General features: G+C 46.1%; 43 protein-coding genes (1 of these 43 running past the window's edge). 21 read left to right on the top strand and 22 right to left on the bottom strand.

Annotation, left to right across the window (positions count from 1 at the left end; translation table 11 throughout):
- Window positions 1–286 carry the 5' portion of a Coenzyme F420 hydrogenase/dehydrogenase, beta subunit C-terminal domain gene (locus tag QUA62_RS20730; protein ID WP_333406337.1) on the bottom strand. 917 nt of this gene lie to the left of the window's left edge, so 286 of the gene's 1,203 nt are visible here — the first part of the coding sequence; it begins with the start codon at window positions 284–286; its stop codon lies off the left edge, out of view.
- A gap of 407 nt (window positions 287–693) precedes the next feature.
- Between QUA62_RS20730 and QUA62_RS20725 the strand changes: the two genes are divergently transcribed.
- Window positions 694–1,245 carry a hypothetical protein gene (locus tag QUA62_RS20725; protein WP_333406335.1) on the top strand — a complete coding sequence of 184 codons (552 nt, stop codon included), beginning with the start codon at window positions 694–696 and terminating at the stop codon, window positions 1,243–1,245.
- Between the two features lie 567 nt (window positions 1,246–1,812).
- On the opposite strand, the gene QUA62_RS20720 is transcribed toward QUA62_RS20725, so the two are convergent.
- The 4 genes from QUA62_RS20720 to psbZ form a co-directional block, all read right to left on the bottom strand.
- Window positions 1,813–3,300 (bottom strand): DEAD/DEAH box helicase, encoded by a 1,488-nt coding sequence (locus QUA62_RS20720; RefSeq protein WP_333220459.1) that lies wholly within the window; start codon window positions 3,298–3,300, stop codon window positions 1,813–1,815.
- A 774-nt stretch (window positions 3,301–4,074) separates the two neighbouring features.
- The gene (gene rimO, locus QUA62_RS20715) at window positions 4,075–5,385 is read right to left on the bottom strand and encodes a 30S ribosomal protein S12 methylthiotransferase RimO (RefSeq protein ID WP_006633596.1); all 1,311 of its coding nucleotides are present in this window, start codon (window positions 5,383–5,385) and stop codon (window positions 4,075–4,077) included.
- 213 nt (window positions 5,386–5,598) lie between these two features.
- Window positions 5,599–6,189 carry a 6,7-dimethyl-8-ribityllumazine synthase gene (ribH, locus tag QUA62_RS20710; RefSeq protein WP_333406333.1) on the bottom strand — a complete coding sequence of 197 codons (591 nt, stop codon included), beginning with the start codon at window positions 6,187–6,189 and terminating at the stop codon, window positions 5,599–5,601.
- 220 nt (window positions 6,190–6,409) lie between these two features.
- Entirely contained in the window at window positions 6,410–6,601 is a 192-nt protein-coding gene (psbZ, locus tag QUA62_RS20705; RefSeq protein WP_006633598.1) for a photosystem II reaction center protein PsbZ, read from the bottom strand.
- A gap of 316 nt (window positions 6,602–6,917) precedes the next feature.
- Here psbZ and QUA62_RS20700 point away from each other — a divergent pair, with 316 nt between their 5' ends.
- Complete coding sequence (locus QUA62_RS20700) at window positions 6,918–9,887, top strand: CBS domain-containing protein (protein WP_333406331.1); 2,970 nt, start codon at window positions 6,918–6,920, stop codon at window positions 9,885–9,887.
- 135 nt (window positions 9,888–10,022) lie between these two features.
- The gene (locus tag QUA62_RS20695) at window positions 10,023–10,478 is read left to right on the top strand and encodes a DUF2127 domain-containing protein (protein ID WP_333406329.1); all 456 of its coding nucleotides are present in this window, start codon (window positions 10,023–10,025) and stop codon (window positions 10,476–10,478) included.
- Between the two features lie 1,174 nt (window positions 10,479–11,652).
- Here QUA62_RS20695 and QUA62_RS20690 read toward each other — a convergent pair.
- Window positions 11,653–11,997, bottom strand: a complete 345-nt coding sequence (locus tag QUA62_RS20690) for a DUF4870 domain-containing protein (protein ID WP_333406327.1) — start codon at window positions 11,995–11,997, stop codon at window positions 11,653–11,655.
- A 101-nt stretch (window positions 11,998–12,098) separates the two neighbouring features.
- Here QUA62_RS20690 and prfC point away from each other — a divergent pair, with 101 nt between their 5' ends.
- On the top strand, window positions 12,099–13,727 hold the full coding sequence (prfC, locus tag QUA62_RS20685) for a peptide chain release factor 3 (RefSeq protein ID WP_333059619.1): 1,629 nt from the start codon (window positions 12,099–12,101) through the stop codon (window positions 13,725–13,727).
- An 88-nt stretch (window positions 13,728–13,815) separates the two neighbouring features.
- Here prfC and QUA62_RS20680 read toward each other — a convergent pair whose 3' ends face one another.
- On the bottom strand, window positions 13,816–14,094 hold the full coding sequence (locus tag QUA62_RS20680) for a type II toxin-antitoxin system RelE/ParE family toxin (protein ID WP_333406361.1): 279 nt from the start codon (window positions 14,092–14,094) through the stop codon (window positions 13,816–13,818).
- A gap of 44 nt (window positions 14,095–14,138) precedes the next feature.
- Window positions 14,139–14,402 carry a prevent-host-death protein gene (locus QUA62_RS20675; RefSeq protein ID WP_333079408.1) on the bottom strand — a complete coding sequence of 88 codons (264 nt, stop codon included), beginning with the start codon at window positions 14,400–14,402 and terminating at the stop codon, window positions 14,139–14,141.
- 392 nt (window positions 14,403–14,794) lie between these two features.
- Here QUA62_RS20675 and QUA62_RS20670 point away from each other — a divergent pair, with 392 nt between their 5' ends.
- Window positions 14,795–15,064, top strand: a complete 270-nt coding sequence (locus tag QUA62_RS20670; protein ID WP_333406325.1) for a hypothetical protein — start codon at window positions 14,795–14,797, stop codon at window positions 15,062–15,064.
- 235 nt (window positions 15,065–15,299) lie between these two features.
- Here the strand turns inward: QUA62_RS20670 and QUA62_RS20665 are convergent, their stop codons facing one another.
- A complete protein-coding gene (locus QUA62_RS20665) occupies window positions 15,300–18,236 on the bottom strand; it encodes a hypothetical protein (RefSeq protein ID WP_333406323.1) in 2,937 nt (978 codons plus the stop codon).
- 301 nt (window positions 18,237–18,537) lie between these two features.
- Between QUA62_RS20665 and QUA62_RS20660 the strand changes: the two genes are divergently transcribed.
- Both QUA62_RS20660 and QUA62_RS20655 read left to right on the top strand, forming a co-directional pair.
- Entirely contained in the window at window positions 18,538–21,087 is a 2,550-nt protein-coding gene (locus QUA62_RS20660; protein ID WP_333406321.1) for a zinc metalloprotease HtpX, read from the top strand.
- A 1,175-nt stretch (window positions 21,088–22,262) separates the two neighbouring features.
- On the top strand, window positions 22,263–22,832 hold the full coding sequence (locus tag QUA62_RS20655) for an RNA recognition motif domain-containing protein (RefSeq protein ID WP_006633606.1): 570 nt from the start codon (window positions 22,263–22,265) through the stop codon (window positions 22,830–22,832).
- Between the two features lie 340 nt (window positions 22,833–23,172).
- On the opposite strand, the gene QUA62_RS20650 is transcribed toward QUA62_RS20655, so the two are convergent.
- Window positions 23,173–24,180 carry a tellurite resistance TerB family protein gene (locus QUA62_RS20650; protein WP_333290014.1) on the bottom strand — a complete coding sequence of 336 codons (1,008 nt, stop codon included), beginning with the start codon at window positions 24,178–24,180 and terminating at the stop codon, window positions 23,173–23,175.
- 164 nt (window positions 24,181–24,344) lie between these two features.
- Complete coding sequence (locus QUA62_RS20645; protein ID WP_333406319.1) at window positions 24,345–24,641, bottom strand: CHAT domain-containing protein; 297 nt, start codon at window positions 24,639–24,641, stop codon at window positions 24,345–24,347.
- A gap of 114 nt (window positions 24,642–24,755) precedes the next feature.
- Here QUA62_RS20645 and QUA62_RS20640 point away from each other — a divergent pair, with 114 nt between their 5' ends.
- Together QUA62_RS20640 and QUA62_RS20635 are read left to right on the top strand one after the other, a co-directional pair.
- Complete coding sequence (locus QUA62_RS20640; RefSeq protein WP_333406318.1) at window positions 24,756–25,064, top strand: hypothetical protein; 309 nt, start codon at window positions 24,756–24,758, stop codon at window positions 25,062–25,064.
- Between the two features lie 376 nt (window positions 25,065–25,440).
- Complete coding sequence (locus QUA62_RS20635; RefSeq protein ID WP_333406316.1) at window positions 25,441–26,550, top strand: hypothetical protein; 1,110 nt, start codon at window positions 25,441–25,443, stop codon at window positions 26,548–26,550.
- Between the two features lie 89 nt (window positions 26,551–26,639).
- Here the strand turns inward: QUA62_RS20635 and QUA62_RS20630 are convergent, their stop codons facing one another.
- From QUA62_RS20630 to cobU, 3 genes are all read right to left on the bottom strand, one after another.
- On the bottom strand, window positions 26,640–28,709 hold the full coding sequence (locus QUA62_RS20630) for an AarF/ABC1/UbiB kinase family protein (protein WP_333406314.1): 2,070 nt from the start codon (window positions 28,707–28,709) through the stop codon (window positions 26,640–26,642).
- A gap of 77 nt (window positions 28,710–28,786) precedes the next feature.
- Window positions 28,787–29,209, bottom strand: a complete 423-nt coding sequence (locus QUA62_RS20625) for a hypothetical protein (protein ID WP_333284154.1) — start codon at window positions 29,207–29,209, stop codon at window positions 28,787–28,789.
- Between the two features lie 277 nt (window positions 29,210–29,486).
- Window positions 29,487–30,062 carry a bifunctional adenosylcobinamide kinase/adenosylcobinamide-phosphate guanylyltransferase gene (gene cobU / locus QUA62_RS20620; protein WP_333406312.1) on the bottom strand — a complete coding sequence of 192 codons (576 nt, stop codon included), beginning with the start codon at window positions 30,060–30,062 and terminating at the stop codon, window positions 29,487–29,489.
- 214 nt (window positions 30,063–30,276) lie between these two features.
- On the opposite strand from cobU, the gene QUA62_RS20615 reads away from it, so the two are divergent.
- Window positions 30,277–31,248, top strand: coding sequence for a glycosyltransferase (locus QUA62_RS20615; RefSeq protein WP_333406310.1), 972 nt, complete (start codon window positions 30,277–30,279; stop codon window positions 31,246–31,248).
- A gap of 101 nt (window positions 31,249–31,349) precedes the next feature.
- On the top strand, window positions 31,350–32,306 hold the full coding sequence (locus QUA62_RS20610) for a glycosyltransferase family 2 protein (protein WP_333284160.1): 957 nt from the start codon (window positions 31,350–31,352) through the stop codon (window positions 32,304–32,306).
- 33 nt (window positions 32,307–32,339) lie between these two features.
- Here the strand turns inward: QUA62_RS20610 and QUA62_RS20605 are convergent, their stop codons facing one another.
- Complete coding sequence (locus tag QUA62_RS20605) at window positions 32,340–33,137, bottom strand: cation diffusion facilitator family transporter (RefSeq protein ID WP_333406308.1); 798 nt, start codon at window positions 33,135–33,137, stop codon at window positions 32,340–32,342.
- Between the two features lie 55 nt (window positions 33,138–33,192).
- Between QUA62_RS20605 and hpsU the strand changes: the two genes are divergently transcribed.
- A complete protein-coding gene (hpsU, locus tag QUA62_RS20600) occupies window positions 33,193–33,870 on the top strand; it encodes a hormogonium polysaccharide biosynthesis acetyltransferase HpsU (RefSeq protein WP_333406306.1) in 678 nt (225 codons plus the stop codon).
- Between the two features lie 19 nt (window positions 33,871–33,889).
- On the opposite strand, the gene QUA62_RS20595 is transcribed toward hpsU, so the two are convergent.
- Entirely contained in the window at window positions 33,890–35,218 is a 1,329-nt protein-coding gene (locus QUA62_RS20595) for a response regulator (RefSeq protein ID WP_333284166.1), read from the bottom strand.
- Window positions 35,219–35,223: 5 nt separating this feature from the next.
- The gene (locus QUA62_RS20590) at window positions 35,224–41,574 is read right to left on the bottom strand and encodes a PAS domain S-box protein (RefSeq protein ID WP_333406304.1); all 6,351 of its coding nucleotides are present in this window, start codon (window positions 41,572–41,574) and stop codon (window positions 35,224–35,226) included.
- Window positions 41,575–42,727: 1,153 nt separating this feature from the next.
- Between QUA62_RS20590 and QUA62_RS20585 the strand changes: the two genes are divergently transcribed.
- Together QUA62_RS20585 and QUA62_RS20580 are read left to right on the top strand one after the other, a co-directional pair.
- On the top strand, window positions 42,728–44,083 hold the full coding sequence (locus QUA62_RS20585) for a mechanosensitive ion channel domain-containing protein (RefSeq protein WP_333406302.1): 1,356 nt from the start codon (window positions 42,728–42,730) through the stop codon (window positions 44,081–44,083).
- Between the two features lie 10 nt (window positions 44,084–44,093).
- Window positions 44,094–45,242 carry a flagellar assembly protein H gene (locus QUA62_RS20580; protein ID WP_333406300.1) on the top strand — a complete coding sequence of 383 codons (1,149 nt, stop codon included), beginning with the start codon at window positions 44,094–44,096 and terminating at the stop codon, window positions 45,240–45,242.
- 86 nt (window positions 45,243–45,328) lie between these two features.
- Here QUA62_RS20580 and QUA62_RS20575 read toward each other — a convergent pair whose 3' ends face one another.
- A complete protein-coding gene (locus QUA62_RS20575) occupies window positions 45,329–45,940 on the bottom strand; it encodes a TetR/AcrR family transcriptional regulator (RefSeq protein ID WP_333406298.1) in 612 nt (203 codons plus the stop codon).
- A 113-nt stretch (window positions 45,941–46,053) separates the two neighbouring features.
- Between QUA62_RS20575 and QUA62_RS20570 the strand changes: the two genes are divergently transcribed.
- The 3 genes from QUA62_RS20570 to QUA62_RS20560 all read left to right on the top strand — a co-directional run bounded on the left by QUA62_RS20570 (window position 46,054) and on the right by QUA62_RS20560 (window position 49,871).
- A complete protein-coding gene (locus tag QUA62_RS20570; RefSeq protein ID WP_333406296.1) occupies window positions 46,054–47,478 on the top strand; it encodes an HlyD family efflux transporter periplasmic adaptor subunit in 1,425 nt (474 codons plus the stop codon).
- Window positions 47,479–47,651: 173 nt separating this feature from the next.
- Window positions 47,652–48,836: an ABC transporter permease DevC gene (gene devC, locus QUA62_RS20565; RefSeq protein ID WP_333406295.1), complete on the top strand. Its 1,185-nt coding sequence runs from the start codon at window positions 47,652–47,654 to the stop codon at window positions 48,834–48,836.
- 318 nt (window positions 48,837–49,154) lie between these two features.
- Window positions 49,155–49,871, top strand: coding sequence for a DevA family ABC transporter ATP-binding protein (locus QUA62_RS20560; protein WP_333406294.1), 717 nt, complete (start codon window positions 49,155–49,157; stop codon window positions 49,869–49,871).
- Between the two features lie 116 nt (window positions 49,872–49,987).
- Here the strand turns inward: QUA62_RS20560 and QUA62_RS20555 are convergent, their stop codons facing one another.
- The 3 genes from QUA62_RS20555 to QUA62_RS20545 form a co-directional block, all read right to left on the bottom strand.
- On the bottom strand, window positions 49,988–51,046 hold the full coding sequence (locus QUA62_RS20555) for a glycoside hydrolase family 104 protein (protein WP_333406293.1): 1,059 nt from the start codon (window positions 51,044–51,046) through the stop codon (window positions 49,988–49,990).
- A 102-nt stretch (window positions 51,047–51,148) separates the two neighbouring features.
- Complete coding sequence (locus QUA62_RS20550; protein ID WP_333406292.1) at window positions 51,149–52,414, bottom strand: glycosyltransferase family 1 protein; 1,266 nt, start codon at window positions 52,412–52,414, stop codon at window positions 51,149–51,151.
- Window positions 52,415–52,969: 555 nt separating this feature from the next.
- The gene (locus QUA62_RS20545; RefSeq protein WP_333406291.1) at window positions 52,970–53,887 is read right to left on the bottom strand and encodes a YihY/virulence factor BrkB family protein; all 918 of its coding nucleotides are present in this window, start codon (window positions 53,885–53,887) and stop codon (window positions 52,970–52,972) included.
- A 111-nt stretch (window positions 53,888–53,998) separates the two neighbouring features.
- On the opposite strand from QUA62_RS20545, the gene QUA62_RS20540 reads away from it, so the two are divergent.
- Entirely contained in the window at window positions 53,999–55,084 is a 1,086-nt protein-coding gene (locus QUA62_RS20540; protein WP_333284187.1) for a hypothetical protein, read from the top strand.
- Between the two features lie 356 nt (window positions 55,085–55,440).
- Window positions 55,441–56,334: a CNNM domain-containing protein gene (locus QUA62_RS20535; protein ID WP_333406290.1), complete on the top strand. Its 894-nt coding sequence runs from the start codon at window positions 55,441–55,443 to the stop codon at window positions 56,332–56,334.
- 17 nt (window positions 56,335–56,351) lie between these two features.
- On the opposite strand, the gene QUA62_RS29465 is transcribed toward QUA62_RS20535, so the two are convergent.
- Window positions 56,352–56,489, bottom strand: coding sequence for a Rieske 2Fe-2S domain-containing protein (locus tag QUA62_RS29465; protein WP_445301694.1), 138 nt, complete (start codon window positions 56,487–56,489; stop codon window positions 56,352–56,354).
- Here QUA62_RS29465 and QUA62_RS20530 point away from each other — a divergent pair.
- Window positions 56,456–56,587 (top strand): hypothetical protein, encoded by a 132-nt coding sequence (locus QUA62_RS20530; RefSeq protein WP_333406289.1) that lies wholly within the window; start codon window positions 56,456–56,458, stop codon window positions 56,585–56,587. The two genes, QUA62_RS29465 and QUA62_RS20530, sit on opposite strands and share 34 nt — an antisense overlap.
- A 273-nt stretch (window positions 56,588–56,860) precedes the next feature.
- A complete protein-coding gene (locus QUA62_RS20525) occupies window positions 56,861–57,538 on the top strand; it encodes an HNH endonuclease (protein ID WP_333406288.1) in 678 nt (225 codons plus the stop codon).
- Window positions 57,539–57,671: the final 133 nt, after the last annotated feature.

The raw sequence follows: 57,671 nt of genomic DNA, 5'->3' as shown, positions 1-57,671 counted from the left end.
CCGTCCACTGAGCGCCCTCGATCGGCTCTTTTTTCCGAGCAGCCATCATATTTTGACTGACTCCGAAATACCAATCGTCGGGATTGTCGAGATTGCGCGATCGCCCGTGAATCTCTTCTTCTAATTCCGCGATGTGCTGTGTTAAGAAAGCACAAGATTCCTTGACATAATGGATGTAATATGTATCGCACAAACCGCACTCGCTGCAAAGTTCTTTAGCGGGGCGGCGGCTACCCGGTTTGAGGGCTTTGGATTTTTGGTGTTTAGTAGAATCTGTTGCGGTCATCTAAATTGCTAATTTTATCGAGATATGGCTTTTGTTAGGATATCACAGCAATTTCCGTTGATTTACCTCCTTTATTCTTTCTTTTAGTCCCAGTAGGCGGACGCAAGCTTGGGCGGGAGCAAATTCGGTTCGCCCGAAATTGGCGGTTTTCAAAGCTTAAAAAATATTAGTCAGGACTTACCTAGGTTGCGCTAGAAACCCGGTTTCTTGCTGAATACCTCACTGTTAAACCTAAGATTTAGGATAAAAACCGAGTTTCTTTGTGTAGTTTTGGTAAAAAAAATCCGGTTTCAGAGCAGCGCAGTGCGTCCAGGAGTGTTTGTGTAAGTCCTATTAGTATCAATCCGGATATAGCGGGCGATCGCGCGAATAAATTGCCAAATAAAGCTATAAAAAAAATGGTAAAAATGTTTGTGACCACAGCCGTCGCTGGCATCATGATGAATCTCGCCATTTCGAGCTTAGGATTTGCTGCTTTAGTTCGTCCTGTTCCTGCTATGAATCAAACTGTTGCGACTCTAGAAAGAATGCTCAGCGCAACACAAAAGCCGGCGGCGCTGAACTATTCGCGCCTGGGGGTTGGCGGCGTTCGGTTGGGGATGCCTGTAGAAGAGGCAAAACGTAAGTTGGGAAAACCGCAGCGCGACGAAACTAAACCTGCTGGGCATGGCACCGGTGGCAAGATTCGCACGCTAACCTACTCAGGATTGACGGTAGCAGCATGGGATGGCAAAGTTTATTTAGTTTCTACTACCAATCCCAAGTTTCTGACAATTGATGGTGTGAAGCTAGGAGATAACATCCAAAAAGTCGTTAAAACTTACGGTTACGGGTCGCAATCAGTGCAGGGTGGAGTGACTCGCTTGACTTACAGCAATGACCAAAAGGCTTCTAATTTGATTTTGGAAACTAAGGGCGATCGCGTGCAAAAAATTATTGTGAGCACGCAGATCAACTGAAATATTAAACCACAGTGCAAAAGTCCGGGTTCACAAGTTTGTAGTAAGGACTTTATTTCTTATTTATGAGGTTTTTTAGCCTTTCTGTGAGTTGACTGGAGGTCTTTTTCCTCATGTGCGATCGCCCGCGTCTCCTTAATCCTCTTCATCCTCATCCGACAATTTTGTCATTTCCTCAGCAACTAGCGTCTGAAAGTCCTCTCCGCAGTGAACGTTGAGATGGATTGCAGAGAGGAAGGAACTCTGCTAGAATTTCAGCTTTTTGTCGATCGCTCAAATCAGGTAACTGAAGCTGAGCGATTAAAGTAATCACATTTTGACACTCAGTACCCAATTCTTCAATTAACGTACTCAGCGTAGAATTAGTTACAGCAATTGTCCGATCGCTTTCCTTGCATCTTTACTTCTCCAATTCTCAGTCCGCTAGGAGTGGACGAAAGTTTGTTCGCGGTTTCAAGCGCCGAGCGATCTCGGATTTGGGCTCACACCCATAAAAAAAAGTAGAGGTGCGATTGATCGCATCTCTACAAAAGTTCTAAATCAGGTGCACATTGTGCACTTTACCAATTAGCTGTTCTGGGGAACAGGAGCACTCGGTGCTCCAGAAAAAGTCGGCGCTGGTACAGAATTACTCGGTGCACCAGTCTTAGCCCGCTTCTTGATCAAGATTGGCTTGACGCTGTTTTCTCCACCAATCGGGGGATCTTCTTGTTGAGCGTAATCCGCGCCCATCCAAGCAGGACGGCTTTGATCGAAAGCCATTTGCAAAGCAGCAGCGGCGATCGCGTGGGAGTCGTACTCCTCGGATAACTGAGACACCAGAGGCAAGAAAGATGCCATCCGTTCGCCAGCCAAAGCTTCGCGAACTTTACCCTGCATCTTTTCCAACTGACGAGCTTCAATTTGCGCCCGTGTCGGAATGTTTCGCACCGTCAAGCTCGATCGAACGTGGCGTTCAATCAAGCGCAGTTTGCGGCGATCGACCGGTTGAATCAGCGTAATTGCCGTTCCTTCGCGACCCGCCCGGCCCGTGCGTCCGATCCGGTGAACGTAGCTTTCCACACTGTCGGGCAAATCGTAGTTAATCACGTGAGTCAAGTGATCCACGTCCAAACCCCGCGCCGCAATATCAGTCGCCACTACCCAGCGCACCTGACATTGGCGGAACCGATGCAGCAAGCGTTCCCGCTGTGCCTGATTCAAATTACCGTGATACTCATCAACGCTGTGACCGGCTGCTTGCAGTTGGCTGGTGAGTTCTGCCGCCGACTGCCGAGTCCGCACAAAAATCAGTGCAGATTCCGGGTCTTCCATTTCTAAAATTGGCTGTAGGGCTCTTGCCTTCGACCAGCCACGGGGAATCATGTACACGCCTTGGCTGATGCGCTTTGGCGTTGCTTTTGGCTGTTCTACGGTGACGTTGACTGGGTTACGCAAATGCCGCGCCACCAGTTTCCGAATGGAAGCTTCCATCGTCGCCGAGAAAAATGCCGTTTGACGTTCTTTTGGTGCAGCATCCAAGATTTTTTCCACATCTTGGATAAAGCCCATGCTCAGCATTTCGTCAGCTTCATCCAAAACCAGCCACTTTACCTTGTCTAGTTTCAGGCTGCCACGGCTGAGCATATCCAATATGCGTCCGGGTGTACCGACGACGACGTGCACGCCGCGCTTCAAACGCTGCATTTGACGATCGATCGATTGACCGCCGTACACTGTCAGAACTTGCAGAGAGCGACCCACTTTTACCGGGCCGTCGCTGCTGATGCCGCTCAAATCACGGATGGCTTCAGTTACTTGCATCGCCAATTCGCGAGTCGGCGTCAGCACCAGTGCTTGCACCGCAGTTACATCTAAATCAATCCGCTCCAAGATGGGCAACGAGAATGCTGCCGTTTTGCCTGTCCCTGTTTGGGCTTGACCTACAACGTCGCGACCTGCTAGCAAGTGCGGAATTGCTTGTACTTGGATGGGAGTAGGTTCTGTAAAGCCTAGTGTTTCCAGATGGAGAACGAGTTCTTCCGAAAGACCTAAGCCTTCAAACAATAAATTCATTAATGCTCCTAATAACGAGTCTTAGCCTTCTAAGTTGCCCAACTCGGATGCGGATTTCTGCTCTAGGGCAGGAACTCATAAGAGTTCTTTATGGTGCTGCGCCTGCGCGCACCTTCTTAAATAGCAATCGAGTATAGGGCAGCTCCGTCGATGGTGACTAAATTTACCAATTCGACAGCCGTCTTTGATTTTGTGACATCGCCGATACCAACCGCCAGGGGTCGGGTTATAGGCTTCCAACATTCTTAAAACAGGACATTGGACTTCCTTTGAGGTACTTGCAAGCTTTCCCTCTCAGGCATTTTATAGTGAGGATCATGACCAGCCCCACTTCACTACATAGTAGTAACAGGTTGTTTGGTTCAGGCGCTATCCCGCAATCCGTCGCCTGCGGGATTGAGCGGGGGATGGGGCGACCGTTACCGCCTATCCATCTCAACACTCTTTCGGGATACCGTTGTGGTGTAGGGCGGACGGCGAAGCAATCTCAAATTATCCCCGCTTATTTCTGGCTTGTTATCATCATAACTCTTTACATTCAGAAACAAAACATTAAATTCGTTAAAATTTTCCGATGTTCTGTAGAGATTACCGCACCCCGACGGGGAGGGTCGATTGCCAGATAGGGGCTAAAAAAGTTTAGAACCCCTTTGCTACATATCTTTGCACAATTGTGTACTAACCGTTACTTTTGTTGCACAATCCGCTAATCATTTTTGGCTCGTGTCCGGTTTTTGTTCGCCGCACCGCCGATCGCGACAGTTCCAGCAATACTTACACTTGACCGTAGAGGTCGTAGACATCTGCACCAGTAATTTTCACAGATACGATTGAACCCAGCCGCGCTTCTCCTGTGACATAGACGAGTCCATCTACTTCTGGGGAAAACCGAGCGGATCTACCAATCAACTCGCCTGTCTCTGGTTGTTCTTGTTCTATCAGGACATCAACTACCTGACCGACAGACTCTTGATTCTTCTTCAATGATATAGGTTGTTGTGCCGCCATTACCGAATTTCGCCGCATTTCCATTATTTCTGCAGGTATTTGCTGGGGCAAGCTGAAGGCTGGGGTTCCTTCTTCTGGCGAAAATACAAAAACTCCTACGTGATCGAATTCATGGCGCTTGACAAATTCCAGCAAGTGTGCTGCGTGTTCGTCGGTTTCGCCGGGGAAGCCGACAATAAAAGTTGTCCGCATCACAGCGCCGGGAAGTGCTGCTTTGAGCCGATCGACTATAGCATCATTGATCCCGGCTTGAAAAGGTCGATTCATCGCCCGCAGAATTTCCGGGTGCGAGTGTTGCAGGGGTAAATCCAAATACGGCAAAACGTTGGGCGTTTCGCGGATTGCCTCGACAACTTGGGGAGTCAAACCTGTAGGATAGGCGTAGTGCATCCGAATCCAAGGTACATCTACTTCACCCAAAGCCCGAAGCAGTTCGGCTAGTTTCGGTTCGCCATAAATATCTTTGCCGTAGTTGGTGGTAATTTGAGAAATTAAGATAATTTCCTTTACCCCTTCGGAGGCTAATTGCTTAGCTTCGGCGACGATAGATTCGATCGTCCGCGATCGTTGATTTCCGCGCAAGTGCGGGATAATGCAAAATGCACAGCGGTAGTCGCAGCCTTCTGCTATTCGCAGATAAGCGACACCTTCCGATGTCGTGCGGTAGCGGGGAGTAGTTTCGTCAGCGATGTAAGTAGGTTCTGAGGAGACGAGGGAAACTCGATCGCCCTTTTCCACCTGCTGCATAACATTGACTATTTTGTGATAGTCCCCAGTGCCGACAATTGCGACTGCTTCGGGCAATTCGTCCAGCAATTCCTGCTGAAAATGCTGTGCCATGCAGCCGGTGATGACTACTTTTTTATTAGCTTCTGCCAATTCTACCAAGGTGCGGACTGACTCTTCTCGCGCAGCTTGGATAAAACTACAAGTATTGACTACAACATAATCAGCTAATTCTTCATTAGAATCCACTTGATAGCCCGCTTGAGCCAGCAAGCCAATCATGTGTTCGGTATCGATGCGATTTTTTTCGCAGCCGAGGTGAGTAAATGCGATCGTTGGCTTCGTTGCCATGCAGTAATAGTTAGTGTTGCGCTATTTCTAAGAACATTTTATGATATCACACTCCTTGCCAATTGGCAAGATATTGGTCTAATTTGTCTATCGGCTGCGACCAGTGGGACTTTTACCTTGGGGGCGGGCATAATCACCACCCCACAAGAGTCTTAAGATTTTTCCTGATGCAAATCTTGATGCTTTTTAGCTAAAAAATACTGCTAGCCAAACTTACGAGGGGATTTGATCCGACGATACATCCGGGGCGATCGCCAGATTGGCTTCGCCCGAAAGCACTTGAGCAGCAGATCCGCTAGCTAATTTACCGTAAGAGTGTGTTCCCAAACCCTTAACTTGGCGCATCAAAGTGCCCATTTCCAAAGCACTCATCGCATAATTCCAGCCCAAATTGCTTTTAATTCCAGCCCTTTCCAAAGCTTGCTGCATCGTGTCAGTCGTCACCACCCCAAAAATCACCGGCACCCCTGTCTGAAAAGCAGCAGCAGCAATTCCCTTAGCAACCTCACCAGCCACAAAATCGAAATGAGGAGTTTGGCCCCGAATTACCGCACCCAGACAAATTACCGCATCGTAGCGGTGAGAAAGAGCAGCTTGGCGCGCCACCAAAGGAATCTCAAAACTTCCCGGAACCCAAAAAAAGTCCACCTGAGAGCCATGAGGATTAACATCAACCCCGTGGCGTTTCAAACAATCTTGACATCCCTCTAAAAGTTTGTTAACCACCAAATCGTTAAAACGACCGATGACAATAGCAAATCGCAAAGATTCGGTGTGAGTAAAAGTTCCCTCGAAAACAGTCATAGTGCTCTACTTTAGATTTTAGGTTTTAGATTTTAGATTTTTGTTTGTGAGAAGGCAAAAGTCAGAAAGCAGCAGCATCTCATCTGAATCTCAAGTGCAAAAACATACAGGATCGCGCGGTCTGGAAAATTCCTAGCTTCTGCCGAATGCCTTTCAATCGCTGGTGAATGCCTTCATCCTTCTATCTTTTACCTTCTTTATTCGATAGACTTGGGTGAAATTAAACGACTAAAAAGTTCAATACACCCACTGCAATAACCAGCAAAAACCAGAGAGCCGATCCGACATAAATCAGGGATTTAGACTGATTCCAGTTTTGGGGAGAGGCATAAGCAACTGGCACGCCAACGACCATCACAAAAGACAGCAGTACCAGACCCAGTAAAACCACTTGAAACAGAATTGATAACATCTTTTCTCCTTTCGATATAACCGTGCGTTGATCCGAAATAGTTTCCCAGAACCGAAAAAAATCTTCCAAATTCTAGTTTTTGACAGTTTCCCGATTGTCGATCGAGAGATTGTCGGTTGATTGATACGAAAGAACCCGTGCAAATTCGGGCGTTGCGCGAACAGGCGTCAGCGGCTCTTGAGATTTCGATCAATTTTATCATTGTTCGCTACACGACAGAAAACTGGAAAGGTTAAGTTAAAGCCCGATCAACACATCCGGTTTCCGAGGGCGAGAAATTGCTACTGTTTGAGTTAGAGATGCGGGATTTTCGGCTATGGACTTAGTTTTGTGCCACACAACAGCAGATTTTGACGCCTTGGGGGCGGCGGTGGGACTTTGCGTGCTGCGCCCCGGTAGCAGGATCGTATTGACGGGCGGGTGTCATCCGACAGTGCGGGATTTTTTGGCGCTACACCGCGACGAGTACCCACTGATTGAACGCCGATCGGTCAATCCGCAACAAATTCGATCGATTAGTATAGTTGATGCCTCAGGGCGCGATCGTTTGGGAAAAGCCGCCGAGTGGCTGGATTTGCCACACCTGAGCGAAATTGCTGTTTTCGACCATCACCTACAGGCCGATTTAGACATTCCCGCTACTGTTACGCAGATCGAAGCAGTCGGAGCCAGCACGACATTAATTGTCGAAAAGCTCAAAAATCAAGCAGAAAACAGCGACACACCATTCCGCCTTCTGCCTTCGGAAGCAACAGTAATGGCCCTCGGCATCCACGTCGATACAGGTTCCCTCACCTTTGAGGGCGCAACTGCGCGAGATGCAATAGCTTTGGCCTGGTTGATGGAACAGGGAGCGAGTTTGGGGGTAATCGCTGAATATGTAGAACCCGGTTTGTCTCCTCAATTGCAAGATTTGCTGAGAGAAGCGCTGAATAATTTGCGATCGGAAACTTTGCACGGTTACAGCATAGCCTGGGTGCTGCTATCTACTGAAGCTTACGTTCCGGGGCTTTCTTCCCTGGCTTCTCGCTTGCTCGATTTAACTGAAACTGATGCTCTGCTGTTAGGCAATGTTTATAAATTTGGCGAAAACGAAAACAACCGCAACATCGCTCCCGAATCGCCAGTTTCCAATCGATTAACTATTATCGGTCGATCGCGCATCGAAGGAACAAACCTTAGCGAATTGTTCAAACCCCTCGGCGGCGGAGGCCACGCCCGCGCCGCTTCCCTCGCCACCCGCGATGTTGACCCCCTGCTGACTTTAAATCAGTTAGCTGACGAACTCAAAACTCAAATTCCCCACCCTCCCACAGCCCGCGAATTAATGTCGTCTCCAGTGCGGAGTATTCGCCCGGAAACATCGGTAGGGGAAGCTCACCGTATCCTCCTACGTTACGGACATTCCGGGCTTTCTGTGGTCGATGCGGGCGATCGACTCGCCGGCATTATCTCGCGCCGCGACATTGACATTGCCCTGCACCACGGTTTCAGTCACGCCCCCGTCAAGGGTTACATGACTCCGCAGCTAAAAACGATCGCCCCAGATACCTTGCTGCCGGAAATTGAATCTTTAATGGTGACATACGATATCGGCCGCTTGCCAGTATTGGAAAACGGTCAACTGGTAGGAATTGTTACCCGGACTGACGTGTTGCGGGAATTGCACCAGCAAAAAGCGCGAGACAGGGGAAGTAATGCAGAATTCTCTTATTGTGCCGTGCCCGAATCGGTTGAGCAGTTGTTGCGATCGCGCATCAGTCCCGAATTATGGCAATTATTGTCGATCGCCGCCAATATTGGCCAAAATCGCGGCTGGCAACTTTATATTGTGGGTGGAGCAGTCCGGGATTTACTCTTAGCCACGGATGATACACTGGCGCTAACAGATATCGATTTGGTTGTGGATGGAAAGTGCGGTTCCGACGATTCCGGTGCTGGTGTCGAGTTAGCTTCCTCGCTGCAAAAACTTTACCCCGAATCGCGTTTGGACGTTCACGGTCAATTTCAAACCGCCGCGCTTTTGTGGCCCAAAGACTCTGCTTTCGGCTCGCTGTGGGTGGATATCGCGACTGCTCGTACTGAATTTTATCCTTATCCGGCTGCAAATCCTGAAGTTGAAGCGAGTTCGATTCGCCAAGATTTGTACCGCAGGGATTTTACAATTAATGCGCTGGCTGTGCGGTTGGGTGTTCCTCGCAGTGGCGAATTGTTAGATTTTTTTTGCGGTTTGCTGGACTTGGAATCGAAGCAAATTCGAGTTTTGCACGCCAATAGTTTTATCGAAGATCCGACGCGAATTTATCGCGCTGTGCGGTTTGCGGTGCGGTTGGGGTTTGAAATTGAGCCGCAGACGGAAGGATACATCCGCAACGCTTTGGCCAGCGGGATTTATTACCGAATTCAGGGGGAAAACGGCCGAGCTCCGGCTTTGGAAACTCGGCTCAAAAGCGAATTGAAATACATTTTGCAAGCCCCCTACTGGAAAGTTGCTTTGCAAATGCTGGGAGATTTGCAGGCTTTGCGCTGCATTCATCCTAGTTTGGAGTTGGATCGGCAGTTGTGGCGGCAACTGCGTTTGCTCGATCGGTGTTTGAATGGAAGAAGGAAGGAAGGTTCGGCAACGGATTATGTAACGGATGTAACGGATGTAAAGGATGTAAAGGATGTAAAGGATAGAAGGAAGAAGGAGAAGGGAAGAGGGGAAAAGGAAGAAGGAAGAGGGAAGAAGGAACAAACTATCCCCAATTCCCAATTCCCAATTCCCAATTCCCAATTCCCAATTCCCGATGCCCAATTCCCGACGCCCAATTCCCCATTCCCTATTATCAATATTCCCGATTGGCAGATGCGGCTGGAAGTTTTGATAGCTTATTTAGCGCCGGAATATCGCGGCAAGGTGGCTGCAAATCTTCAGTTACCTGCTGACAGCATTAAGCGGTTGGAAGTGTTGGAAGCCGGAAAGAACGAGTTAGCAGAGAATTTGCCTAAGTGCGAGTTGCCCAGTCAATTGGTGCTGCTGTTGAGGAATTATGAGTTGCCGGTGTTAATTGCTATCTCCCTACAAAGTCCGCGAAGTGCACGCCGCCAAATCTGGGAATATCTCACCAAATGGGCGAATGTTGAGCCGCCTTTGAATGGCAACGATTTGAAGGCTTTGGGTTATAAGCCGGGGCCTGGGTTTAAACGAATGTTGGATGATTTGTTGGCGGCGAGGTTGGATGGCGATTTGGGCGATCGGGCTGCTGCTATCTCTTTCTTAGCAGAACGTTATCCTCAAACTTAGTAAGGTGCGTCAGCAGCGCGTTATTTTGTCTCTACTTGATTAGCTAACTGCTGACGCACTCTACTGAATTTTTAGTTTTCAATCCCAAACAGGTTAACCAGGCGATCGCACATTATTGATATTTCGAGAATTAAGGTGAAGAAACATCACGCTCCTGCTTTAATCGCAATTGTCCTTTACAAAACATTTGTGGCTTCCCTCTTGGCAGTAACTTCGATTGCTTTGCTTTTTGCATTAAAAAATCATCAAGTCTTAGAAAAAATTTCGCAATCTTATTTGTTAGAAACTAAACTAAAAATTATTGAATTTATCTTAGAAAAACTTCTAATTCTCAACCCTCACAAATTATTTTTTGGCGGACTTGCCGCAGCACTTTATGCAACTTTAACGGCTGTTGAAGCCGTTGGTTTGTGGTACGAAAAAGACTGGGCAACAATCTTAGTTTTAGTGCTGGTAAGCATCAGTATACCCCCTGAAATATATGAATTAGTTCAGGGGGTCACGGTACTTAAGGTAGCGGTATTTATCACAAATGTAGCCATCTTATGGTATTTGCTCCACCATTGGCCGAAGCATGGTAAAGGAGCTTAAAGTTTTGATTATTCAGAGGAAACTGACTTGATTTTATAAATGTCAGCATTTTCCATTTTAACTTCATAAAACGGCTGCTCAGTCAAATAAAAACCTCAATCTTTACAAAAATTTTGTGATTGTAAAGATTCGATAAAGCTACGAGGGGTTATACCCCCTATGAGTTATACTGACATATATATAGATGCACCCTGATGGCTTTCCCGTTCCACAAGAGCGGGATTTTTATTGGAAAAATATTGTATTAAGTTTTAAGACTCCTGGTGGAGATAGAATTGGTGGACAATTTCAATAAAACGATCGCCCGATGCAAAAATAGCACAGCTAAAGCAAAAACGATGGTTCGGAGCGATCGAGCCTCACCCCTAACTCTGCGAAATAACCCAAAGGCGGTAGCATAGTTGGGGAAACGGCATCAACTGAAGATCAACTTAGCCTCAGCAACAGCCCTGCAATAGGGCGAAGACAGCATTGCGACTTTAGGCAGATGAGGGTTCGGCATCACTTACCGAGCTACCCACATTCATTTAAACTGAGATGTTGCACCATTTTCAATTACTTGTTTAGGAACAGGCATCTTGCCTGTTCCACAAGAGATGAATTTTATTGTGGAACAGGCAAGATGCCTGTTCTTGACAATGGTGCAAGATGTAAGTTTAAACAGAGATGTTGCACCATTTTTAATGCCGAAGATAAGCTGTTGTGCATTTAAATTGTGTGTTGAAGGCGGGCTTTCCTGGCAACCACACAATAGTAAAAGTTTATTTGACCCTACAATTTAAAGGCGGATTAGCTTAACAGCTAGAATTAATAGTTTATTTTGCTCGAATTTTTGAAGCTTTATGGATTAAGAAGATTGATCTCATGATGTTAGTTCAATTTTCATGAATCCCCAACTGAATGATGCTTAGTTAGACAAAATTTTAATTTTTGTTACTAAATCTTGTCTCCGATACAGCGGTTCTCAAAAAAGTGCCCTATGCCCTATGCCCTATGCCCTATGCCCTATCGTACCTCATCTTTCTGATAAAGGGTATAATCAACCCTCTTTGTCACTTAAGCAGTGTATTTGCCAGTTGGGGGTAACGAATGTGGGTTAGAAAACAATTAAAAACCCGCTTTCTTCTTAAAGAAATCGGGTTGTTGAAATCGATGGTGAAGCGCGATTTGCTGTCTAAACTATGCGGAAAATAAAAGGGTAGCGGTAAGGTTGGTTAGGATCTTGCAAAACGTGGAGGATAGCCATTATTGTCAGTCCCCAGTGCAGCAGATAACCTAGGGGCACTAGGATAATGCCAGCAAGACCGAAAGTGAGGACAGTTAACACCACAATCACGGTGCTGTACAGCCATACATTAAGGTGAAAATTGATGGCTTCTGTGGCATTTTCTTTGACAACGGGGTCATCTGATACTAACAATACAGCGATCGGAGCTCCGATCGAGAACAGTAACGTACTGAAAAAAATCGCCCCGTGGCACACCAGTGATAGCAGCTTCCGCTTGTCGGAGTCGTACATATTACTTTTCTTCCTTGACTTTACTGATAATTTTACCTTTAATAGCAACTGTAGCACAGGCTATAATGGCGATCGGGTGATGATTCCCCTACCTAATTGTAATGACCACTGAACTCGAAACTGAACTGCTAACTGCTGTTGAGCGCCGGCGCAACTTTGCTATTATCTCGCACCCCGACGCGGGTAAAACTACTTTGACAGAAAAGCTGCTGCTGTACGGAGGTGCAATTCACGAAGCAGGTTCTGTGAAAGCGCGGCGGGCTCAGCGACACGCTACATCTGACTGGATGGCGATGGAACAGCAGCGGGGAATTTCTATTACTTCTACTGTTTTGCAGTTTGAGTATAAAAAATATCACATTAATCTGCTCGATACTCCGGGACACCAAGATTTTAGCGAAGATACTTATCGAACTCTGGCGGCCGCTGACAATGCGGTGATGCTTGAGGATGCTGCTAAGGGTTTGGAACCGCAAACTCGGAAGTTATTTGAAGTTTGTAAGCTGCGAAGTTTGCCTATTTTTACTTTCTTTAATAAGCTCGATCGCCCTAGCAGAGAACCTTTGGATTTGTTGGACGAAATTGAGAAGGAATTGGGGTTGCAGACTTATCCGGTAAATTGGCCGATAGGTACGGGCGATCGCTTTAAAGGTGTTTTCGATCGCAGAGGGCGCAAAATTCACTTATTCGAGCGGACTCAACACGGTTCTCGCGCTGCTGTTGATACCGTCATCGAATTGGGCGATCCGCGCATTGAAGATTTGTTGGAACAAGACCTTTACTATCAGCTCAAAGAAGAGTTAGAACTGCTGGATGAGTTAGGAACTGAACTCGATTTAGACTCCGTTCGGGCTGGAAAAATGACGCCTGTTTTCTTTGGCAGCGCTATGAGCAATTTTGGGGTCGAACTGTTTTTAGATGCGTTTTTAGATTACGCTATGAAGCCGATCGCCCGCAAGAGCACCGCCGGAGATTTGCCGCCAACTTATGAAGATTTTACCGGGTTTGTGTTCAAATTGCAAGCGAATATGGACCCGAGACACCGCGATCGGGTGGCGTTTATTCGGGTTTGTACGGGCAAATTTGAAAAGGACATGAACGTGACTCACGCTCGCAGCGGTAAAACGGTGCGTTTGTCAAGGCCTCAAAAGTTATTTGCTCAGGATCGGGAGTCGATCGAGGTTGCGTATCCGGGCGACGTGATCGGTTTGAACAATCCGGGAGTATTTGCGATCGGCGATACTATTTACACCGGTCAAAAACTGGAATATGAAGGGATTCCCTGTTTTTCTCCCGAACTTTTTGCTTTTTTGAGAAATCCCAATCCTTCTAAGTTTAAGCAGTTCCGCAAAGGCGTTTCTGAGTTGCAGGAAGAAGGCGCAGTGCAAATTATGTACTCGGTTGATGAGGCGAAACGCGAGCCAATTTTGGCGGCTGTCGGACAGTTGCAATTTGAAGTTGTGCAGTTCAGAATGCAGTCGGAATATAATGTGGAAACGACGATCGATATGTTGCCTTACAGTGTAGCTCGCTGGGTTGACGGCGGTTGGGAGGCGCTGGAAAAAGTTGGGCGGCTGTTTAATACGGTGACGGTGAAAGATACTTGGGGAAGGCCGGTTTTGCTGTTTAGAAATGAGTGGAATTGCCGACAGGTGGAAGGGGAACACCCTGTTTTGAAGTTAAATGCGATCGCCCCTGTGGTTTCTGGTTTGGCTGTTAGCGAGGAGTGAGATTACCGCAGGCAAAGGACACAACACTGTTGTGTCCCTACAAATGATATTTATTCGGCTTAAATACGCCGGATATAAGAAGTTCCAATCACGGCTCTAACAGTTTTTCTAAGATGGTGTAAATGTCTTTTTTGTCACCATCTTTACGTCTCCCTAGTCCCACGACAACAACTAGAACTCGATCTTGTTCGACTTGATAAACTATACGATAGCGCTGTCCAACAGCTCGGATGCTGCGAAATCCTGATAGGTTATCTACAAGGGCTTTGCCTTGCTTTTGTGGTTCAACTTTTAGTTGATCGATGCGATCGCGCAATTTTTCCTGTTCTCGTCGATCTTTGACTGCCTCCAACATTTCCAGTGCCAGTGACGTAAGCTGGATCTCATATTCGATCGCATTTTATTCGTGATTCATAGTCCCAATTTTGCTTTGGCATTTTCCCAGGAAATAGTTTCGCCTTGGCTGGCTTGGGTGATGCTTTGGCGCAATTTGGTAACGAATTCTGTATCGGTGAGAATATCTAAGGTTTCTAACAGTTCAGTCAAATGCGTGTAGCTTATTGCAGCCATAACGGGAACGCCATCTTGAGTGATGATGATAGGCTCATTGATAAGTTCTTGGGGTAGGTTTGGAAGCTGCTGCTGTGCTTGGGCAATGGTGAGTCGTTTGGACATGGTTGTACTAAAGCAACATTACTTTTAATTTAGCATTTCGGCCCAACTAACTGGTTTCCAGCCGCTGAGGCTGGTAACGAGTAAATCCAAAATCTAAGATCCAAAATCTAAAATCTAAAATCGGTTGACGGCTGGCCCCCTCTGCGGCTACGCTTTGAAGTGAGAGGTTGCTTGCTTGTAGAGGAGGCAGCCCGCGTCGCCCAAAAATCTAGTTGCACTGCCCAAAGCTGTTGGTAGCAGCAATGGACAGCATAACCGCCAAACTGGGACTAGCAGTCTGGAGGCTAACGGAGTATCTTAACATTCTCTGTAGCCGCCCTGCTATGTGTTGAAATGCGGGGCGGCTGGGTTTTTGGGTTTTTCTAGAAAACCCAAAACCAGGAGAACATATTATGTCACAGGAATTCGTGCCTGACGACAACAAATCTGAGCGCCCAAATGACGACTCAGCAGCAGTATGCGAACAGGAAGTGGTGCTGTTAACGGTTGTCGGTTCGCCCAAAGGTGTCCGGGAAACCATACTCACTTTGTACCGGCTGGGATTTGCAGAAGTGGGCGATTGGAGTCCCGTACAGCGTGCGGCTAATCCGAAGCAGGTGATGAGCGTGCTGATCCGTCGGAAGCGGTCTGATGGTACATCGCCGAGAAAATCTGGGCGGTAAGCTGCAAGGTTAAATAGCTAAATTCGAGGGCGGGCTTTTAACGCTCTGTCCCTGAGTCCGGCAGTCCGGCAGGGGTTGAAACCCCTGCCTCAAAGCTAAAGTCCTCTGAAGAGGACTGAAGAATTCATTAGTCCTCTTTAGAGGACTTTTGCTATTAGCCAGGGAATTCATACCCTGGCGGGCTTTCGGTTTAAGGCAGGGAATGAATGCCGCGTCTTTACTCATTTCGATCGAGCTAACTGCTGACGGTATGCTCACCCAAATTATCGAGAAATTGTTGCAGCGAATCGCGCCTATTGCGAATCCGATCGCGATTAGGAGCAATGGCTAAAGAGCGATCGAACATTTCCAGCGCCTTTTGCCAATTCTTGAGAGCTTCCTGTCTCTCAGATAATTTTTCTTGCAAATCACCCAGAGATCGCAGCGCAATCCCTTTATTTTTGAGAGCCGAAATATAATCCGGTGCAATAAGTAAAGCAGAATTATAGGCGGCGATCGCCTCAAAGTAAGACTGTTTTGCCGCCTCAAATTCACTTAGCTTTGCTTGCAAATCACCCAGAGATCGCAGCGCAATTCCTTTATTCTTGAGAGGAAAAACATAATCCGGTGCGATATGTAAAGCAGAATTATAGGCTGCGATCGCCTCAAAGTAAGACTGTTTTGCCGCCTCAAATTCACTTAGCTTTGCTTGCAAATAACCCAGACTTCGCAGCGCATTCCCTTTGTTGTTAAGAGCATTGATATAATCCGGTGCAATCAGTAAAGCAGAATTACAGGCGGCGATCGCCTCAAAGTAAGACTGTTTTGCCGCCTCAAATTCACTTAGCTTTGCTTGCAAATAACCCAGATTTGTTAGCACAATCCCTTTATTTTTTAGAGCATTGATATAATCCGGTGCAATCAGTAAAGCAGAATTACAGGCTGCGATCGCCTCAAAGTAAGACTGTTTTGCCACCTCAAATTCACTTAGCTTTGCTTGCAAATAACCCAGACTTGTTAGCGCATTCCCTTTGTTGTTGAGAGCACAAATATCATCCGGTGCAATAAGTAAAGCAGAATTACAGGCTGCAATCGCCATAAAGTAAGAATGTTTTGCTGCCTCAAATTCACCTACCTTTGCTTGCAAATAACCCAGACTTTGCAGCGCAATCCCTTTGTTTTTGAGAGCCATGATAAAATCCGGTGCAATAAGTAAAGCAGAATTCAAGGCTGCGATCGCCTCAAAGTAATACTGTTTTGCCACCTCAAATTCACTTAGCTTTGCTTGTAATTCACCCAGACTTGTTAGCGCATTCCCTTTGTTGTTGAGAGCATTGATATCATCCGGTGCAATAAGTAAAGCAGAATTACAGGCTGCAACTGCCTCTAAATATTCTTGTTTGGCCTCTACATATCGAGCAAACTGAGCATAGTAATCTCCCTCCGAACGCGAAACTCTACCAAGCCAATAATCACTTTTAATCCCCAACTCATCTCTAACTTCCAGCAGCGCCTCGCATTCTTTATAGCGACTCTTTCTCAAAGCTTCATCAAACACCTCTTTCCATTCTTCCACACCCCGCTGCCAATCCAAGCGATTAGCATGAAAAATTGCCTCCGCCACATTCCCCACTTCTCGGTAATGCCGCTCTAAAATTTCATGAGCTTTGCGAGTTTTCGGATCGTCCCGATCGGCATCCAAACGCCGCAATAAATCGTGAATCCGATACCAGTTATCCCCCTGCTTCTGCGATTTCCACACAAAGGAAAAACCCGTCAAAATCTCAAAATTTGCACTGCTTGCTTGGAAGTGACAACCCACTCCCAATTTCACGTACAAATCTTCATCAAAAGCGCGGCAAGCACTCAGCGAATGCACGGCCGATCGCACTTCTCGATCGACATAACTCAGCAACCGATCTGTTAATTCCGCAGTCTTGTTTTCCAACTTCGGAATCCGCGCAAAATCCGACGACAGCAACTCCATTCCCCGCTTTCTTTCCGCCAGCACCGCATCCGCGCACAAACCCAAATAAAACGGATGTACCTGCAAATTTTCCCAAGGATCGTCGGGATTGACGCTGGCATATTTGATTGCAGCATCTGCCAAATCTGTCTTGTCAATCTTCACTTTGTGCAAGTAATCCCTCGCATCATCCGGCGACAAATGCCACACCAATTGTGCATCTATATAATCTGCGGGAATCGGAAACTTCGACGCATTCGGCCACCGCAATTGCGTCACCGGACACTCTCGCCCCGCCACAGCAACCACAATCCCCAATTTGTAATCTAATGCCCTCAACAACCGCCGAAACCACTCATCTTGATACCAAAAAGTGGCGCCTTGAGAATTGCGTTTTTCATCCCACATTTTCTCGTGAGTATCGAACAGCATCACGAGGCGATCGGGTTTATTTTTGCCAGCCATTGCCGCATTCAAATCCCCAGCAAACAATTTCGCCAAACAGTCGGTTAACTCAGTATCAATATCTAGACGACGAATTTCCTCCGCCTTTTCATCGCTGACGCCCAAGCGATTTTGAATTAATTTCATCGCCCGCTTAATCCCGCCGAATTTATCTATCCCTTTGAGTACCGCCACCGCTTGCGCCACCACCGGAAAATCTGCAAAAGTTTCAACTATAGGTACCACCACTTCCGCCACATCATCGGGGAAAAGTTGGTTGAGAGTTGCCTGTGATTCGCCTTTGTTCAGCAAATACCAAAAGCAAGCAAAGTCATAATTTGGAAATTTAAATTTATATTTCTTAGTTTCTGCTGCCAGATTTCGGCGCAGCATCAGCAATCCGTAAAATCTATCTTGCGGTTTATCTTCTTTAAGCGGTATCAATCCGAAATCGTGTCTGACTGCGGGGATAGGTTTGTAGGTTTTAGCTGCTGCATAGCGGACGAAATTAGCAACTTCGGCGGCTTGCGATTCAGGGAGTGCGCGCCATTGTTGCCACACATCCGGTGCAAATCTTTTGCTGCAGTGAAACTCCAAGTGTTTTAGCAGCAATGACTTGCCGTTACCTCCATCCCCGAAAAAATACAAAATTTGTTCCGGAGGCGGGTCTTCGTTTAAATAAAATGCAAATCGGCGGGTAAATTCGTGTCTGTCGGTGAAGAGTTGGAGTTTGCGATCGTCCCCGATTGATTCGCTTTCAAAATCTTCGTCGTCAATTGGCATAAGTGTGCGGGTGAGGTGTAATTTAATTATAAGCAAAAATTAGATTGAATCGGCGATTGAAATCTCGTCTCCACAAACTTTAGTTTCTCTTGCTTGAGACTAAGAGATCGAGGTAGTATTTAACCCGGATTTAGCATAATTCTTCCGTCTTCATAGCCAGGACTTTAGCTTTGAAGCAGGGGTTTAAACCCCTGCCGGATCGTGGCGATCGTGCAATATCTGAGAAACAAATAATTTTAGTGAAATTATTTAAGTACCTTGCGCCAAAGGTTGCAACAATTGGTGACAGAGAAATAGAGCTGTGTTAGAACAGCTATCGATCGACCAGCCAAGCTATCTTAGAAAGGACGCTAGCGAAAGCACAGTCATGGCACCTTCCACTAATCCAAATCCGGCGGATTCATCTGCAAAACAGTCTCTAGAGGCTGGGCTAGCAGCTTTGAAACAGCAGGATTACCCCACCGCGATCGCCCTTTTAGAATCCGTTACCCAAACCGCAGCTAATCAACCGTCGGGAATCCGCGCGCAGATGGGTTTGGTGGCTGCATACAAAGCAACCGGTAACGTGAAAGAGGCGATCGCCCTGTGCTCTTCCCTCGCCAAAAGTCCCAACTCTCAAGTCAAAACTTGGGCCGATCGCGCTTTAAAAGAATTAACCCCCCCTCGCCCCCCAAAACCACCGGAAAATAAACCAAAATCCGCAGAAACTCCCCCCGAAACAGGCTTTGTCGCCTTTGATGCCGGAACTAAAGCGGCGAAAAAATCGATTGGGGGCGATCGACCTACCGTAGAGAAAAAAACAGGATTTTTACCTTTAGAGCCGACTGCCGCGCCTGCAAACGCCAAATCGCAACCGATTTCCCCGCCACCTCCACCCCCCACACGCCCGACTTCTGAACCGGAAAACTCGACCGAAACCGCACCCGATACAGAAATTAACGGCGAAAATAGTTCGGGTTCCCCAACAGATATCCCCGGAGTCGCGAGCCCAGATACTTACCAACTCACTTGGCGCGAAGCAGGCCGCGCGAAAAGCCCGCGCCCCCTCAAACCGCTGAAGTTGCTGGAGTTTCGGGTGCAAGCCGTTGCAAGTGCGATCGCCCTATTTTTCCTAGCCCGGTTTGTCCTGCAATTCCTGCTGACAAACACTAATTCTCTGTTGGTTCAGCTTTACATATTCACTAAGCTGCCTATTTTCGCGCCGATTCAGCTTTTTTACCGCGATCCAACTCCGTTTGTTCAGATGGTTTTTGGATTGCTTTTGGCCTCGTCTCCCTGGCTGATAGACGCGCTGCTGAAACTGTTTTGCGGCGTCGAAACCCTGCGCGGGTCAGTTTTATCGAAGCACAGCAAGGAAGCTAGTCGGGTATTGCGAAGTTATTGTACCAAGCAAAATATGCCGGTGCCGGTGCTGAAACTCTTGCCGCTGAATGTTCCTGTAGCTTTCAGTTACGGCGGTTTGCCCCGTTTTGCTCGGATTGCTGTGAGTCGCGGGCTGTTGGAACAGTTGACGGATGATGAAATTGCTACTATTTTCGCGCGGGAGTTGGGCCATATCTCTCACTGGGATTTTGCGCCGATGTCCCTGGCGCTGCTGGTGATTCAGATTCCTTACTTGATTTATTGGCAGGTGGCGCACTGGCAAGAGCGGTTGTGTGATTTAATGACGATCGAGTTTTTGCGTTCTGCTGTCAAATTTGTGGCCGCTGCAATTTCTGCTACCAGTTATGGGATTTATAAGTTGTTGCGCTGGCCGATGTTGTGGCTGTCGCGCCGCAGAGTGTATTTTAGCGATCGCACTGCTGCTGAAATTACGGGCAATCCTAACGGTTTGACGCGGGCACTGGGTAAAATTGCGATCGGCATTGCTGATAATATCGAACAGCAAAAACAAACTAGCTTTTTCCTCGAAAGTTTCGATCTATTGTTACCTGTAGGTGTTGGGCAAGCTGTAAGCCTTGGTTCTGCTGCATTACACGCGCCGCTAGAACAGATTTTGCTGTGGGATGTCAGCAATCGCGAGCGCAATTGGTTGACGGTTAACAGCGCGCATCCTTTGCTGGGAGAGCGTTTGAAGCTGTTGGCTCTGTATGCTCAATTTTGGCAACTGGAGACAGAGTTAGATTTGGCAAACGCGGGAGTGCCAGAACAACCCAGGAAAGGAAAATTGTCTCTGTTTAAGTCAATACTCGAATTTAAAGACTCAAAACTATTTTTACAGGGTGCGCCGTTTTTTGGAATTCCGATGAGTTTGGCGATAGTCGGGGTGCTTTGGCTGATTGGCGGGATTTTTTCGAGGACGAGTATCTGGCAGTTGGATTGGCTTTGGGGCGATCGATCGATTCTTTGGGGCTGTTTGCCGATCGGATTTAGCATCGGTACTTTGATGCGGATCAATTATTTCTTCCCGGATATTATACCGCGAGAAACCGCTTCGCCGAGTTTGCCGGAAATTTTGTCAAATCCCGAGAGTTTGCCGTTGGATGCTGAACCTGTGCGGCTGGAAGGCCAACTTTTGGGTCGATCGGGCTTGAGTAATTGGCTGGGACAAGATTTGATTTTGCAAACGGCGACAGGGTTGGTGAGGTTGCACTATGTTTCGAGGTTTGGCTACATTGGCTCTTTGTGGCCATTTTTGTTCAAAGAGACTACTCGCCCTAGCGATTTGATCGGAACATCTGTTGTGGCGACTGGTTGGCTGCGCCGGGGTGCTACTGTGGCGATCGACCTTGAAAGCCTCCGCAGTCAAGGAGGGAGGGTTAGTGACAGCGGACATCCGATTTGGTCTGCGATTTTGGCTTTTGCTGCTGCTTTTTGGGGCGCATACATCATTATCCAAGGCCCAAGGTGAGGAATAGTTGTCCGATTGTGGTGTGAATCGCTCTCAACGCGCAGCCAGGATTAGTTTTGAGTTAAACAGCGGAGGGGCGATACTCTACGAGGGCTTCGCTAACCATGTTCTTGGTGCTAGTGGCGCACCCTACACTCCATTAGTGTCAACTTAAGCCTGAAGCCCTGTCAAAATCAGGGTTGTAGCCGAGTCTAGATCCCCCTAAATCCCCCTTAAGAAGGGGGACTTTGATAAGACTCTTGTCCCCCCCTTCTTAAGGGGGGCTAGGGGGGATCTAGGGTTAATAGTCAAAGAGCAGCCTGTGACAGGGTTTGACGTTAAGTTGACACCAATGACTACAGTCTTCTTCCTTCTTCCTTCTTCCGTCATAAAGAAAAGTTGCTTTTTTGCCAGCACTCTGTTACATTAGTTTACATAAATTGGATTGAACCAAATAGCGCGATAACTTCAGTTGGCTAAAATCGATAAGGCATTGCGTAAAAATTGTCAACATCCCAACACAGCAAGTACAGCCAGCCGCTTGTCGGCTGTTTTTTTTCGACCGCTATTTTTGCTGTGCGGGATGAATTCTCAAAAGTGATTCAGATGTGGTTTGCGTTAAATTCAGACTGAAATCTTCCTAAATAACTAGCTCTGTTACCAAGGCTGTGATACCTTTAAAGAATGCTCGGACTCTGCCGGGCCGGATTTAAGGGATACCGGGTAAGTGAGTAGTTCTCAGCATTAGGAGCGAGATTAGGATCGAGGTAAGATTACTGGCTGAAAAAATGTTAGCCATTTTATCCATCACTGTATTAAACTGAATACTGGCATTCCGATCGCTTGCAATTGACATCCTTGGACATAAATTTCGAGACGGCGCTGGCTATAAACATTCTGAATCAAAACCGGAAGCAAGTAATACAGAATAGCCAATAGCCTAAACATTTGAGTGATGACTAAAAGTTTACACAACAACCTGAGATTTAAAAGCTCTCTGCATCGGCGGTTAAGTTCCGGCCTTATCAGAGTAAATCATCTTTTTGTTCTAAAAGGTGGGGGGAGCTGTCAAGGTTGGTGGGAGGAATGCGCCAATTATCGGGTTATGTGGTGTTTGCCTGAAGTCAATATTCAGTTGACTTCAGGTAATTCTGTTCGAGCAAATTAATTAAAATCCAAGTCGGGAGGACTTTTTCATGTCTATTCGTCTTTATGTTGGCAATCTACCGAAGGAACTCGATCGCCAAGAATTGCAAGAAGTTTTTGCACCGGAGGGCGAATCTGTTACCACAAAGGTAATTACAGACCGCAAAACTGGTAAATGCAGAGGCTTCGGTTTTGTGACGGTGCTAACCGACGAACAAGCCGACCAAGTTATTGAGAAATACAATGGCTTGATGTTCAAAGAAAACCCCCTGAAAATAGAAAAGGCACTGCCCCGTTCTAAGGGTAAATCTGAAAAGGGCGAAGACGATCAGCAGCAGTCGCCGCAGTCACCGCAGTTGGTGTCGGCATCGGCGTCTGTTCCTATGCCTGTGCCTGCGCCGCAGCAACAGCAGCGCTCGGCTTCCGCTCCTCCTACCCAAGGTGGAGGCGGTTCCAGCAAAAGCAATCGCCGTCGGGGTGACAACAACAAGTCTCGCCGCAATCAGTCAGCAACAACGGTGTCGAGCGCTGATTCCGGCTCGGTGCAGCCAGATCCGCGCTGGGCGAGTGCTCTGGAAGAACTCAAGCAAAGATTGGTGGAAGCTCAGACTACTAATTAGTCGAAAATGGCGGCTAATTGCTGCTGTCTCTCGACTGTGGTTGACTGAATCTATCTGCAAGTGCGATCGAGAAGGGGTCAAAAAACCCTGTTCTCGATCGCACTCTTTTATAGTAAAAAATCTCTAATATCTAGCAGTGCGGTAAAATAACCAGGCTCGGGCAAGTAATGAAAACTCAAGTCTTCACTACCCACCAGTTGGATTTTGGTCGATCGACCGGACACCATGTCATATCCTGAGAATGGTTGGCAAAAAAACCCGGTTTCTCTGAAAATATAGGGTTGAGGAGCGAGACATCTAGAAAGAAACCAGGTTTTTAGCCCGTCTAAACAAGTCCTCTTTATTCGATCGGCCCGAATTCGATTGTCTCAATAAACTCAAAAATCTTGTTCATAATTCCCTCAACTTCAGACTCCAGGGAACCCAATTCATCCCCCTCCTGATAAATTCGCTGACAGCTTACCGTGTAGCAAAAATCGTCAGCAATAAAAGCCATAAGTCCCCGGTAAGCATCCAACCGAGTCAGAGGGCCCTCGTTTTTCTGCACGCTGAGAGTTGCACCGGCAGGCAAATCTAAAACCACGAAATAAGCTTCTTCATCTTCTAAATATTCTGCGTGGAGTAACTTAGAATTGGGAACATTAGCAAGAATTGCCTGAGAAACAAAATTGTCGAGAAAAGACTTGAGATAACCTTCCTCGCCAACCGACTCGATTGTTTCTTCTACTTCACCAAGAACAGGGAAATAATCAATTTTCAGCAAAACGCCAAAGTCGTCTGAAAATGCGACACAGCCTTCTTGGTCATCAATTTTACCGCCTCGTTGATCGTCAACTGGAACGGGAACGCTAAAATTGCCTTCAGGAGATACGTACCATGCCGCATCGAAATCAGACTCTTCGCCCTCTACTTCCGAGTAAGCAGCAATTACATCCTCAATAATTTCCGCAGCTTCCTCATCTTCCACACCTAATGCTTGCTGGAATTCTTGGAGGAAAGCCTCGTGCTTCTGGGATATTTCCCCATCTGCGACAAACATTGCTGCAGTTATTGCAAAAGTATCCAACACTAACTCATCTGGCATGGATTCCCAAGCAGTATTAAATAATGCTCCTAAACCGTCTTGGGCAACAATACCGGCGAGTCTTTGAAACATTGCTGACATATCATCTTCCGAGTATTCAGCAAATATTTCTGATTCCCAAAGTATGCTTTCTAAGATATCAGCATCCGTGTCAGGGGAATTTGCCTCTGCTGCGACAAGTGCTACCGCTGCTACGGATTCTTCTAAAGTCAAGCTTGCTTCGGATTGGTCTTCTGAACTGAATATTTTATCAAACTTGCCCACAGGTTTTGCCCCGCTAGTGTTTAGTTTTGCTATTCATAGCAAATTTATGACACAAAAAGATAGTCGTCAGGGATACATTTACTTTTTGCAAAATCCCGCCAGTCAATGTAGGGTGCGTCTAGCCTTACACCTTTCCACTGGTGAATATCAAATCTCCAATTAATTTACCAAGGACTGCCAATTATTGTGAATCCGGCGCAAAACTTCGGGTGTGAGAAATCTGCATTTGGTACTTGTGCCGATTGAGTAAGGTCGATCGCGCCTGGAGTTCCCCGCAATTGACCGTTTTTAACTAAAATTTGTTTGTGGATCATTGCCAGTTGAGCTTTTCTGAGCGCTTCAGCTTTAATTGGCTGCGATCGCAAATTGCCATAAAAGTCAGTCATCAGCGCTCCCGTGGCTACATCCTTAAGGCTGTAAGGTCGATCGCCCTTAAATCCTATCGTCCTGGACGCATCCAAACCAAAAAAACCGGGTTTTTTGCCATTTTTTCTGTTAGTCAGCCAAATAACACGACTCCCGCGCCCGCAAATCTCAGCTTACAACCGTCAACAGCAGCGACTAATCCAGATAATTTGACAGTAAATTCTGCCTATACTATCCCCGACGATATCTTGCTACATGGCGGTGCAATTCCCAGCATGATGACCTTTAGTGTCGTAGATGATGACATCCTCATCTACGACACTAATAGCTTGTTGGGTTCTCTAACCAGCGCTCAAACTCAGCCAATTATTCCTTTGAACGGCATGACAGTTAATAGTGGGATTTCTCCAAGTGCTAATACCTCTGCCAATGACAACAACCTGTTAATTAATCCGGCTGCAAGTCCCAGCAACCCACTAACAATTAGTGATTCCACTTGCATTCCTAGCTTGAATTAATCACAGAGGGGGGTGAGATAGATCGAATACATAAAAACCCGGTTTATTCAAGCAACTTGGTTTTTCTTTGTGGATACTTTTATTTAATATTAATTCCGGTTGCACTCATAGGTCGGAGACGGCAATGCCGTCTCCCTACCCAAAAAAATCTTGTAGGGAAACGGCACTGCCGTGTCCTGACTTTGGATAACTGAATTAATCACCAATGTAAAATATTGTTACAAATGACTTGACACCAGCAATCAAATCTATTTTCCAATGACTATAATTGGGAAAATCTAATTCTGTCATTGGCAAGTGTTGCAAAGAATCTTAAACCCTTGCAAAACCCCCCTTGAGTGCGTCAGTCCTGACTATAAACAAATCAGAAAATTCCATGCCGAAACTAACTAGAATTTTATTCACTACAGCTTTAACCCTAACTATCTTGTGTTCTCCCACAGCAGCTTTCGCCAAAGCAAAAATTCAGATAGCCATCCTTTTAGATTCTAGTAATAGCATGGATGGACTGATTGACCAGACTCGTACTCAACTTTGGCAAATTGTTAATTTTTTAACTAAAGTAACCAAAGATGGCGAAGTGCCCGAGTTAGAAGTTGCCCTTTACCATTATGGTAATGACAGCTTACCTTCCTCAGAAGGTTTTGTCAGATTATTAACTGGATTTACTCCTGAATTAGATTTAGTTTCCGAAAAGCTATTTAGTATCAAAACCAACGGCGGTCAAGAATATGCTGGCTGGGTAATTCGTTCGGCAATGCAAGAATTAAACTGGAGTAAAAATCAGGAAGATTTTCGCGTGATTTTTATTGCGGGTAATGAACCATTCGATCAAGGCCCAATAGTTTGGAATCAATCTGTCAATCTCGCTGTCAAAGGAGATACCCTCGTTAATACAATTTACTGTGGTTCAGCCGAAAGTCAGGAGCGACAACTTTGGGCATCAGGAGCAGAGTTAGCAAAAGGCAGTAGCTTCAACATTAATCAAAACCAACAAACTGTGGTAATTAAGTCCCCTTACGACGACGAAATTTCTATTTGGAATACTAAACTCAATCAAACCTACATTCCCTACGGTAGAGAAGGAAGAATAGGACAACAACGTCAGGCTGTTGAAGATAGTAATTCTGGCGCCAATTTTGCTTCGCGTAGTGCGTCCAAAGCTTCTGAATACTATGATAATGCTTCTTGGGACTTGCTGGATGCTCTCGAAAACGGCACAGTTAAACTAGAGGCAATATCAGATGATAATTTACCAGAAATCATGCGAGGGATGACGCTAACAGAAAAAAGAGCATATGTAGCTGGAAAGAAAACCGAAAGAGAGGCGATTAAAAAGACGATCCGCGACTTATCTCAAAAGCGTACAGCATATATTGAACAACAGCGGAAATCTAGTACCAATAGTGGCGAAAATACTCTTGATTACGTAATGATTCAGAGTCTCCGCCAGCAATTAGCCGCTAAAGGATTCAAGCTTAATTAAAAGAACGCAGACAAAATTTCATCTGCGTTCATCTGCGTTCATCTGTGTTTATCTGCTAATATGTGCGGTCAAAAAAACGCCCAATCAAACTACTTTGCAGCAGGTAAAGACAACTGAGGCGAAGTTTTAGGATAGCTTCCCTTCTCGGGAATCGCAGCGGGTTCGGAGGAAAGCAAAAATTCGCGAATTAACCTAGCAACTGCTCTTTGAGCTAAACCGCCGACTACTTTCTGCCCCATGTTCTGCACTTCTGGTTTCACCAACAACTGCGGAAGTAGCTGCAATACTTTCATGCCGTCAAAACCCGGAGTTGATTGCAAAATATCCCAAATCCGTTTGATGTGTTCTAGATTGTTTTTTTCTGTTTGTGAAACCACAGGTTGATTTGCCTTGACTCCAAACCATTCGCCGACTACAGATTTGGCGTTAGCAAAGGCGTTGCTGGAAAGTGTGTCGAGACTCTTGACTAATTCCAGGACAATACGATCGCGAATGAAATCTCCCCTTTCGGAAAATAAATATTCTAAAGCTTGGTTCAAGATTTTGCTGATATCGTAATCCTCGCTCTCGCGGGCATTATTGAGCAAGTTTTCTAAGCGGTTCCAGCGGAATTCGCCTTGTTTGAACAGCAAATCTTGCAGGGATGCTCTCAATTCCGGTGCGGGGTCGCTCAACAGCCGTTTTGCAACGTAAGGATAAGCTTTGCTCAACACTTTGAATTCGGGGTCAACGTTGATGGCAATGCCTTCTAAGGTGACGAGCGATCGAATAATCAAAGCATAGTAAGCTGGAACCCGGAAAGGATATTCGTACATTACCGCCGAAAGTTCGTCAGTAATGCTTTTGAAATTGAGTTCGGCAACGCTAGCACCCAAAGCATTGTTAAATACGCCCGCCAAAGCTGGAATAATTGGCGTTAAATCGGTGTCTGGCGTTAAAAACTCCAACTTCACGTAATCTTTTGCTAAACCTTCAAAGTCGCGGTTCACCAAATGCACCACAGCTTCCAACAAGCCGTATCGCTGATAAGGTTTAACTTCGCTCATCATCCCGAAATCGAGATAAGCCAACTGACCGTCAAGAGTCGCCAAAAGATTGCCGGGGTGCGGGTCGGCGTGAAAGAAACCGTGTTCTAGCAGTTGTCTGAGAGAACACTGCACCCCCACTTCAATTAAGTAAGGAGCGTCAATTCCTTGAGCCTTGACTGCTTCTAAATTAGTGAGTTTGACGCCTGTGATCCACTCCATTGTTAAGACTCGGCGGCGGGTATATTCCCAGTAGATGCTGGGAACATAAATGTCTTTGATGTGGCCGTAGAGTTTGGCAAACCGTTCGGCATTTTGTCCTTCGTGGGTGTAGTCCATTTCTTCGTAAATGCGCTCGCCCAACTCGTCCATAATGCTTGCGAGGTCACTGCGAATTATTTTGAAGTTTTTTTGTGCCCAAACTGCAAGACGCCGCAGGATGTAGATATCTAACCCGATGTTTTCGGCTAAACCCGGTCGCTGGACTTTGATTGCGACTGTTTCTCCGGTTTTGAGTTTGCCTTTGTAGACTTGTCCGAGAGAGGCTGCTGCGATCGGATCGGGGCTGATTTCTGCGTAGATGTCTTTGGGGTGGGCGCCCAATTCTTCTTGGATGAATTGATATGCTACTTCGTTCGGAAATGCTGGCAATTGGTCTTGCAGCGTTGTTAGTTCTTCTAAATATACTGGCGGTACTAAGTCGGGCCGTGTTGAGAGTGCTTGTCCGATTTTGATGAAAGCTGGGCCGAGTTGGGCCAGAATTTCTCGCAGTCGGACGGCGCGACGCTTTTGGTTGGTGGCGGTACGACCTGTTTTGCCGTCGAACCACACACTGAAGGCAAAGCTAAAAAATGTCCAAACAACGCTTGACAGCCTTCCCCACACTTGTAGAGGTCGATTTCGGTACAGCGCTGCGATCGCCACTGGATCGTACCGAACAGCATCTCCGGCCAACTCGAAAGCTATGTCTCTGGCTGATTTGAGCCGATCGTCCGTTGCGACCTCGGTCTCTAGTGATACTGGTACTGCTTGCAGGGGAATTGTATTTGCATCTTTGAGATTGCCGAGTACAGCCTGAGTCCCTGAATTTACATAAGTTTGCGGGGAGGCTGGCGATACTGTCTTGACATTCATAAATCAGACCTAGTGTGAAGCATTGTAAATATATTGTAACAATTTAAGGAAGAAGACCCTTCTTCCTTCTTGTATACTTACTCGCCGCTGGATCTTTTGAGTCGATCGCGAATGCCTGACAATTGCGATTGGCTGCTGACGGGCGATCGGGGTTGGGGCATTTCGGTATCGGGCCAGTTCGGTAAGTCGTGACAGGGACAGAACTCCGGGGGCATTCCGGTTGGTTTGAAAACTACGGGCATAGCGCAGCGCGCGCAGCCACTGATTTCCCAAGCTGGTGTCAGCAGTTGGGCAATTGTTTCGTTTGTGCCTTCGAGGTAACAGTCTCCGCTGTCGCGGGAGATGATTTTTTGCCAGCACTCTTCAAATTCCTGGCTGTAGCGATCGCCCGCATTTACCGATTTGGGCAGCAGCGCTTCGGAACCGTTGTAAATTAATACTTTTTTGCCTAACTGAAACCAGTAAGCAATATATTTTCTTACTTCACAATCTGATGCCATAACTTTTAGTCAACCCTTCAACTAATTGATTATTTTAGACTTTTAATTGGAAATTAGCACTCTTTCTTAAGAGACATTTTTTCTTTTACATACTTTCAAACTTTGGCTATTCCTCAGGTCAAATTGTTGGGCTTTTCTCCCTAGGGAGTATGTTTTTTGACTAATTTATGTGACTCTTGAGTTTTCAATCTTAGTTAAAATTCTACCTGATTTTCAGTTAAAATTGTCCGTCGGGAAACCGAGATGTTTTCTCACTTGTCGATCGCGACTCCGGCTGTTAATTTTTCGCTACGGGCGGCAGTGGGGTACCCAGAGCCCTTAGATCCAAGGCGTAACCTCCGGTGGCGAGATAAACATTATCGGCGATCGCCCCGATGTGGCGCACGAGAGTGCCGAGGCGATCGCGAAACAGCCGCCCCGCCGGATAAGCAGGCACAACACCCCATCCGGTTTCTTCCCCTACCAAAATTACATCAGCCGCCGCCGACTTCAAACAGGCTAGCAAATCTTGCTGCGTAGTCGCCCAAACAGCAGCTTCTTGTTCCAAAAGATTTGCCGTCCAAGTTCCCAGGGAATCAATCAACAAGCAATCTGAGGGCTGGCTGGCCCGCACAACTGCCGATAATTCGATCGGCACTTCTAGAGTTGTCCAATCAACTGGACGGCGATTTCGGTGCTGATCGAGGCGACGAAGCCACTCCAAATCCGTTTCATCAACGCGACCGGTAGCCACATAGATTATTTGTTTTCCCGAACCCGCCGCCAGAGTTTCGGCCCATTCACTTTTGCCGCTTCGGGCCGGCCCAGTTACTAAGATTAATTGTCTAGATGTGGTAGGTTCTGAGTTACTCATTAGTCATTAGTCAGCAGTCATTAGTCAGGAGTCACATACAAAGGATTAAACACAATTATCCATTACCAATTACCAATTACCCATTACCCATTACCCATTACCCATTATGATTTAAACGACCAACTACCAAATGCTTTTTAAGCGATAATAGCATTGATGAGACAATATCAGAGTAAGTCGATCGAGAACCCCCGTATTTCCCAAGCTGTTATTTATGCCAGATCATCCTCAGATATCAGCGATTATTTGCACCCACAATCGCGCCGCCTATTTAGGTGGGGCGATCGACAGCTTGCTGGTACAGGATTTTCCCGACAACTTTGAAGTAGTAGTAGTGGATAACGCTTCTAGCGATTATGCAAGCCCCGAAAGTTCGACTTCGCGCACCCGCGAGGTGGTAGAAGCAAGACAGGGCGATCGGCGCCTCAAGTACGTCTGGGAGCCCGAAATCGGTCTGTCAGTAGCCCGCAACACCGGCGCTAAGCAAGCTCGCAGCGAAATATTAGCTTATCTCGACGACGACGCTATTGCTGAGCCGAATTGGCTCAGGGTGCTGCAGGCGGCTTATCAAAGCAATCAAAAACTCGCCGTAGCTGGTGGCAAAGTCAATTTGCTCTGGCCTTCTGGAGTCAGCCCGCCCGAATGGCTGTCACCGGGATTAGCCCAGAACTTGGGGGCATATGATTTAGGCGATACTTGCCTGTACGTCACTGCTGCCGGTTTGACTCCTAGGGGAGTAAACTACTCAATCCGGCGCGCTTTTCTCCAACAAATTGGCGGCTTCGATGTCAAACTCGGTAGAGTCGGCAAAAAGTTGCTGTCAAATGAAGAGTTGCGAACCACAGAATTAGCTTTAGAGTTAGGTTGGCAAGTAGTTTATCTACCGGAGGCCTTGGTGCTTCACCATGTCGCAGCAGAAAGGCTCAACAAAGCTTGGTTTCTAGAGCGCGGGTGGTGGCAAGGCATCAGCGAGTGTTATCGCGAACAATTGTCCGATCGAGCCGGTATTGCTCAGCTTGGGCGGGGGGGTGAAAGAATATTGAGGGGTGTCTGGAAGTCTTTTAAATATATTAGAGATCCAGGGCTGCGCTTTGAAAATTTCGTTTTTGCCTGGGGTCAAATCGGTTATTTGAGCGCAGCCATCCACGGCCAGATTTTTGCACCGAAATCGACCAGCAGGCATTAGGCTATAGGCAATATACCTCGCTGCTCAAGTCGTCGGCGCGGCTGTGCCGATCGCACTTCATCTACCAAAACTCGACCGCATTCAGGTTCAAGCACTCGATTATGACATCTAGTTCATCCAAGATTCCGGTTTCAGTTATCATTCCGGCAAAAGACGAAGAACTTAATCTGCCTGCGTGTCTGGCCAGCATTGCCAGGGCGGATGAAGTTTTCATGGTTGATTCCCAAAGTAGCGATCGCACGGTGGAAATTGCCATCAGCACCGGCGCAAAAGTAGTGCAATTCTACTTCGACAACCGCTGGCCGAAAAAGAAAAATTGGTCTTTGGACAATCTGCCCTTTCGCAACGAATGGGTATTAATTGTCGATTGCGACGAGCGCATTCCCCCAGAACTTTGGGACGAAATCGCGCAGGCGATCGAAGACCCCAATTTTGACGGCTACTACCTCAACCGCAAAGTCTTCTTTTTAGGCCAGTGGCTGCGTTACGGCGGTCGATATCCAGACTGGAATTTGCGTTTGTTCAAGCATCAAAAAGGACGTTACGAAAATCTCGGCACTGAATCCGTCCCCAATACTGGCGACAATGAAGTTCACGAGCACGTCATTTTAGCTGGTCAAGTCGGCTACTTAAAAAATGACATGATCCACGAGGATTACCGCGATTTATTTCACTGGATAGAACGGCACAACCGCTATTCTAATTGGGAAGCTCGTGTTTATTACAATATTATTGAAGGGCGCGACGACAGTGGCACTATTGGCGCTCACCTATTTGGAGATGCCGTACAGCGGAAACGATTTCTCAAAAAAGTTTGGGTGTGGCTACCTTTTAAACCCATGCTCAGATTTATTTTATTTTACTTCATTCAGCTAGGCTTTTTGGATGGAAAAGCTGGCTATATTTATGCAAGGTTATTGAGTCAATATGAGTATCAAATTAATGCAAAACTTTACGAGTTGCGTTGTTGTGGCGGTCAGTTGAATGTGGCAGAATCTCAGCCTACTTTGTCGCCCCCAGTAGTTATCAGTCAGGAGACAGAAGTTAAATTGCCATAAGAGTATCTGTGGTTGAGAACCGATGAAGAGATGTTATTTGATGAGTTCTTCTAGGGATGGAAAAAGCAATTTTTCTGCGCTCACTTTTTCGCAGTCGCAAGGCTGTTGACTTGCGGATATTGCTGATACTTTTCCCAGCAGCAATTGGATGCTTTCGATTAGCAATGGTAGAGTTAATAAAATAATTGATGCTGACACCAGCAAGCTAATCAAGCCGTCAGCCCAATTCCAGTGTAGCCACGCTACGGCGATCGCAGCTAAAATTACTCCAACCGACGAAAAAATGTCTGCGACTGCGTGCAGAAACGCGCTTTTGAGATTCAAGTCGCCGTGACAGCAGGAATGCAAGCAACAAGCATTAATCGAGTTGATGCTTAAACCCACTACGGCGGTAATTAACATCGGCAGCCCTTCTACTTCGGGAGTTGGGGCCTGCAAACGGGCGATCGACTCGGAGGCTATCCACAGGGCGATCGCCACTAAACTGATACTATTAATTAAAGCCGCAATGATTTCTCCTCGTTCAGGGATTGACGATTGTGCGATCGTACAATCTACGGATTTACTTTTGCGTTTGATTGAGGAGTACCAAGTCGCTGTCAAAGTTATTGCTAAAGCTGCTACATCTGAAAAGACGTGACCCGCATCTGCTAATAGGGACAAACTATGAGAATTAAGTGCGGCGATTAACTCTGCTATAAAAAAGCTGCTAAGCAGTACCAATGCTGTTTGTAAAAGTCGCACTTTGCCAATTCTGGGATTTATATTCTCGCATTGTGCGATATCCTTGGCGTTTTCCGAGTCAAAATTGTCCCTAACTAGAAATGTCATGCAGCAGTCCTTAAGGTTAAACTCGATTTTAAATTAAACATTAAATTAACTATCAATGACCGATTATATACCAAATCCGAACCAAGATCCGGAAAATTCGATCGCAAATTTCCCAAATTCTCAAATAAACGATCGTCCAATTAGCGAGAATCACGCAAATACTTTGACAGGCGAATCTTTAGTCGATTTGCGCCGCTACGATCAATCAAAGTTCGATCGAGGAAAGCCTAGTTGGCTAATTTTGGTTTGGTGGTTCGTCCAGGCGATCGCATTTCCTCTCACTCCACACCCTTTTAATCGCATCAGAAGGGGGTTGCTGCGGTTATTTGGAGCAAAAATAGGTCGGGGTGTGATCATTCGCCCCACGGCTCGTTTTACCTATCCTTGGAAAATTGCCATCGGAGACTATAGTTGGATCGGAGATGATGTTGTATTGTACAGTCTCGCTCAAATTGCGATCGGCAAACACTGCGTCATTTCTCAAAAAAGCTACCTCTGCACCGGCACTCATGACCCTCAAGACCCAGCCTTTAGCTTAATAACAGCACCTGTAATCATTAATAACGGTGTTTGGATTGCCGCCGACTGCTTCATTGGCCCTGGTGTAGAAATCGGTGCAAACGCTTTAATCGGAGCTCGCAGCAGCGTCTTTAAAAATATGCCTGCAGGCTTTATTTGCACAGGAACACCTTGTCGTCCCCGCTGTCAGCGAGAAATTAACCAAAGTTCGTAAGAGATATTGCACCGGGAAACTAAGCAGCTTTACAAGCTTGCTGGCGAATAGGAATTTCAATGACGAATTCTATTCCCTTTCCTAATCCCGGCTGGCAGTATAATCGGCCCCCATGCTTTTCAACGATAATTTGGTAACTGATAGATAACCCCAACCCAGTTCCTTTACCGATCGGTTTGGTGGTAAAAAAAGGATCAAATATTTTCGGTTGTAAAGTTTCACCAACTCCTCGACCGTTGTCACTAATATGAATAGCCACCCAATTATCGTCAATTACTTTTGTAGAAATTTGAATGCGGTTCGGGTGTTGTTTGATTTCTGCAAAGGAACGCTGCTGATTAGATTCATCCAAAGCATCAATGGCATTAGAAATAATATTCATGAACACTTGATTTAATTGTCCGGCATGGCATTCTACTGGGGGAAGCTGACCGTACTTTTTTATTATTTCAATCTCAGGATGCTCGGGTTTTGCTTTTAAACGATGATGCAGGATGGTGAGTGTACTATCAATTCCTTCGTGAATATTTACAGCTTTCACCTCTGCCTCATCTAGGCGAGAAAAGATTCGCATAGACTTGACAATCTCCTGGATGCGCTGCGTTCCTAAGTTGATTGAGTTAAGAACTTTTATAAAATCTTCCTCCACAAATTCTAGTTCTATTTCATCCATTGCTGCTTGAATCCGAGGGGTGGGATTTACATAATCTTCTTGATAGAGGTGTATAATTTTTAGTAAGTTATGAGCGTACTCTTGGGCATAACCCAGATTGCCAGAGATGAAATTTATAGGGTTGTTTATTTCATGAGCAATCCCAGCAGCCATTTGCCCTAATCCGGACATTTTCTCACTTTGAATTAACTTAAGTTGCATTTGTTGTAAATCATCATAGGCTTGGCTGACTTCTATAACTTTTTGCTCCAATAAGGTATTTTTTTCCTCTAATTTCTCTGCGAGAACATGAAGCTTTAAATGCAGCTTGACGCGAGCTAATACTTCCTCTTGTTGGAAGGGTTTGGTAATATAATCTACAGCCCCAAGCTTAAACCCCTCAACTTTATTAGCCGTATCCGAGAGCGCAGTCATAAATATAATGGGGATCTGTTTAGTTTCTGGATTAGCTTGTAATCGACGGCAGGTTTCAAATCCATCAATCTCTGGCATCATGACATCTAGTAAGATTAGATCGGGTAGAGCATATTTAACTCGCTCTAGTGCCATTTTTCCAGATTTCGCAACCCGAACCTCAAATCCTTCTTGGCTTAAGGCATCAGATAAGACACCTAAGTTAGCTGAATTGTCATCAACTATCAGAATCGTACCATTTGGTTGAATGTCTAAATTCATAAACCTTACTTGTAGGACTGAATAAACGTTAAAATCTCTTCGTCTTGAAAGTCCTTTGCCATCTGATTTAATCGGTTAGCAAAAGGAATGTATTTGGGATCTATTTCTTCCAGTAATACCGCCTGCTTAACTATTTCTAGGAAATTTCCTTTCATAGCCAGCTCATATAGAATTTCCATTTCTGTAGCAGGCGGGGCAATTAGCTCGTTGGTGTCTGGGGCGATCGCCAGTGGAGCTTCATTGGCTTCGTAAATCCATTCCAAATCAAGATACTGTTGCAATTTTTGCAGGAGCTCTGTTGCCTGAATAGGTTTGGGAATAAAAGTGTTGCCTCCTGCTTCTAAACTTCTGTATTGATCGGTTTCAAATACGCTGGCAGAAGAGACAATAATAACGGTGTCTTTGAAATTTTCCGATTCTCGAACCCGCTTAATCACCTCGAAGCCATCTAGTTCTGGCATTAATAGGTCGGTAACAATTAAATCTGGCTGCACCTCTATAATTTTTTCCCAGCCTTCAAGCCCATCGTTCGCTTCAAACACCTCAAAGCCGATCGGACTGAGCAAATTGTTAATTACCGAACGGTTAGCCCATTTGTCATCAATAACCACAATCTTAGGTTGGCGGTCTTTGATGCCGATAATCTGCCCGTGATGGTCGATTTGAGACGTTTTCACCCATTCATCGGCTTGAGGCAGACTAACATCAAACCAGAAAATACTGCCAACATTCATCTCACTTTGAACCTGAATGGTACTGCCCATTAGTTCTACAATCCTTTGGCTAATTGCCAATCCTAGCCCGGTGCCCTCAGTCTGCCGTTTGCGATCTCCAACCTGCTCGAAGGGCTGAAAGATAGCTTGGAGTTGCTCTTGGGCAATGCCGGTACCTGTATCGCGTACTTCAAAGCGAATTTTTCCTTCTGTTGCAAAACTGACTATAAAAGTAACACTGCCCTGATCCGTAAATTTAATAGCGTTGCTCAAAAGATTAAATAACACTTGTCGCAAGCGTTTTTCATCCGCACGAATACCGATCGGGAGTTCGGTGCTTGATGGAAAATGAAACTGAATTCCCTTAAGTTCCGCTCGGATGCGACACATTTCTGCTACACCTTGCAGGAACGCCGGGAAATGAAAATCCGTGGGCATTAGTTCCACTTTCTGTGCTTCAATCTTCGACAAATCGAGAATATCATTGATTAAGGTCAGTAAATGGGAACCGCACTGATAAATGACATCAATGCGCGATCGCTCTTCTTGATTCAAGACTTTGGAACGCTGAAGAATCTGCGCGTAGCCCATAATGCCATTCAGCGGAGTCCGCAATTCATGGCTCATGTTGGCAAGGAATTCACTTTTAGCCCGACTAGCTGCTTCTGCGGCTTCCTTGGCTTTTGCCATTACGAATTCTGCTTGTTTGCGATCGTGGATATCGATGCAAGTGCCAACCCACTCCCGGATGCTGCCATCTTCATTCAGAATTGGCACCGCTCTAGCTTGGAAATAACGATAGTTTCCATCCGCTCCGCGCATTCGATATTCCATCTCAAACAGGCTTCTCGTTTGCACTGCTTCCATCCACACCTGAACTGTTGGTTCGCGATCGTCCGAGTGGATTGTATCTAACCAGCCAAAACCAACCACCTCTGCTTCGGTTTGTCCGGTATAAGCTCTCATACTCGGTGTATCCTGGCATCTTCCTTCAGCATCCGTTGTCCATACAATTTGGGAAATGGCAAGGATTAGCGAACGATAGCGTTCTTCGCTTTGTTTTATAGTATCTTCCGCTTGTTTGCGATCGTGGATATCGCTGCAAGTGCCAACCCACTCCCGGACGCTGCCCTCTTCATCCAGAATTGGTACCCCTCTAACTTGAAAATAACGATAGTTTCCATCCGCCCCCCGGATTCGATATTCTATGTCATACAGGGTTGTCGTTTGCACTGCTTCCATCCACACCTGATTCGTTCGTTCGCGATCGTCCGGGTGAATTGCATCCAACCAGCCCAAACCAACCACTTCGTCTACAGTTTGTCCGGTGTAAGCTCTCCAACTCGGTAGATCTGGGGATCTTCCTTCAGCATCCGCAGTCCAGGCAATTTGGGATGTGGCAACTATTAGCGAACGATAGCGTTCTTCGCTTTGTTTGATCGCATCTTCGGCTTGTTTGCGATCGTGGATATCAGTACAAGTACCAACCCACTCCCGGATGCTGCCATCTTCATTCAGAATTGGCACCCCTCTACCTTGGAAATAGCGATAGTTTCCATCCGCCCCTCGGATTCGATATTCTATGTCATACAGGGTTTTCGTTTGCACTGCTTCCATCCACACCTGATTCGTTCGTTCGCGATCGTCCGGGTGAATTGTATCTAACCAGCCCAAACCAATTACCTCAGCTACGCTTTGTCCGGTGTAAGCTCTCATAGTTGGTAGATCGGGGCATTGCCCCTCAGCATCCGCTGTCCAGACAATTTGGGATGTGGCAACTATTAGCGATCGATAGCGTTCTTCACTTTGTTTGATAGCATCTTCGGCTTGTTTGCGATCGTGGATATCGGTACAAGTGCCAACCCACTCCCGGACGCTGCCATCTTCATTCAGAATGGGTACCCCTCTAACTTGAAAATAACGATAGTTTCCATCCGCTGCGCGCATTCGATACTGTATTTCATACAGGCTTCTCGTTTGCGCTGCTTCCATCCAAACCTGACTCGTTCGTTCGCGATCGTCTGGGTGAATGACATCTAACCAGCCAAAACCAACCACCTCAGCTTCGGTTTGTCCGGTGTAAGCTCTCATACTCGGTAGATCCGGGCATCTTCCTTCAGCATCCGATACCCAGACAATTTGGGACGTAGCAGCGATTAGCGATCGATAGCGTTCTTCGCTTTGTTTGATCGCATCTTCCGCTTGTTTGCGATCGTGGATATCGCTGCAAGTGCCAACCCACTCCCGGAGGCTGCCATCTTCATTGAGAATTGGCACCCCTCTAGCTTGAAAATAACGATAGTTTCCATCCGCTCCCCGGATTCGATATTCTATGTCATACAGGCTGTTCGTTTGCGCTGCTTCCATCCAGACCTGATACGCTCGTTCCCGATCGTCCGGGTGAATTGCATCTAACCAGCCCAAACCAATTACCTCAGCTTCGGTTTGTCCCGTGTAAGCTCTCCAACTCGGTAGATCCGGGGATCTTCCTTCAGCATCCGCTGTCCAGGCAATTTGGGATGTGGCAAGGATTAGCGAACGATAGCGTTCTTCGCTTTGTTTTAAAGCATCTTCCGCTTGTTTGCGATCGTGGATATCGCTACAAGTGCCAATCCACTCCAGGAGGCTGCCATCTTCATCTAGAATTGGTACCCCTCTAAGTTGAAAATAACGATAGTTCCCATCCGCTCCCCGGATTCGATATTGTACGTCATACAGGGTTTTCGTGTGTACTGCTTCCATCCACACCTGAGTCGTTCGTTCGCGATCGTCCGGGTGAATTGCATCTAACCAGCCAAAACCATCAGCCATCTCAGCTTGGGTTTGGCCGGTGTAAGCTCTCCAACCCGGTTGATCCACGCATCTTCCTTCAGCATCCGCAGTCCAGACAAGTTGGGACGTAGCAGCGATTAGCGAACGATAGCGTCCTTCGCTTTGTTTGATAGCATCTTCGGCTTGTTTGCGATCGCTAATGTCATTATTAATTTCGAGTTGGGCACAAGGCTTTCCTTCGCCGTCGCGCTGTAATGTCCAGCGACTTGCCACAATAATATGCCGACCATCGCGGGTAGTGTGGTGCAGTTCTCCTTCCCAACTCCCCTGCTGGAAAAACTCTGCCAATATGGTTTCTAATGGTTGAGGGAAGACGGTTTCCAAGAATGTGTGAATGTACTGCCCGACTACTTCCGCTTTTGTCCAACCATAGAGCTTTTCTGCACCTTGGTTCCAATAGATGATGCGGTCATCCATGTCCCGAATAATGATACTATCGCTGGCTAAGTCGAGTATTTCTAGGGTTTGGCGGAGTGTTTGCTCGACTTTTTTGCGATCGCTAATATCTCGTGTTATGCCGATGATGCCTAAAATATTGCCCTGATTATCCCGCCAAGGAGCCTTGGTAGTGAAAAAGGTTCTAGTGGCTTCAGAATGAGAAAAGATATCTTCCTCGTAAGTGTCAATGATTCCGGCTGCCATGATTTGGCGATCTTTTGCCATAACTTCACGGCCAATGTCAGGCGGCAGTATTTCCAAATCATTTTTGCCGATAACTTCTTTAATTGGCTTGCCAAAGAAGTTTGCCAAATTGGAGTTAAGGGCAACATAACGCCCTTCCCGGTCTTTAACGAGAATGAAGTCGGGTGTATTTTCCAGAATAGAGTTTAGCAGTGCGTTGCGATCGCGCAACTCTGCTTCCATTTGTTTGCGATCGGCAATGTTTCGTGCTATGGCGATAAGGCCGATAATATTGCCCTGAGCGTCCCGCCAAGGGGCTTTTGTGGTTAAAAAAGAAATGCTCTCCTTACCATTAGAAACATCTTCTTCGTAGCTTTCAGTAGTGCCTGCTTCCATGATATCGCGGTCTTTTGCCATTATTGCAACGGCGGCCTCCGGGGGAAGGAGTTCCGAATCATCTTTACCCAGGATCTCCTCAATGGTTTTACCGTAAAAGGATTTTGCCACGTCGGAATTAAGGGCAACATATCGGCCTTCCCGATCTTTAACAACAATTATGTCTGGCGTACTTTCCAAAATAGAGCTCAGCAAGACGTTGCGATCGCGCAGCGCAGCTTGCTGTTGGCGCAGAGCTTCTTCAGCTTGTTTGCGATCGGTAATATCTGTACTAGCCCCAACCCATTCCCGAATTGAACCATCCGCGTTCAGAATTGGTACACCACGACAACTCATGTAGCGATATTCCCCGTCATAGCGACGCATACGGAATTCAGATTCATAGAACGATCGATTGGCAACAGCAGTTAACCAGGCAGTTGTAATAGACGAGCGATCGTCTGGATGGATAGCGTTGCTCCCACCCCTTCCCTTGTAATCATCAAATGTCTGTCCTGTAAATGCACTCCAAGTAGGTTGCTCGATCGCCATTTCGCCGTCGGCATTGCAGATCCAAATAATTTGAGCGCTGGCTTCGATCAAAGAACGAAATCGTTCTTCACTTTGTTTGAGGACATCTTCTGCGGTTTTGCGATCGCGAATATCCCGCGTAATAGTGGCAATCCCTACGGGTTCATTAGTCTCTGGATGTTTAATCAGAAATAGGGTGTAATCTACCAGGATGGGTTGACCTGTCACGAAATTTCTGAAGCGGAAATCACTCCGCCAACTTCCCTCTTGCATTATTGCAGGCATAATAGACTGCTGTACGAAGTCCAAATCTTCTGCCATGAAGAAGTCGGTAATGTGTTTGGTTCTGGCTTCGTCCAAACTACTGAGTCCCACCAAATCCAGACCAGCCTGATTCACGAGTATAGGGCGACCATCCATTGAGGCGACGCCAATAAAGTCACGGCTGTTCTCGATCGTTGTAGCGAGCAATTGCCGTTCTTCCTCTGCTTTTTGGCGATCGCGAATATCCCGCGCAATAGTGGAAATAAACTCGACTTCACCCGCTTCGGTTTTGTGGACGATCAAAACCTGGGAGACTGGAACTTCTTGCCCATCGCGTGACAAAAATAGGATTTCACCAGCCCACCTACCATCTCGCAAGGCGGTTGGAAAGGCTTCGTTGTGGAATTTTGCCCTTACCGAGGGAGCTAACACAGAATCTATACTAAACGAAGAGCGTGCTTCTTCTGGGGACATCCCCAGCAATTTCTGTCCGGCTTTGTTGACGTAGACGTTATGCCCCGTCGCATCCGCAACTCCTACTAAGTCGGAAGTTGCTTCCAAAATTGCCGTCAGTCGTGCCTGCTTTTGTTCTGCCCGCTTGCGAGCGGTAATTTCAATTACAATCCCACCAAGACCAAAAACGATGCCATTTTCATCCAACAAAGGATAGTAAGATGCTTGCCAGTAGCGCAGGATACCCGGTTCTTTCGGCGTTTCACCTACTAATTCATAGTCGAGAATTGGCTTGCCCGTATCCAGAATGCCTTGCAGCATTGGTTCCACCGTCGGAGCTAATTCTGGCAGCACTTCACGCACTGACCTACCAATATGGTCTGCCACACAAACCCCATTCATCTGGGCCAGAACTTCGTTAATTTGGACATAGCGGAGTTGCTGGTCAAAAATCAGCAGTCCGGCGTTAGCACCTGCAAAAAAAGCGTCGAAGTGAGCCTGTCGCAATGCCTGTGCTGTTGTGCTCTCTTGCTGTGGCGGGTTTTTATCTGGTGGGAATTTGCTCATGTTAAATCGTGCATTTCAGCTATAATTCTAGAACTTCTTTCCTATTGCGCGATCGCAAGGTTTTCGTTTTCTCCTATTTGGGCACTTAATAAAACGTTCAGTAGGGCGACCATTCGGTTTTCAATCGGCGATATATGTATCCCTTGCGACAATATTTCCGTTAATTCTTCGGATGTATCGCCAAGCAGTTCTATTGCTCATCAATTCTATTCCTAATCAATCCTATTGGTAGAACATTGGTGACAACATAAGCTAGGGAAGCGTTTGTCAATCAGCAATTATGCTCAGCATTTACTCAGGCTTTGGGTGGAGAACTTAGATTTGGGCGATCGAGGAATCACGGCGCGCGCCCTATTTATGCCCAGTCACCCCTAAATCTAAGTTTTCCACTCCTCAACAAGCAGTATTTTCAGTAATTTTACTGATTGACAAATGCAATTAAGTTTTAATTTGTCTGCAATGTCGCTAGAATGCCAAGTATTATGGGAACGTTCTCAATTTTAGCTATATCCGTTAAATTTTCACTTAGATATTCTTAGATATACAGAATAGAGACGCAACTGGCACAGTGATAGCAATATCTCTCCTACCAGTTAAACTCATTGTAATACTAGGATATTTGAGTTGTCCACTTAAATAGTCATTGAATAATTCCTGCTTAAGTTTATAACGGAACCTCAACAACAAATCAGCGAAAAGTATGATAAAATCCCAGAGTGTTAACGTTGACTAAAGTTAGTAGAGGGTTCGCCTGAATAATAGATGATTCCGCTAGTGCGAAAAAGTGGCACACTAACCGCAGGCAGGGGAAGACAATATATCCGAATATCCGAGAAATTGGCAATACGGATAACGGCTTAGTCTGAATAACGACATATTTATGTAAGAAATTAAGTTTTTTACGATCGTAAAAACACATTAATTTTTCGTAATAACGACTGTCTGCATTAGGTTTTATACGAAAAAGTAAAAAATTTATTCCTTACTCTCATCTGCTTAACAACTTAAAAAAACATTACTTTCTGGATTTAACTTGAATACAATACCCGAAGAATTATTGCTTAAAATTACCCAAGTTTTTACAGCGACCCTATTTAAAATAGGTGAAAACCCTGTATCGCTGCAGTCACTTGGGGAACTGATTGTATTGTTCATGGCTATCCTTGTCATAGCACGCTCTTTTACGAACTTTCTTAAGGAAAACTTGCTTGTTAAACTGGGAATTGACGAGGGGAACCGGGAAGCTATCGCAGTTATTATTGGGTATTTAATAGTAGCTTTGGGGGTGATAGTCGCCATCCAAAGCATCGGCTTTAACCTCGCTTCTTTTGCAGTAGTTGCGGGGGGGCTGGGAGTTGGAATTGGCTTTGGCATCCAAGATTTAACAACTAATTTTGTCAGCGGCTTAACGCTGCTTTTAGACAGACCCGTGAAAGTCGGAGACTTTGTGGAATTAGAAGGATTAATGGGAATCGTCAAAAAAATCTCGATTCGATCGACCATCCTCCAAACCACCGAGGACTCCAGCGTCATAGTTCCCAACAGCAACATGATTAGCAACAAAATTGTTAACTGGAGTTACGAAAACTCCCTACTCTGTCTGCGAGTTCCCGTAGAAGTAGCGGAGAATAGTAACCCGCTGTTAGTGACAGAAACTCTGTTAAATATTGCTTACGCGGAAGCGGGAGTTTTATACGAACCGAATCCGAAAGTATTGTTTGTCGAGTTTGGTGATGATAGTTTTAAATTTGAACTTTTAGTTTGGACGGATAGGCCGATTGAAAGAGAAGTAATTAAAAGTTCTTTGAATTTTGCCATTGAATACAATTTCCGCCAGCATAAAATCGACTTCCCCTTCAATAATAGAGAAATTTATTTGAAAAATCCCGAAGTTCTGTTGTCAATGCTCAACCCAAAAGAAACTGCAATTGACATCAGGAATACTTCCTCTGAAAAAAAGCAAAAAATGCCTATTTTTGGAGACGAAATGAAAAAGCTATCGTCCCTTAGCTGTTTGCTGCGAGAGGTAGAATACTTTGAAAATCTGACGGATCTTGAATTGCGGCAATTGATTGAAGTTGGATACCGCAAACGGCTGCGACCGCAAGAATATTTGTTTCATGAAAACGACCCAGGAGATGCTTTTTACATGATTCTTTCAGGTTCAGTAGAAGTTTTTGTAGAAGCTATTGACAAACACCTGAATAACCTGGGTACGGGTCAGTTTTTTGGGGAACTTTCTTTGATGTTGGGAATCCCCAGAACTGCTTCAGTGAGAGCTTTGGAAGAAACAATTTTGTTTGCTATCAATAAAGAAGGTTTCCAAAAAGTTTTAACTGAACGACCTGATTTATCGGAACAGATTATTAAAGAAATAGTCAAACACAAAGAAGAACTAAGCGAAAGACAGGAATTATTGCGAGAAATGGAATTAGTAGATGCAGCAGAAGAGGAGGAAAATCCTGTAGAATGGGTGAGAAAACGGTTAAAAAATCTATTTAGTGTTTGAAATAACTTCTATGACGCGATTTATTCACCATCTCTTTGCCAAAGAATACCTGGAGGAATTGCTGTCGCCGCTCGGAACGGTTAATATCGGCCGCGATGTGACTTCCGAAGTCCGAGAAATAGATGTTTATTTTACTCCCAGAACCGCAATTCCCGAATACTCAGAAACCCTGGGATTGTTGGGAAAAATGGCTAACACAACTGCAATTTTTGAACCGTTTCGCAATCCTGCCAACGTCAGCGAAATTTGTAGCTGTCTGGGCAAGTTATTGGACGTGCGAGGTGAGTTAGAGCGAAAATTTAGGAGAGAAAATACTCGCTATGATGACGCTCAGTTACCCAAACTGTGGATTTTGAGGCCCACAGCATCGAAAGCATTGGTAGATAGCTTTAATGCGATACCAGACACAGAGAATTGGATGCAGGGAATCTATTTTTTGGGTGAATCTTTGCGAACTGCAATTGTGGCGATTCACCAGTTGCCAGAAACTCCAGAAACTCTGTGGTTGAGGATTTTGGGCAAAGGGGGAGTGCAGCAAAGGGCTATTTCCCAATTAAGCGCTTTAGCTGCCGACGATCCGTTGCGGATTATCGCGCTAGAATTGCTGTATCGGTTACAGTCAAATTTAGTAACCGATGCGCCACAAGAATTAGAGCCAGAAGAGCGGGAGTTAATTATGGCCATTGCACCACTTTTTCAACAACAAATACAAGCAGCACAGCAACAAGCTAGAGAAGAAGGACTAGAACAAGGAATAGAACGAGGGCTAGAACAAGGGCTAGAACAAGGACTAGAACGAGGCAGACAAGAACAACAACGCTTAATTTTAGAAAACTTTCTGCGAGTTAGATTTGGAGAATTAAGCCCCAAAATGACTGTTTTTCTATCTCCAATATCCAAGTTGGCGGCGGCAGAATTTACAGTGCTGTTGCTGGCAATCTCGATGCTGACCGTTGATGAAGCTGGGCGGGAAGCAGCGGTTAAATTGTTAGCTGAAAGTGCGTTGCAAATGCGATCGCCTGAAGTGGGCGATCTTCTGCCTACAGCCGTTACTAATTTATTGGCATTGCCTGTGGCAGAATTGACCTTGTTTGTAGAACAACTGCCACAGTTATCGGCTCAGGAATTGAGGGACAGGTTAGGAAAAACACCTGACTAAAACCTGCGATCGCAGCCATAAAGGGATCTCGCTCTTTATGGCTGCGATCGTTCTCAAATAAAATTCCTAAATTCTGTCGATCGCACTTAGGAATTGGACTGCGGGGATAAAATCAAGTGCAGCAGACCGTCGATCAGTCGATCGCGCTCCATTGGGATAATATCTTTGCCGTGCATCATATGCTGCGTTAACTGGAAATATACCAGCGATCCGATAAAAATCCGCGCCGTTGCTTCCGGATCGGGCAATTTTAACTCTGGATGCGATGCGAAATATTGAGTAAGCCGCTCGATACCCGGTTTAGCTAAGTTTTTCACAAAAGTCTGCGCTAGCTGGGGAAAACGCCCCGACTCCGCAATCACTAACCTCACAAAATTGAGGAATTCAGGTTCCTGCGTCACCTGCTCTAATAGAGTTGTGGCAACGGATCGCAGCGCTACGGCCGGTTCTTCATCCAGAACTGTAAAATGGACTTTTTCTCGCGCCAGCCGCTGTACCAAGGCCACGAATAATCCTTCTTTATCTGCAAAATAGCTGTAAACCGTGGCTTTGGAAACTCCTCCCGTCTTCGCTACCTTGTCCATACTCGTCCCCGCGTAGCCGTGGGTTAAAAATTCTTGCATCGCACCTTGCAGGATTTGCTCGGTTTTGTCACTTGCTGCGGCGCTGTCTGGTTCGCTGGGTTTTGTCCTGGCCATCGCTTGTCTTTGTAATTCTTGCTTCGGGTCTTGACATCATTATACTGAACGGTTTAGTATTTATTTTAGAACTAAACGGTTTAGTTTTATCAACCTAAATGATGAGGTGTGTCATGGTACACCAACCAACAGCCGACGGCTTATCCTCAACTCCATCCCTAGTTAAACAACTCCTAGTTGTGGCAGCAGTAGCAACCCTGGCTGCAGGGGGAACCACAGGCTACACGATCTGGCGATCGCGCATACCCGATCCCAACGCAGTAGCAGCAGCAGCCGTCGCAGCATCCCAATTAACCACCGTTACAGCCTTGGGACGACTCGAACCCAGAGGAGAAGTAATTAAAGTCTCCGCCTCCGGTGCCGCGGAAGGAAACCGGATCGATCGACTTTTGGTGAAAGAGGGAGACAGGGTGAAAACAGGCCAAGCGATCGCAATTTTGGACAGTCGCGATCGCCTGCAAGCCGCCCTCGACCAAGCTCAAGAACAAGTGCGCGTCGCCGAGGCAAATCTAGCAAAAGTGAAAGCTGGAGCCAAAAACGGCGAAATCCAAGCCCAAAAAGCGACTATTAGCCGTTTATTAGCCGATCGCAGCAACGAGATCGCAGCGCAACAGGCGATCGTTGCGCGCCTAGAAGTCGATCGCAGCACCGAAATAGCAGCGCAACAAGCCACAATTGCCCGCATCAGGGCCGAACAGCAAGGGGAAATTCAAACCCAAAAAGCCGCAATTGCCCGCCTACAAGCCGAACTCCGCAACGCCCAAAGCGAGGATCGGCGGTACTCCCAACTCTATGAACAGGGAGCAATTTCCGCCTCAACTAGCGACAGCAAAAGCCTCGCCGCCGAAACAACTCAACAGCAACTCAACGAAGGAAAGGCAAAACTAAATCAAATTCAGCAATCGCGCCAACAACAAATTAACGAAGCCCAAGCCAAACTCAACCAAATTCAACAATCGCGCCAACAACAGATTAACGAAGCCCAAGCCAAACTCAGCCAAATTCAGGAATCTCGACAACAGCAGATTAATGAAGCCGTGGCAAATCTCGATCGCATCGCCGAAGTGCGTCCCGTTGACATAGCAGCAGCCGCCGCCGAAGTCAGTTCCGCCACTTCAGCAGCCAAAGGCGCCAAAGCCAATCTGGATCTAGCTTACATCCGTGCTCCCAGAGACGCCCAAGTCCTGAAAATTCACACGCATCCGGGGGAAAGGGTAGGAAACGACGGCATTGTCGAACTCGGACAAACTCGCGAGATGCTAGCTGTTGCGGAAATCTACGAAAGCGATGTGGACAAAGTACGCCTCGGACAAACCGCCAAAATTACTAGCGATGCTTTGACCTGCGAATTGCGGGGAACTGTCGAACATATTGGTTTGCAAGTGCAGCGGCAAAACATTGTTAACACCGATCCTTCTGCGAATATTGATGGTCGAATTGTCGAAGTAAAAGTGCGTTTGGATGCAGCTTCCAGCCAGAAAGTAGCGGGATTAACCAATTTGCAAGTCAAAGTGGCGATCGGGGAAATTAAAGATTAAGTAAAAAATGTTCCTCCCTTCCCGCTCGAAAACTCTCTACTTCTTCTTTTCTCTTCCTTCGTGTCCTTCGCGTCTTCGCGGTTCAATAATTACATATTCTTTCAGTACGAAGAGAGTAAACCCTCAGTCCTATCTCTTCAATCCCAAATCCAAAATCTCAAATCTAAAATCCTATGATTGGACCCATCCAACCCTTACAACAATTAAGACGCAGAACTTCCCTCGGATGGCTGCAACTGAGTCACGACAAAGGGCGAATGGCCGTTGCAGTAGCAGGAATTGCCTTTGCTGACGTTTTGATGTTCATGCAGTTAGGCTTTCAAAATGCGCTTTACACCAGCAATACGCGGCTGCACCAAGCCTTGCAAACAGACTTAGTTTTGATTCACCCCCAAGCGCGAAATTTGATTAATTTGTCTTCCTTCCCCAGGCGCAGATTGTATCAAGCAATGAACGTACCCGGCGTGAAATCAGCCGAGCCGCTTTACGTGAAAATTGCTAACTGGAAAAATCCCGAAACTCGGCGCGAAACGTCGCTGATGGTGGTGGGTTTCAATCCCGATCGCCCTGCGTTTGCGCTTCCAGAAGTTAACCAAAATTTGAGCGCGATTAAATTGCCGGATACCGTGTTGTTCGATCGAGCTTCTAGGGGAGACTACCAAGGGACGATCGCGCAAATCGATCGAGAAAAAGCCGTTAAAGCTGAGGTCGAGCGACGCACGATTAACGTCAGCGGTTTATTCACAGTTGGGGCATCTTTTGCCGCCGACGGTATTTTGATGACTAGCGATCAAAATTATCTGCGCCTGTTTCCCAGACAAAACGCCGCGAGTGTTAATGCCGGATTAATTCAACTGCAACCGGGTGCTGACCCCGTGGAAGTCCAACAAGTTTTGAAATCATACTTACCGCCGGATGTCAAGGTACTAACCAAACAAGAATTTATCGATTTTGAGAAAAACTATTGGGCTAAGAATACTGCGATCGGCTTTGTGTTTAATTTAGGCGTCGCGATGGGTTTTGTAGTTGGTGTGATTATTGTTTATCAAGTTCTCTCAACCGATGTCAGCGACCACATGGGAGAATACGCTACTTTCAAAGCGATGGGCTACCGCAATGTTTATTTACTCGGCATCGTTTTTGAAGAAGCTCTAATTCTTTCCGTCCTCGGTTTTTTGCCCGGAGTAGGAGTCTCTTTCGGACTCTACTCTTTAACTCGCAAAGCTACAAATTTACCCCTTTATATGACGCTGCTTAGAGCATTTATAGTATTACTTTTGAACGTAATTATGTGCACTATTTCGGGAGCAATTGCCACTCGCAAACTGCAAGCAGCCGACCCGGCAGATATGTTTTAAGGGAAAATGAATCAGTTTATAAGACTCGGCGGTTGAAACCTTTGTAAACAAACGAAGTCCGCCTCCCCAGACTAATGAATAAAGGGGGTATTAAAGCCAGATTTTGTATATAGCAATCATAAATGAGTCGTAAATTTTTTACCCCACCCCAGCCCTCCCCTTATCAAGGGGAGGGAGTAAGAAATTTACAAATGATAGAGGATTGTATAAAGTCCTGATGACCGACATATTTTTTGTAATCATTCTCTTGTTTTTTTTCTGCATTGTCGGCGACGAAAGCGATTTATTCTTTAATCTAAAACCTCAAACCAAAAAGTTATGAACTCTACTACTCTCTACCCAACAAACAACGCATTACAGAGTCCTGCACCTGTAGTTTCCGCGCACCAACTCGACCACTACTTCGGTCAAGGTCAACTGCGAAAACAGGTACTTTTTGATATTAATCTCGAAATTAATGCAGGTGAAATCGTGCTGATGATGGGGCCTTCCGGTTCGGGAAAAACCACGCTTTTAACTTTGATTGGCGGACTGAGATCCGGTCAATCGGGAAGTCTCAAAATTCTCGGTCAAGAAATGTGCAAAGCGAGTGCAGACCAATTGGTAAAGGCGCGACGCAAAATTGGCTATATTTTTCAGGCGCACAACTTGCACCGCAGTTTGACAGCGCTGCAAAACGTGCAAATGGGTTTGGAAGTTCACGGGAATTTGTCGCGTTCTCAAATGCGCGATCGCTCTGCAAAAATGCTAGAGTTAGTAGGACTGGAACAGCGGATTAACTATTATCCAGATGATTTGTCGGGAGGACAGAAACAAAGAGTTGCGATCGCCCGCGCTTTGGTCAGTCAACCGCAAATTGTTTTAGCTGACGAACCAACAGCCGCCCTGGACAGCAAATCCGGTCGCGAAGTGGTGAATTTGATGCAGCAACTTGCCAAAGAACAGGGTTGTACTATTTTGTTAGTAACCCACGATAACCGAATTTTGGATATTGCCGATCGCATTGTTCACATGGAAGATGGAAAATTAGCCTAATTTTAAAATTTCCCCAGAATAGACATCACCCATAACTCCCTCATTTTCAATTTTGGATGTCAAAATTTAATCCAAAATTGCCAAACCCCAATCTAAACTCGTCCTGGGACTGTTGACTAATTTCTAACAACCAATCCTTGCCGGTAAATCCCCAAATTTTGCAGGTACATTGCTTCGAGTTTGGGCATCGACGATTCCACAGAACCGCCATAACGGCGAAAAGAAGGCCAGATGTAAGCGAGTTTTCTCACTGCTGGCTCCAATCGACCCGCTTCTATATCTTCTAATGCACCTTTTTCTCGGATTAACTCTATAGCCATCAAATCTTGATTTTTTGGGCTGAAATCGCGGACGCCAAATTTTTTGGCAAATCTGTCCCAAGTGGTGCTGAGAAACTGATATCGCCCCGCTGCGTCGGAACAGAGTTTTTTGCCATAGCGGCGACCGCACCTCATTTCCCTAGGATGATCTTGAAAGCTGACAAATTTCGTGCCGGTGTACTGGGTGCGGTAGCCGTCGGCGCTAGCGGTTCCTTCGGCGGCGGCAATTGTGTCGAGAAAGGCTTTCACTCGACGTTCCGGGCCGATGCTATCGAGTGTGTTATCCTGTATGGGCTCTGGTGAATTGAGGGTTGCAGTTTCGGGTTCCCGATCGAGCTCAATGTTATTCTCTCCTTGGTCTGGTGAATCGAGGACCGCAACTTCCAGCAGGCGTTTCGGGGTGGGCGAGCTTTCTACCGAGACCGATTGTCCCCACAGCAGCCTCGGCGTCATTCGACCTAAGAAAAAGCACAAACAGATTAAGAAACCCCAAGAAAGTTGAAAACGAAGGCGTTTGGAAAGTTGCCTGCGCTGCCGCACAGGCCACCCGTGCAGAGGGAGAGCTGCGGGCAAGATTCCCGTTTGCTGGCCGAAGGCGAACAGCGATTTCAGCGCTAGCAAGGTTTGGTTGTAGAAACCCGCTGCAAGTTTCCGAGCTCTCATTGCTGCTGCGAAAGTCTCGACATCTGTCAGAGTCACTTCTGCCAGCGGTTTTTCTACAAACAGCCGAAAACGGTGGGCCGCCTGCCAGCTAAAGCGCTTGCTGCGGGGGGATTGGCCCTCCACCCACAGGCGAATTAGCTCGATGTCTGAAATGGGTTGTAGATGGCTTCCCAGATGTTCTGGTGCGTACAAGAGTACCTCCTGATATCACTTCTAGTTGAAGGTTCCCAGTTAGAACGGATGAGTGAAACAGGGATCAAGGGAAACTCGCTTCAACTATACTAAGTGATACTACTAAGCGCTCACGGGGTCAAGCTCAAGAGCCGATTGTTCGAGCAGTTGAGTGTAAAGTTGACCCAGTTGGGAGGCGATACCGTCCCAACTGAAATGGGTTTCGACGCGCTGGCGACCTGTGTGTCCGAGTTGCTGGCGCCATACTGAGTCAAGTAACAAGCGATCGATCGCATCCGCAAAGACAGCTTCATTTTTCGGCGGCGCGAGCAAACCTGTTTCTTCGGGCACTACAGTATATTTGAGCCCTCCCACGTCGGAGGCGATTACGGGCGTGCCGCAGGCCATCGCTTCAATGGCCACTAAACCGAAGGGTTCGTAGTGGCTGGGAACGACGCACACATCGGCGGCGGCGTAGTAGGCGGGGAGAATGTCTCTGTTCAAGGCGCCGGGAAAACTGGTAATGTCGCTCAGCCCGAGTTCTTCAACGATGCTGCCGATACGATCGCGCTCTTTGCCATCGCTTTCCCCCGCACGCCAACCGCCGCCAATTATAAGTTTTAAATCGGCTTTGGGCACCGCCGACCGGCTGACGGCGCGGACTAAGGTTTCGATGCCTTTGCGGGGGTCGAAACGGCCGACGTACAACACGACTTTGGTTTCGGGGGCTATGCCCAAGTAGCGGCGGGCCGTCGATCGGGCGATCGAGCCGAACCGTTCAGTGTCGGTACCGCAGGGAATGATGTCAATATTGCCTTTTGAGGAAACCAGAGACCTCATGTGTTCTTTTTCTTGGGGACTGGTAGCCACTACGCGATCGGCTGTTTCCAAAAGTGTTTTTTCGACTTGCAGCCTGGTTTTGGCAATCATCGGAATTGTCGAAACCGACTTGTATTTAATTGCTGCCAAAGAATGGTAAGTGTGAACTTGCAGCAGAGGTTGCGATTTTTTCAACTCCATTCCCACCCAAGAAGACAGCCAGTAATTTGTGTGAACTAACGGATATTGAAAGCCTGACTCTAACTGAAACTTCTGAAATTCTTGAACAAAGATTGGTAAATATCCGTAGAGTTCATCGCGGGGAATAAATTCTTGTGGCCCTGCTACTAGCCGAATTGTCCGGCAATTCGGACTGTGCTGTACAATTCTTGCTTGTTGGCGATCGGATGAGCGGGTGAACATATCAACTTGCCACCCCTGTTTCGCCAGAGATTCTCCTACTTGACGCACGTAAACATTTTGCCCGCCCGCTTCTTCTTTGCCAATTTCCACAGAGGGATCACCGTGTACCCATATAAGAGCGATACGTTTTTTACTTAATGAAATCATGATTGTTTACCAAAAATTTAAAATATTTCAGGAGAAGATTGAAGTTCAATTTTGGCTGCTGCGCCGGGACTGGAATCTTCTAGCTAATTTGTATTAAAGTGAAAATGCGGGATCGGGAAATCATCCTGAAGGGATAAGTTGCAGAGAAAAATTGACAAACGACTTCCTTCTGCTGACAGAGACGTGCAGCAGCTCAAACTCTAGATAATCTAAATAGAAATTAATGAGGGTGAAGGGAATTTGCCGGATTCTGGTCGGTGTAAAACTCGAACCTGCTTTCAGCTTGGTGTTCGAGATGCGAGGTCAGTCGAAGGTATAATTTTTACTTATCTGGATAAATTGGTAGGGATTTGGAGAAAGCAGAAGTAGGTGGCCCCGAAGACAGAATGTTACAGGGTCAGAGAAAAAAAAAGCAAAATTATTGCCTTGAAAATTTTTCTTTCTTTCCGCCTTCGGCCTTCTGCCTTTTTCCCTCTTCCTTCTGCGTTCTGCTTCTTACTTCTTATCTCAAACTAGGAATTCTTGTTTAACCTCAAATTTCCCGTTTGTGTAATGTTAAGATTTCTTCCGGTGTTTGCGTGCGGAGGATTCTCCGTTTTCGCTGTTGGGGATATTGTTTCGCGAACCTTGCATTCGGGAACCGTATCTGTTAGCCCAAACTTGGGTAAACTCGGCACCTAAGAACAGAATTTGAGCCGAATAATTAATCCAAAGCAGGATAATCACGAACGACCCCGCAGCACCGTAGGTAGAGGCGATACCGCTACCTCCGAGGTAAACTCCAATTAGGGATTTGCCGATCGTAAACAACACTGAGGTGATGGCGGCGCCGATCCAAACATCATTCCAGGCAAGATGGACATCGGGCAAAAGTTTGTAAATTAAGGCAAAAAGCAGCGTAACTACGCCAAAGGAGATAGCAAAGTCCACAATCTGCCAAATGCCGACTGGTAATTGCAGCCAGTTGTTCAACCAATAGCTGACGGCGGCTAAAACGGCGCTAATTACTAAAGATACTAGCAGTAAAAAGCCTATGCCTAAAATCATTGCAAAAGACAATACGCGGTCTTTCAGGAATCCCCAGATGCCTTGTCCGGGAGGGGGTGAAACATTCCAAATAGTATTGAGGGCTTCTTTGAGATTAGTAAACACGTTGGAAGCGCCCCACAAAAGTGTAGCGATGCCGACTAAAGTAGCAATCATTCCTGACTTTGGTTCGGAGGCTTTGAGGATGAGTTCTTGGACGGTTTGGGCGCCATCTTTGCCGATTAAACTTTGGAGTTGGGCGACGATTTGACCTTGGGCTGCCTCTGGACCAAAGACTACACCGACGATCGCAATTACGATAATTAGCAGCGGGGCCAGGGAGAAGACTGTGTAATAGGCTAGGGCGGCGGCTAAGGTTGGCGCTTTATCTTCTTGCCATTCAGTAAAAGTTTGTTTGAGCAGCGATATGACTGTTTTTAAGTTCACGGTCTTTGGTTTCCTTATACTTATCGTCCCAGGGATTCTAATAGGTTAAGAGTTTTTTAGCCTCGGCCACAAGATAGATTTATCAATTAGCAAATTCGGAAGATTACTTTTATGTCAGATTCCCACACAACTGTTAACAAGACCGATGTAAAATCGTCCAAAAAAACAATTTCTTGGGCAAAACTGAGCGCATTAGTAGCGGTAGTCAATTTCTTGCTGGTGCTTTTCCATTTCAATTACCTTCAGTTGCGCCCTGTTTATCAGAGCTATTTTCCGGGTTTAGTTAAAATTTATGACCCGATAAAAGGCATTGATTCGAGTTTAGCTAATCCCGAATATTTGAAAAGCGCTGACCAGTTTTGGCGAATTGATACGTTTTTTATCGGTTTTTTTGGGGCGGAATTTTTGATTAAAAGTCTGTTCCACACCCGCCGTAAACCGGGGGTAACTTGGTTTGATTTTGTGCTCAGGCGCTGGTACGAGGTGTTTCTGGTGATACCGATTTGGCAGGGGTGGCGGATTCTGCCAGTATTGGTGCGCCTTCACAAGTCGGGTTTGGTGAATCTCGATCGCGCAGTTGCTCAAGTTACCTACGAACCGGTGGCTTATTTAGCCAATACGATCTCGGAATACATGATGGTGCGGTTTATCAATCAAGCTAAAAATTCGATCAAACAGGGCGACGCGGCGCAGATGTTGCTGGCGCAGCAGCCCTACCTTCATGTCAATCAGGAAAATACGATCGAACAAATTACCAAGCGGATTTTGGATCTGACAATTTACAAAGTTTTGCCGCAGGTGCAACCGGATTTGGAAGAATTGCTGCACCACAATTTGGAAACAACCATCAAACAGTCGGATTTTTATCAAATCCTGCAAAATTTCTCTCCGATTAACATTTTGCCGACGGAGATGACGGAACAGGTAGCGAATTATTTGGCTCAAACTGCTGTGGATGTGGTAGCTAATACTTATGAAGACGATAAAGGTCGAAAAATTCTAGATAATTTCAGCCAAGAATTTAATCAAAGTTTGCGGCGGGAATTGCAAGATGAGAAAACTCTCGGGGAATTGCAGTCGCTGGTGTCGGATTTGTTAGAAGAAGTGAAGTTGAATTACATTCAAGGCGGGTTGAAGTCCGATCCGGTGCAGACTTTTACGGAAATTAACTCGCTCCGGGGAGTAAGGGAGAGTTGATACAGCAATGAGTTCCGGTGTTGTGAATTAGATTTTTTTTAACTCACATCTTGCATCATTGTTAAGAACAGGCTTTCCGGCCTGTTCCACAATAAAATTCATCTCTTGTGGAACAGGCAAGATGCCTGTTCCTAAACAAGTAATTGAGAATGGTGCAATATCTCAGTTAAAACGAACCGCGAAGACGCCAAGGGCGCGAAGGAAGAGAAGAGAAAGAGTTTACAAGTTCTACGGGTAAGGCGCACCTAGGAATAAGGGTAGTGGGGATATCCGAAATCTCTGGGAATAAACCTATCTGAATTCCCAGCTAAAATAAAAGAATTAACCTAAAACATCTATCATATTAGATATCTATCTTGAACAACCTTACTTGCCTGGAAATAGAAGTCGCTCAAACAATGCTGAGATTAGCAATGTTGCTGGGCTTAACACTTTTAATCGCCTTTTTTGTGGCGGCAGAACTAGCATTAGTATCAGCAGATCGCCATCAAATCCGCCAACTCGCCCACTTGGACGATCGCCCAACCGCTAAAACCGCCGAACTCGTCCACCAAGCTCAGAACAACATACCGCATTACCTGTCTGTGACTCAAACTGGCACAACAGCAGGGAGTTTGCTGTTGGGTTGGTTGGGTGAGGGAGCGACTGTACACTGGATCGAACCGTGGATCGACAAATTGCCGATCGGTCATTTGCCGGCCGTGCTGACGGCTCATTCGATCGCAGTTCCCGCAGCTTTCATCTTAGTAACTTACGTAGAAATAGTCTTAGGAGAACTCATTCCCAAAGTATTAGCAAACCACGCCCCTGAACGCACCGCTTTGCTACTGATGCCGGCCCTCGAAATCTGCTCAAAATTACTGTGGCCGCTGTTAGCAATTCTCAACGGTACCGTGCGGCTGCTGACCGGTTGGATTACCAGTAAAAAGTCTCAACCCCTGCTGTTACCTTCCGAGGCAACTCTCCTTCAAAAAGATGCTCATTCGGCACTAATTTCTGGCCTATGGGAAGTGACTGCCGTTAACGAAAGACTCGGATTAAACCTGCCAACTAACCAAGCTTACCAAACAATCGCCGGATTCGTGATCCACAATTTAGGTAAAATGCCCAATCAAGGCGATCGGCTATTGTGGGGCGAGTTGGAAATAGAAGCAGAAAATGTGGTAGAAGGCAGTTTAGAAACAGTGCTAGTGCGTCAGGTAACTCGCCCTTTGTTTGAGACTCAGCAGCCAGAACTCGTGTTAAATTGATAGCAGCAAATCGGGGTTCAAATTTGATTGTAGATCCAACCGTGATAATGGCATTGGAATGCGCCGCTACAAACCTTTCCTGCGGATAAAGGACTGCTGCGGTGCAAACAGTGATCGCGTAATGTCGCAGTTTGTCCATCTTCTGGGCGAAAAATTGCCAGCCACTCCCCGTCAGGCGATCGGGCTAAAACAGTATTACGTTGTAATTAGTCGCTCAGTGCGACAACTTACCAAAAATCTGCAAATTGCATAAAGCACAGTTTATGAGGTGGATATGCTGAAAACACTTTGGGCTACTGTTCGACAAGGGAAAATTGAACTGCTAGAGTCATCCTAATAGTTAAGAAATATTAAAAAGCGATGTAGTAATGCAGAAAAAGTGGGATAGTTGATTACTATAATAAATCTGTAGTAGAGCGTATTTAAATATAGGAGCTAAGGCTCAAAGCGAAAAAAGGAAAGTATTACGATTAAAAGCAACGATTATTCATCTGAGTTGGAGATAAAATCCAAAGAGAGTTATCCGATGCAAAAAAGTGTCGATGAAAATAACATTAACCCAGGACAACAGCTAAGGGAATTTATCAAGAAAATTTTTCCTGCTGATGTCAAAAATGACTCCTTTATTTCAAGAATAGATTATATTCTGCAAGCTGATGGAGAATTGAGAGATTTAGTTTACAATAGTACGATAAACTATGTAGTGCGACGGCTTATAGTAACCGCTGATTATTTTAAAAGAAAGTGTGAAAAAGAGAATAAAGGAAATGAAAAATTCATAACAGATTTGAGAGCTTTACTGAAGGATGATATGCGCTTCCATGAAAAGCATATCGGACTAATTATTGTCTTAATTAGTGAGTGTTTGGATAAGAGAAATGCAGACGTAGCAGACAGCACTAAACATAAAATAAGAAAGAGAGCCAGAAATAATAATAAGGCTTGCTATATCTGTGGCGGCGAACTGGAGTTTGATATAGGAGATTCATACAACTCAGTTCAAGTGGAGCATAAATGGCCGAAAGCAATGGGCGGTTCAAGTGATAATTTCAATCTTGAAGTCGCTTGCCAAAAATGTAATTGTAAAAAGTCAGATCATATAGATGCTAGCGATTTTCATTATGAAAAGATATGTCTCGTAAGTGATGAAAACGATCAACACTTTTCCACTGAGATGAACAGGGAATATAGCAATTCCATTTGAGATGTAAATATGGATTTTTATGGTAAAATAGGAAAGTTTGATAATAAATGAAAGGAAAGAAAGCAAATGGAAGCCAATCAAAATGAAAAAGAAAGACAAATAGAAGGTTTAATAAAATTTATAAATAGTAATG

The organism is Microcoleus sp. MON1_C1, assembly GCF_036701945.1.
Taxonomy (GTDB): domain Bacteria; phylum Cyanobacteriota; class Cyanobacteriia; order Cyanobacteriales; family Microcoleaceae; genus Microcoleus.
Note: the sequence above shows the minus strand (reverse complement) of the source record. Positions and strands in the feature narration are given on the sequence as shown.

What these genes read in the sequence shown, in the direction of transcription:
- prfC (WP_333059619.1), top strand. Translation starts at nt 12,099, where the DNA reads ATGACCACTGAACTCGAAACTGAACTGCTAACTGCTGTTGAGCGCCGG.
- QUA62_RS20700 (WP_333406331.1), top strand. Translation starts at nt 6,918, where the DNA reads ATGGACTTAGTTTTGTGCCACACAACAGCAGATTTTGACGCCTTGGGG.
- QUA62_RS20590 (WP_333406304.1), bottom strand. Translation starts at nt 41,574, where the DNA reads ATGAGCAAATTCCCACCAGATAAAAACCCGCCACAGCAAGAGAGCACA.
- QUA62_RS20665 (WP_333406323.1), bottom strand. Translation starts at nt 18,236, where the DNA reads ATGCCAATTGACGACGAAGATTTTGAAAGCGAATCAATCGGGGACGAT.
- QUA62_RS20630 (WP_333406314.1), bottom strand. Translation starts at nt 28,709, where the DNA reads ATGAATGTCAAGACAGTATCGCCAGCCTCCCCGCAAACTTATGTAAAT.
- QUA62_RS20610 (WP_333284160.1), top strand. Translation starts at nt 31,350, where the DNA reads ATGACATCTAGTTCATCCAAGATTCCGGTTTCAGTTATCATTCCGGCA.
- QUA62_RS20525 (WP_333406288.1), top strand. Translation starts at nt 56,861, where the DNA reads ATGCAAAAAAGTGTCGATGAAAATAACATTAACCCAGGACAACAGCTA.
- QUA62_RS20570 (WP_333406296.1), top strand. Translation starts at nt 46,054, where the DNA reads ATGGTACACCAACCAACAGCCGACGGCTTATCCTCAACTCCATCCCTA.
- QUA62_RS20575 (WP_333406298.1), bottom strand. Translation starts at nt 45,940, where the DNA reads ATGGCCAGGACAAAACCCAGCGAACCAGACAGCGCCGCAGCAAGTGAC.
- QUA62_RS20625 (WP_333284154.1), bottom strand. Translation starts at nt 29,209, where the DNA reads ATGGCATCAGATTGTGAAGTAAGAAAATATATTGCTTACTGGTTTCAG.
- rimO (WP_006633596.1), bottom strand. Translation starts at nt 5,385, where the DNA reads ATGGCAACGAAGCCAACGATCGCATTTACTCACCTCGGCTGCGAAAAA.
- QUA62_RS20595 (WP_333284166.1), bottom strand. Translation starts at nt 35,218, where the DNA reads ATGAATTTAGACATTCAACCAAATGGTACGATTCTGATAGTTGATGAC.
- cobU (WP_333406312.1), bottom strand. Translation starts at nt 30,062, where the DNA reads ATGAGTAACTCAGAACCTACCACATCTAGACAATTAATCTTAGTAACT.
- QUA62_RS20655 (WP_006633606.1), top strand. Translation starts at nt 22,263, where the DNA reads ATGTCTATTCGTCTTTATGTTGGCAATCTACCGAAGGAACTCGATCGC.
- QUA62_RS20670 (WP_333406325.1), top strand. Translation starts at nt 14,795, where the DNA reads ATGTCACAGGAATTCGTGCCTGACGACAACAAATCTGAGCGCCCAAAT.
- QUA62_RS20690 (WP_333406327.1), bottom strand. Translation starts at nt 11,997, where the DNA reads ATGTACGACTCCGACAAGCGGAAGCTGCTATCACTGGTGTGCCACGGG.
- QUA62_RS20725 (WP_333406335.1), top strand. Translation starts at nt 694, where the DNA reads ATGTTTGTGACCACAGCCGTCGCTGGCATCATGATGAATCTCGCCATT.
- devC (WP_333406295.1), top strand. Translation starts at nt 47,652, where the DNA reads ATGATTGGACCCATCCAACCCTTACAACAATTAAGACGCAGAACTTCC.
- QUA62_RS20615 (WP_333406310.1), top strand. Translation starts at nt 30,277, where the DNA reads ATGCCAGATCATCCTCAGATATCAGCGATTATTTGCACCCACAATCGC.
- QUA62_RS20560 (WP_333406294.1), top strand. Translation starts at nt 49,155, where the DNA reads ATGAACTCTACTACTCTCTACCCAACAAACAACGCATTACAGAGTCCT.
- QUA62_RS20675 (WP_333079408.1), bottom strand. Translation starts at nt 14,402, where the DNA reads ATGTCCAAACGACTCACCATTGCCCAAGCACAGCAGCAGCTTCCAAAC.
- ribH (WP_333406333.1), bottom strand. Translation starts at nt 6,189, where the DNA reads ATGACTGTTTTCGAGGGAACTTTTACTCACACCGAATCTTTGCGATTT.
- QUA62_RS20585 (WP_333406302.1), top strand. Translation starts at nt 42,728, where the DNA reads ATGGCTATCCTTGTCATAGCACGCTCTTTTACGAACTTTCTTAAGGAA.
- hpsU (WP_333406306.1), top strand. Translation starts at nt 33,193, where the DNA reads ATGACCGATTATATACCAAATCCGAACCAAGATCCGGAAAATTCGATC.
- QUA62_RS20720 (WP_333220459.1), bottom strand. Translation starts at nt 3,300, where the DNA reads ATGAATTTATTGTTTGAAGGCTTAGGTCTTTCGGAAGAACTCGTTCTC.
- QUA62_RS20635 (WP_333406316.1), top strand. Translation starts at nt 25,441, where the DNA reads ATGCCGAAACTAACTAGAATTTTATTCACTACAGCTTTAACCCTAACT.
- QUA62_RS20540 (WP_333284187.1), top strand. Translation starts at nt 53,999, where the DNA reads ATGTCAGATTCCCACACAACTGTTAACAAGACCGATGTAAAATCGTCC.
- QUA62_RS20580 (WP_333406300.1), top strand. Translation starts at nt 44,094, where the DNA reads ATGACGCGATTTATTCACCATCTCTTTGCCAAAGAATACCTGGAGGAA.
- psbZ (WP_006633598.1), bottom strand. Translation starts at nt 6,601, where the DNA reads ATGTTATCAATTCTGTTTCAAGTGGTTTTACTGGGTCTGGTACTGCTG.
- QUA62_RS20605 (WP_333406308.1), bottom strand. Translation starts at nt 33,137, where the DNA reads ATGACATTTCTAGTTAGGGACAATTTTGACTCGGAAAACGCCAAGGAT.
- QUA62_RS20550 (WP_333406292.1), bottom strand. Translation starts at nt 52,414, where the DNA reads ATGATTTCATTAAGTAAAAAACGTATCGCTCTTATATGGGTACACGGT.
- QUA62_RS20530 (WP_333406289.1), top strand. Translation starts at nt 56,456, where the DNA reads ATGTCGCAGTTTGTCCATCTTCTGGGCGAAAAATTGCCAGCCACTCCC.